Genomic DNA, 55,884 nt, shown 5'->3' with positions numbered 1-55,884 from the left:
GAGCTGGTGCTTGAGCGCCTGAAACGCCCCCACCGGCTGACCGAACTGGGTGCGGATCTTGGCATATTCGACTGCCTGGTCCAGCATGGCGTCGGCCAGTCCGACCAGCTGCGCGGCGGACATCAAGGCGCCAAGGTTGAGGAGCAAATCATCCCCCTCTCCGTTCGCGTCGAGCGTAGTCGAGACGCCCGGCGCTGACGTGTCTCGACTACGCTCGACACGAACGGATAGGTTCCTGAGAGGGTCGACGCTGGTCAGCGCTGCCCCGTCACCATCGGCCTCCCACGGGTTGATCGCGTGGGCCACGGCAATCCGCCGGGAGCCGGCCACCACGTCTTCCAGCCCGCCCAGCTGACCCTGCGCCACCAGCCAGGGCACGCCGACAAAGGCGGTATCGACCAGCGGTTCGGCCAGACACGCCCGCCCGCATTCAGCAGCGATCAGCGCGGCTTCGGGCAGGCCCATGCCCAGCCCGCCTTGTGCTTCGGGTACGCACAGCCCGGTCAGGCCCATTTGGACCAGCCCTTGCCAGATCGCGGGATCGCGGTTGCCGTGCTCGTCCAGACGCCGCAGCACTTCCGGGCCGTGCGTGCCGCTCAGGTAATCACGCACCCCTTCGGCAAGGTTCAGTTGATCGTCGGAGAAACGGAAGTCCATCAGCCCGCTCCCACCCGCGGCAAGCCGAGCAGACGCTCCGCCGTGATATTGCGCTGCACCTCGTTCGACCCGGCATAGATCGGGCCGGACAGCGAAAAGATATAGCCTTCGAGCCACTGGTTGACCGAGCCATCGGCGAACCGCTTCAGCTCTGCCGCCGCGCCCAGCAGCTGCATCGCGGTGCGGTGCATCGCGCGGTCCAATTCGGACCAGAAGATCTTGTTGAGGCTCGCCTCCGCGCCGATCTTGCCCCCGGCCATGATCTTCGCCGCGACGGCATAGGTGTTGTAGGCATAGGCCTGCGTCGCCCCCCACGCCTGCACCACGGCTTCGCGCGCGGCGGGTGAGGCCTTGTCGGCGTTCTGACGGTACAGTTCCACCAGCCGCTTCGCCGTCGCCTGAAACCGCCCCGGCGAGCGCAGCATCAGCCCGCGTTCGAACCCGGCGGTGGCCATGGCGACGTTCCAGCCCTGCCCTTCGCCCGCCAGGCAATTTTCCACCGGCACCCGCACTTCGTCAAAGAACAGTTCGGCAAAGCCGGTGTCGCCGTGCAGCTGGCGGATCGGGCGGCGGGTAATGCCCGGGCTGTTCAGATCGAACAGGATGAAGGTCAGCCCCTTGTGGCGCTTGCTGTCAGGATCGGTGCGGAAGATGCCAAAGCCCCAATCGGCAAAGGCCGCGCGGCTCGACCAGGTCTTTTGCCCGGTGATGACGTAGTGATCGCCGTCGCGCACCGCCTTGGACTGAATCGCGGCCATGTCGCTGCCCGCGCCGGGTTCGGACCAGGCCTGCGCCCAGATCACCTCGCCCTTGGCCATCGGGGTCAGAAAGCGCGCCTTCTGCTCCTCGGTGCCGAATTCCATGATCGTCGGGCCGAGCAGGAAGATGCCGTTCTGGTTGGCCCGGTTGGGGCCGCCGGCGGCGAAATACTCTTCTTCGAAGATCAGCCACTGGATCAGGTCCAGCCCGCGCCCGCCGAACTGTTCGGGCCAGGTGACCATGCCCCAGTTCCCGCTGGCGAGCGTGCGTTCCCACTCAACATGCTGGTCATAGCCTTCGCGGCATTCCAGCGTGACGAGCGGTTCCTTGGGCACGTGCGCCTGCATCCAGGCGCGCACTTCGGCCCGGAATGCCTGTTGTTCGGGGGTGTAAGCGAGCTGCATCAGAACTTCGCGGCCTTGCCCGTCTCGACGAAGGCGTCGCGGCTCTTCTGGCTGTCTTCGTGCATGTACATTTCGAGCGTGAAGCCCTGTTCCCAGCGGTAGCCACGATCGACGTCGCGCGGTTCCAGCCCGTTCAATGCTTCCTTGGCGATCACCAGCGCCTTACGGCTCTTGCTGGCGATCACGGCGCAGAACGCGCGCGCTTCCTCGACCAACTGGTCACGCGGCACGACCTTTTCGACCGCGCCCAGCCGGTAGGCCTCTGCCGCAGGGATATTCCCTCCGGTGAAGAAGGCCGCGCGAACCTTGTGCAGCGGCAGCATGCGCGAGAGGTGGCTGGCCCCGCCCATCGCCCCGCGATCAACCTCGGGCAGGCTGAAGAAGGCATCGTCAGCAGCGATGATCGTGTCGGAGGCGCCGCAGATCCCGATCCCGCCGCCGATCACGAACTTGTGCGCGGCGACCACCACCGGCACTTCCGCATCGCGGATCGCCTTGAAGGTCAGGTAATTGCCGCGATTGAGTACGGTGATGCGCTCCGGGTGGGCCTGCATTTCCTTGATGTCGACCCCGCCGCAGAAGCCCCGCGCCGTTTCGGCAGCGCGGATCAGCACGCAGTTGACCTCCGGGTTGCTGGCCGCCGCCGTGATGATCGCGGGCAGCGACATCCAGGTTTCGCTGTCGAACGCGTTGACCGGGGCAACGTCGAACACGATCTCGGCGATCCGGTCCTTGATTTCGGTGGTGATAGGCATGGGTCAGTTCCCTGCACAGAGCGCGGCGATGCGGCCGCGCGCTTCGGTTTCGATGGAGGCCATCAACTCAGCACAAGTCGGCAAGTCCTTGAGCCGCCCGGCCACGACGCCAGTTGCCATCAGCCCGTGCTCCGCGTCGCCGGAAACCACCGCGCGCTGGATCATCATCGGGGCGGCGGCGGCCATCATCGCCTGGGCGAGCGGCATTTCGCCGTGGCTGGTCATCCCGCGCGCGGTAGCCAGCACCTGCCCCCACGACATGCCCGATTGCCGCTTCATTTCCAGCCCGGCCTCCATCGCGCGCAGCCACATGGACAGCTTGCCGGAGGCTTCGATCCGCCGCAGCAGAGGGTTGAGGATCATCCGCTGGGGAATGCCATCGACCTTGGTGCTGACCGCGATGTCGCCGGTTCCGGCCTTGACGTAAGCCGCCTTGGGCGCCGCCGGGACCGGGCTTTCGGCGGTCATCAAAAACCGCGTCCCCATGGCGATTCCGCAGGCGCCAAAGGCCAGCGCGGCAGCAAGGCCGCGCCCGTCGCCAAAGCCGCCCGCTGCAACCACCGGCACATCGACCGCGTCGAGCACTTGCGGCAGCAGCACCGTAGTCGGCACCGCGCCGGTATGCCCGCCGCCCTCGCCGCCCTGCACAGTGACCATTTCGCAGCCCAGCTGGACCATCTTTTCGGCATGCTTCACCGCGCCGACCGTGGGGATGCAAAGGATCCCGGCATCGTTGAACCGGCCGATCATTTTGGCGTCCGGCCCGCGCCCAAAACTGACCGCGCTGACCCGGTCCTTGTGCTGCAGGATCAGTTCAACAATCTCCGCAGCTCCCGGTTGGAAGCTGTGGAAATTAATCCCGAAATTGTGCGGGGTGAGATCGCGCAGCCGGGCCACTTCCTCGGCTGCCTCGGCCGGGGTCATCACCGCGCAGGCGAGAAAGCCAAAGGCCCCGGCGTTGCTGCTCGCAGCCACCAGTTCGGGCTTCGCCACCCAGCCCATCGCGGTCTGGATCACCGGCAGGCGGCAGCCCAGGCGCTTGGTCAGCGCTGTGGAAAGCGGGTCGATCAAGATTCAGCCCTCTCCGGCTTTTGACTTGTTCGCCGCCGCAGCCGACTTGCCCGACACCCCGGCAATCGAATTGCCATACATCAGATCGTTCTGAGCGTGGGCAAAGTGGTGCATATGGAACACCGCGTCCATCGCCGCGCGCTTGCCGCGCAGTTCCTCAACGTGATTGATCGCCTGTTTTGACAGCCAGTTGCCCAGCCGCGGCGCGCCCGCCAGCTTGGCGGCCCAGGTGGCGGCGGCTTCACGCAGTTCCTCACGCGGGACTACCTTGTTGACCATGCCGAACTGATAGGCGCGCGCGGCGGGCATCCGTTCTCCCAGCAGCAGGAATTCCTTCGCGACGCGCGGCGGCAATTCATAAGCGTGGGCGAAATATTCGACCCCCGGGATCCCCATCATCGGGCTGACCGGATCCTGGAAAAAGGCGTCCTCGCTCGCCACGATCAGATCGCAGACCCAGGCCAGCATCAGCCCGCCCGCGATGCAGGCGCCCTGGACCATCGCGATGGTCGGCTTGGGAATGTCGCGCCAGCGGCGACACATGCCAAGATACTGTTCCTGCTCGCGGGTATAGAGCAGTTCGGCGGCAGGCTTGTTGGTGTGGGGGGCAAACATCAGCCGCTTGTCGAATTCGTGATGCAAGTCGCGGCCCGGCGTGCCGATGTCGTGCCCTGCGGAAAAGTGCTTGCCCTCGCCCGCCAGCACGATCGCCCCAACGCTCTCATCTTCGACCGCGCGCTTGAAACAATCGTCCAGCGCATAGGTCATCTGCCCGTTCTGGGCATTGTTGAAGCCCGGCCGGTTCATGGTGATCCAGGCCACACCGTCGATCACTTCATAAAGCACCGGCTCGGTGGTTTCGTAGTCAGGCGTCGCCGCCTGCGGTTCGACGAGTTCGCGTCCCTTGGTCATGCTGGGATCCTTGCAAGAGGGTTGTCTTTGATTGCGCCGGCGCGAATGTTGTGCGGATCGAGGCTGGCGATGATCGCCAGTTCCTCTGCCCCCGGCAGCGCCGTTTCACCGGCGACCGCATCGATCAGATCAAAGCCGGTCGCTTCCTGCACCTGGGCAAAAGTCACGCCGGGATGGAGCGAAACGACACGCACGGCATTGTCCGGCCCGCCAAAGTCCATCACGCACAGGTTGGTCACGATGCTGCGCAGGCTGACCGCGCTGTAATTCCCGCCGGGAACGCGCTTGGCCGGGTTATAGCCCACGCCCGAAACCATATCGACTTCGCCCGCCACGAATACGCGAGTGGTGTGGCTGGGGAAGAAGAAGCTGTTGGGGTGGTAGATCGTGTTCCCCGGAAAGCCGCGCACGCCCAGCATCTGGGTCTTGGGCTGCTGGTGCGTGCCGCCCAGCTGGCTGAGGTTGATCTGGCCAAACCGGTCGATCTGGGTCGGCGTGACCATCGCGTGACGCCGCCCGGTCCACACCGCCGCATCGAAGAACCGACTGAACGGCAGGTAACCCGCCGCCTTGCGATCATCGTATTTGCGCGGCCCCAGCGGCACCGGCTGTTCGACCAGATAGCATTCGCCATCGGTCATCATCAGTTCGGGGCTGTGGGTCAGCTTGGCCAGACTGGCGGCAAGCCGCGGCACCGGGCCGACCCCGGTGGCGATGATCTCACCGTTGTTGCGGAACGCTTCCGAACAGGCGAAAATGCAGAGTTCTGCGAGAGTAACGTCAGTCATCAGAAAATCGGAAGCGGGAGAGCCGCGACCGCCTCCTTTCCGCCAAAGCCTGCAAGGTAATCGGCTTCATTCGCGCCGACGAAACGGTCCTTCACCGCGTTCCAGTCTCCCGGATCCTTGGCGGCGTCGGTGTAGGCCTTGAACGCCTTCATATCCCAGCCATAGGCCGGCGGCATCGAGCTGGGATGCGCGCCGCAGGGAATGTGGGTGACGCCCGAAATGAACGCGCGTTCGACGATGTTGGCCTGGGCCTGGTCGGCGTAGTGGTCTTCCATCTTATCGACCAGTTCCTCGCACGACACGTAGGTCTTGGCCGCAGCGCGGGCGAACCATTCGTCGTAGTAAACGTCCGGCCCGAACGCGTGGATATTGCCGCGCCAGTCAGAGCGGTTGACGTGCAGCAGCGCTGCATCAAGCTTGAGCGCGGGCATCGCGATCAGCGTTTCACCATCGGCATAGGGTGACTGCACGGTCTTGAGCCCGCCCAGCTCGGCCAGGTCGGTGCCCAGCCCCACCCGGGTCGGCAGGAACGGCAGCTGGAACGCCGCCGCTTTCAGCCCCCACTGGAACATGCCTTCGTCAAGTTCCAGCACCTCGATCTGCCCGGCTTCACGCGCCTTGCGGAACCACGGCTCCAGGGGAATCGCATCAAGGCTGACGAAAGCGAAGACCAGTTTCTTCACTTTGCCCGCCGCGCACAGCATCCCCACGTCCGCGCCGCCATAGGCAACAATGGTCAGGTCCTTGAGGTCCGAGCGCAGCACTTCGCGCACCAAGGCCATCGGCTTGCGCCGCGGGCCCCAGCCGCCGATTCCCAGCGTCATCCCGTCCGAAAGCTGCCCGACGATCTCTGCCGGGGTCATGCGTTTGTCGAGCATTGTCATTCCGCTGCCGCCGCGTTCATCTGCGCCTCTTTCATCGCTTTTTGCCAGGCCCATTCATGGCCCCACTGGCTGATCCCGATGTGCTGCGTGACTTCCCAGCTGGCCGGATCGATCACCAGGCTGTCACAGCCGATCTCCAGATCGAAACCTGCCGGGGTCTGAACATAGAAGCCAACCGTCTCGTCATTGAAATGCTGGCCCAGCGTCGCGCTTTCGGGATAGCCCATGGCCTTCATCCGATCATGCGCCTTGCCCACTTCCAGCAGATTGGGCAGCTGCAGCATGATGTGCACCGCGCCCGAGGGCGGGACCGGGCCTTCGCCCAGTGCGATCGAGTGGTGGCGGCCATTATCGGCGTGCATGAAGGCAAAGCCCATGCCCGGATCGTCCGGCCCGCCCCCGCCGAAATAGAAGCGCGGCATATCGGTGGGATGGAAACCCACCACGTCCTGATAGAACGCCACGCATTCATCGAAATTGGGTGCAGAGAACACCGCGTGGCCCATGCCCTGATCGCCGGTGACGAAATGGTCGATCCCCAGCGGCGATACGAACGGCGTGTCCGCCGCGCTGTCACCATGGTAGAATTCCAGTCCGTTGCCCGCCGGGTCGCTGGTGCGGATCAGGCCGGTCACCCCGCGCGAAGCAGCCAGATCGGCGCTACCGCGTTCAACCGGGCGGCCCGCTGCGGCAATGGCATCGGCCAGTGCATCGAGCGCCGCCGCGTCCGCCACTTCATAGCCCGCCGCAGTGAAATGATCACGCGCGCCGCGTTCGATCCGCATGCGGAACACCCGTTCGTCCACCCGGAACAGCATGGCCCCGTCCGCCCCGTCTGGCGCGCGCATCGCGCCCACCAGTTCGCACAGGAACCGATCCCACCGCGCCGGATCGACACTTTCGATCACGACATAGCCCAGCGCCTTTACGCCCATGGCCTTACTCCCCTTTCACGAGGTCGAGGAAGTACGGTCGTTCTCCCCCGCCATCGACGTTGATACGTGCACCGCTGACCCACGCGGCGGCATCGCTGCACAGCCACAGCACGGCCCCGGCTATGTCCGATCCCAGCCCCATGCGTTGCAGCGGCATGGAACGGCCGACGGCCGCCTGCGCCGCGGCGTCGCCATAAGTCGCTTCGGCATTTTCGGTCTGCATCAGCCCTGCGATGATCGCATTGACCCGCACACCCTGCGGCCCCCATTCCTGCGCCAGGCTTTGCGTCAGATTGAGCAGCCCGGCCTTGGCTGCGCCGTAGGCTGCGGTGCCGGGCGACGGGCGGATGCCGCTTACTGACGCGATGTTGATCACATTGCCCCCGCCCGCCTTGACCAGATGCGGATGTGCGGCCTGCGCCATGTACATCGGAGCCTGCAGGTTGAGCTTGAGGATCGCGTCCAGAAAGCGCGGACTGGCTGCTTCGAAAGCAGCAGCGGGCGATCCACCAGCGTTGTTGACCACAATGTCCAGCCGCCCGTGCAGCGCTGCTGCATGGTCTACCAGCGCTTTCGCCTGTTCGGCATCACGAATGTCGGCAGCGAAGAACGTGACGCCGGGCGGCAGGTCTGCCGGGGCATTGCGCCCGCAGACCACCACTTGCGCCCCGGCCCCGGCGAGCGCCGCTGCAATATGACGCCCCAGCCCCCGGGTCCCCCCGGTGACCACGGCCACTTGTCCGGCCAGATCGATGGCAAAACTGCCGCTCAAATCGCACTCTCCCCGAGAAATACCGAAATGCACGTTTATCGCGTTCGGTAGATTCGAAAACTGCCAATATCGAAAGCCAGAGTGCTTTTCAATTGACGATTTGCGTATCGCATGGCAGAAATTTTTACGAATGCTTGGCCTGAAGGCAAGTGCGATTCGACTGTTAGGGAGAAGCTCAATCATGGCTACGGCAGCCTTGTCCGATCCGGTTCATGCCGCGATCCCCACCCATGACGATCTGGTCGCCCGTGCCCGCGCGATGATCCCCGCGCTCAAGGCCCGCGCCAAGGCAACCACCGCCAATCGCGACGTTTCGGACGAGACGATCGCCGAAATGAAGCAAGCCGGGTTTTTCCGCATCCTCCAGCCGAAACGCTGGGGCGGCTATGAAATGCACCCCAACACTTTCTTCGAAGTGCAAAAGGCGCTGGCCGAAGGCTGCATGTCAACCGGGTGGATGTATGGCGTGCTGGGCTGCCACCCTTATGAAATGGCGCTGTTCCATGATCAGGCGCAGGACGAAGTCTGGGCCGATGACAACGACATGCTGGTCAGCTCGACCTATCAGCCGGTCGGGCAGGTCAAGACGGTCGAAGGCGGCTTCCGCCTGTCGGGCCACTGGGGCTTTTCGACCGGATCGGTGCATTGCGGCTGGGTGCTGCTGGGCGCGCTGGTCTGGCCGGACGATGTGCCCGGTTCTGGCCCGCCCGACATGCGCACTTTCCTGCTGCCGCGCAGTGACTATACGATTGACCGCGATGCCTGGCAGACTTTTGGCCTGCAGGGCACCGGCAGCCATGACATCCACGTCAACGATGTGTTCGTGCCCGAGTACCGCACCCACCGCGCAATCGATGGTTTCCTGTGCCAGAACCCCGGCCAGGCTGAGAATACCGGCCCGCTCTATACCCTGCCCTGGGCGCAGGTATTCGTGCGTTCGGTTTCAACTGCGGCGTTCGGCGGGGCCAAAGCGGCGCTGAATGCGGCGAAGGGCATCATGGCCAGCCGCGTGTCCACCAATACCGGCAAGGCGAGCAAGGCCGATCCGTTCCTGCAAGCCGCAATGGCCAAGGCGCATGCGCAGATCATCGAAATGGAAACGATGCAGCGTGTCACCTTTGAAGACCTGATGGGTTACGCGGAGCGCGGCGAGGCCATTCCGATGGAGAAGCGCGCGCTCTATGCCTACAATTCGTCCAACGTGGTGCGCCGCCTGGTCGAGATGATCGACGATGTGATGCAGCAGCTGGGCGGCCGCGCGATCTACATGACCAGCGAGATCATCCAGCCCTGGCTCGATCTCAACGCCGGCCGCGCGCACGTTGCCAACGATCCGAACAACCGCTTTGGCGACGTGGTCGGCTCGATGTTCGGCGAAGAGCCGACATTCACTTTCCTTTGAAGGACACAGCGTGGCCGAACTGAAACAGGCGACCTACCGGGTCGCGGGTGATTACGACATCCATCTGGCTGACACTGGCAGCGGCCCGGTGGTGGTGTTCATCCACGGCAGCGGCCCCGGCGCGTCGGGGCAATCGAACTTTCGCCAGAATATCGATGCCTTCGTGGCGGCGGGCTACCGCGTGATCCTGCCCGACATGATCGGTTATGGGGCCAGCTCAAAGCCCGAGGGGATCGACTATCCCCTGCAGCTGTTCACTGACACCTTGTACGATGCACTGCGCCAGCACGGGATCGAGCGGGCGACGCTGGTCGGCAATTCGCTGGGCGGCGGGGTCGCCTTGCAGATGACGCTCGATCATCCGGAATTCACCGACAAGCTGGTGCTGATGGCGCCGGGCTGCGTCGCCGAGCAGGCGAGCTATTTCACCATGCCCGGGATCACCAAGATGGTCTCCAACTTCGGCGGGCCGGATTTCAACCTGGCCGAACAGCGCCGCCTGATCACCAACCTGCTGCATCCCGACTGGGCCGACAAGATCCCCGACGAACTGGTGGCCGAACGCTTCGCCGTCGCCCGCACCCAGCCCAAGGATGTGCTGATGCGGATGAAGACCCCCAACCTGGGGCTGCGACTGCACGAGGTCGACAAGCCGATCTTCGTGATGTGGGGGCTGAACGACGAATTCTGCCCGGAAAGCCACGCGCGGCTGTTCCTCGACGCCTGCCGGAACGTCCGCTGCCTGACTTTCGCCCGCACCGGCCACTGGGTGCAGGTCGAACGCGCGAGCGAGTTCAACAAATATGCGATCGACTTCCTCAATGAGCAAAGCTGAGAAATACGGCGCAGAGCTGTACGCCTGCCTGCGCGAACGCCGCACCGTCCTCCCGCTGATCGCGCGCGATCCCGCGCTGACGGTGGACGATGCCTATGCGATCAGCCTCGATTTCCTGTCGCGCCGCCGCAAGGACGGCGAACGGGTGGTCGGCAAGAAGATCGGCGTCACCAGCAAGGCGGTGCAGGACATGCTGGGGGTCCACCAGCCGGACTTCGGCTTCCTCACCGACTGGATGCGGGTTGAGGGCGAGATTGATGTCGACGCCAAGGCCCTGATCGCCCCGCGCGCCGAAGCGGAAATCGCCTTTGTGCTCAAGCACAGTCTGAACGGCCCGGGCGTAACCGCCGCCGATGTGGTGGCCGCGACCGACTATATCGCCCCCTGCTTCGAGATCGTCGACAGCCGCATCCAGGACTGGAAAATCGGGATCATTGACACCGTGGCCGACAATGCCAGCTGCGGCGTGTTCGTGGTGGGTGAGGCCAGGGCCGACCCGCGCACGCTGGACCTGCCCGCGCTCCACGTCACCGTGACCAAGAACGGCGCTCCGCTGTCCGAAGGCTATGGCAGCGCGGTTCAGGGTGATCCGGCGCAGGCCGTCGCCTGGCTCGCCAACACCCTGGGCGCCTATGGCGTAACGCTGGATGCCGGGGACGTGATCCTCTCGGGCAGCCTCGTGCCGCTGGAACCGGCGATAAAGGGCGATCTGTTTGAAATGACTCTGCACGGTGTCGGCACCTGCACCGCGAAATTTGTCTAAGGAAACTGCAATGACCCGCGTAAAGGCCGCGATCATTGGTTCGGGCAATATCGGCACCGACCTGATGATGAAGATGATCAAGTATCCCCAGAACATGGAACTGGCGATCGTGGTCGGGATCGACGAAGCCTCCGAAGGCCTCGCCATGGCGCGCGAACATGGCATCGCCACCACCCATGAAGGGCTCGACGGGCTGCGCAAGCATCCGCTCTATCCCGAAATCGGCATCGCCTTCGATGCGACCAGCGCCTATGCCCACAAGGTCCATGACGAAGCCTTGCGCGCGGACGGCATCCAGGTGGTGGATCTTACCCCCGCTGCGATCGGCCCCTTCACCGTGCCCCCGGTCAACATGGCCGAGCATCTGGACCAGCCCAATGTCAACATGGTGACCTGCGGCGGGCAGGCGACGATCCCGATGGTCTATGCCGTCGCCCGCGCCACCGGCAAAGTCCACTATGCAGAGATCGTCGCCTCGGTCTCGTCACGCTCAGCCGGGCCCGGCACCCGCGCCAATATCGACGAGTTCACCCGCACCACCGCCCGCGCAATCGAAGTGGTCGGCGGCGCAGCCAAGGGCAAGGCGATCATCATCCTCAACCCCGCCGAACCGCCGATGATCATGCGCGATACGGTGTTCACGCTCAGCGAAGGCGGCGATGAAGCCGCGATCCGCGCTTCGGTGGCAGAGATGGTGGCCGAAGTGCAGAAATACGTCCCCGGCTACCGGCTCAAGCAGGAAGTGCAGTTTGAACGGTTCGGGGACAACAACAAGCTGAAGATCCCCGGCATGGGTGATTTCACCGGCATCAAATCGATGATCATGCTGGAGGTTGAAGGCGCAGGCGATTACCTGCCGCCCTATTCGGGCAACCTCGACATCATGACCGCTGCGGCCAAGGCCACCGGGGAACTGCTGGCCGCGCGGAGAATGGGTCAATGAGCGCTGGCGCGACCAACCTCCCCCTCCTCTTCAGAGGAGGGGGTCGGGGGGTGGTGGCCCCATGCGACCACATTGCAGGAACCACACCACCCCCAACCCCCTCCTCTGAAGAGGAGGGGGCTTTCGCCACCGAACACGGGAAATCCGCATGAGCAAGTTCGATGTCAACGCGGGCGACAAGCTCTATATTCAGGACGTCACCCTGCGCGACGGGATGCACGCGATCCGGCACATGTACGGGCTCGATCACGTTCAGGCGATTGCCGCCGCAATCGAGGCTGCCGGGGTTGATGCAATCGAAGTGGCGCATGGCGACGGCTTGTCCGGCACCAGCTTCAACTATGGCTTTGGCGCGCACACCGATTGGGAGTGGCTCGAGGCGGTTGCCGCGGTGCTCGACAAATGCGTGCTGACCACCCTGATCCTTCCGGGTCTGGGCACGGTTGAAGAACTGCGCCGCGCCTATGACATCGGCGTGCGCTCGGTCCGCGTGGCGACGCATTGCACCGAGGCTGACGTAAGCAAGCAGCACATCGGTATCGCCCGCGATCTGGGCATGGACGTCTCGGGCTTTCTGATGATGAGCCACATGATCGAGCCTGAACAGCTCGCGAGCCAAGCCCTGCTGATGGAAAGCTACGGCGCGCATTGCGTCTATGTCACCGACTCTGGCGGCGCGCTCGACATGGACGGGGTGCGGGCGCGGTTTGAGGCTTATGACCGGGTGCTCAAGCCCGAAACCCAGCGCGGAATGCACGCGCACCACAACCTTTCGCTCGGCGTGGCCAATTCGATTGTCGCGGCGCAATGCGGTGCGGTGCGGATCGACGCCAGCCTGACCGGCATGGGCGCGGGCGCAGGCAATGCTCCGCTGGAAGTGTTCGTCGCCGCTGCCGACCGGAAGGGCTGGAACCACGGCTGCGACGTCAACCTGCTGATGGACGCCGCCGAAGACCTTGTCCGGCCCTTGCAGGACCGCCCCGTGCGGGTGGACCGCGAAACGCTCAGCCTGGGCTATGCCGGGGTCTATTCCAGCTTCCTGCGTCACGCGGAAAAGGCCGCCGAAACCTATGGCCTCGATACCCGTGCGATCCTGGTTGAACTGGGCCGCCGCAAGATGGTGGGCGGGCAGGAAGACATGATCGTCGATGTTGCGCTTGATATTCTGAAGGCTCGCAATGGCTGAAATATCCCTCCACAAACCTCTCCCCGCCAGCGCAGTGAAGGCGTGGGACTATACCTGCGATGTCGCCGTGATCGGCTTTGGCGCAGCCGGGGCCTGCGCGGCGATCGAGGCGGCGGAGGCCGGAGCCAAGGTAATCCTGTTCGAACGCAATTCGGGCAGCGGCGGGGCCTCTGGCCTGTCCGGCGGGGAAATCTACATCGGCGGGGATGGCGGCACTGAAGTGCAGCGCGCGGCGGGGTTCGAGGATTCGACCGAGGACTTCGCGACGTACCTGAAAATGGCGGGTGGTCCCTGCGCGGATGAGGCCAAGTGCGAGCTCTATGCCAAGGAGGCGCTGAACCACTTCGCTTGGCTGAAGGCACAGGGCGTGCCCTATCGCGGCAATTACCTGCCAGGCAAACATATCGAGCCGACCGATGACAGCACCCTGATCTGGTCGGGCAGCGAAGCCGCCGCGCCGTTTTGCGATGCGGCCAAACCCGCCCCGCGCGGCCACGTGCTCCAGCATATGGGCTGGGGCGGCGGGCGTCCGCTGGTCGACATCCTCGAAGCCAGCGCCAAGGCCAAGGGCGTCGAAGTGGTGGTCGATGCCCGCGCCGTCGCGCTGGTCGAACAGCACGGCCGGATCGTTGGCGCGGTGGTGCGGATCGACAATATCAACCGCTTCGTTGAGGCAAAGAAGGGCGTGGTGCTGGCCACCGGTGGCTTCGTGTTCAACGAAGACATGCGGCGCAAGTACTGCCCTGAAACGTTCAAGCTCAACGATCCGATCGGTGACAAGGACGATGGCAGCGGGATCATGCTGGGCCTGGGCGCGGGGGGCGAGGCGATCCACATGGAGCAGTTCTTCACCACCTGCCCCTGGACCATGCCCGAAAGCCACGCCAACGGCGTATTCGTGAACGTGCAAGGCCAGCGCTTCATCAATGAGGACTGCTATCACGGCCGGGTCAGCCGCTGTGCGGTCGATCAGGGCGGCGGCAAGGTCTATCTGCTGCTCGACAATGCCAATTTCGTCCAGCCGATGGACTTTGCCCGCATGACCATCGCCGGCACCGGCGACACCTGGGAAGAGGTTGAAGGCGAACTGGGCATGCCCGCAGGCACGCTCAGCGCGACCATGGCGTTCTACAACGCCCACGCCAGGGAAGGCCGCGATCCGCTGTTCGGCAAGCGCGAACCGATCCTGAAGCCGCTGGATCAGGGGCCGTTCGTGGCGCTCGAACTCAATTTCGAGACCAGCTATTTCAGCTTCTTCACCCTCGGCGGGCTGCGCACCAGCACCCAGGCCGAAGTGCTGGACCGCGCCGGGCATCCGGTGCCGGGGCTCTATGCCGCCGGGCGCTGCACCAGCGGGCTGCCCGCCTGGGGGCACGGCTATTCATCGGGCATGAGCCTGGCCGATTGCACCTTCTTCGGGCGGCAGGCAGGCCGCACGGCTGCACAAGGGTAACGCGATGACCACCCAGCTCGATCCGCAGACCTTGATGGAACAGGCCAAGGCGGAGACCGGGCTGGCCGATTTTGGCGATCCGTGGTTCCTGGCCCCGCTTGGCAAGCTGGTGGCAGAGGTCAACCAGCATGCTGGCCTCGTCTCGCCCGAAAGCTCCGCCGGGGTCCGCATCCAGTCGGCGCTCAGCGACCGGCTCAAGCTGGTGCAATACTTCAAGGACCACCCCGAAGCCGCTGACGAACAAGTGCAACTCGCCTGCGCGATCATCGGCCTGCCGCGCACAGGTTCGACCATGGTCCACCGCCTGCTCTCCGCCGTCCCGCGGCTGACCGCACTGTGGTGGTGGGAAAGCGCCTTTCCCCTGCCTTTCCCCGGTGAGGCAGCGAATGACCCTACGCCCCGGCAGGAAGCAGCCAAGGCGATGGTCGATTGGCTGCTGACCGAATGGCCGGATTTTGAATCGATCGACCCGATGGACGCGATGGCGGTGAACGAGGAAGTCGTGCTGCTGGACCGCACGTTCCTGTCCACCACTTACGATTCGATGATGCCGATCCACGAATATGGCTACTGGCAGGCCGATCAGGATCACGCCCCGGCGTTCCGCGATCTCTATCGCTTCATGCAGGCGATCCAGCACCAGCGCGTGGCGCAGGGTGAGGCGCGGCGGCCATGGGTGTTCAAGACTCCGCATCATCTGATGGGCGGGATCGGCGGCCTGCTGTCCGTATGGCCGCAGGTCAAACTGGTGATGACTCACCGCCATGTCGGGCAAGTGCTGCCCAGCTATTGTTCGATGTGTGCCTCGCTCTCGGTCGGCAGTTCGACCACCTACCGCAAGGAGACCGAGGGCGCGCACTGGAGCAGGCGGTTCCGCGTGGGGCTGGAGCGGCTGGAAGTGCTGCGCGGTCAGCTCCCCACGGGGCAGATCATCGACGTGCGCTATGAAGACACGGTCAGCGATCCCGTTGGCACGGCTGAGCGGATCCTCAGCCAGCTTGGCCTCACCACCGATGCCGCGACCCATGCCGCGCTGGAAGAATGCGTGGCGGGCAATGTCCGCGACGCCCGTCCGCGCCACAAATACAGCGCCGATGCGTTCGGCCTGACGCCCGAGGGAATCGCGGCGGATTTTGCCTTTTACCACGACACATATCTCACAAAATAATTGAGGAGAGCGCGCCATGATCCTGAAAGACAAGGTAGTCATCATCACCGGTGCAGGCCCCGGCATGGGCCAGGCGATGTGCCGGGGCGCGGCGGCAGAAGGGGCGAAAGTGGTTGTCTCCGCGCGTTCAGTCGATGCGATCAACGCGCTGGCCGCAGAGATCAACGCGGCGGGCGGACAGGCGATTGCCGTGCCTTGCGATGTGTCGAAGGACGATCAGTGCAACGCCCTCGCCCAGGCCGCGATCGCCAAATGGGGCCGGATCGACGGCATGGTCCATTCCGCCTATTACCACCCCGACTGGGGCAGCATCATCGACCATTCGATCGATCAGGTGCTGATGGCGCTCGATGTGATCGCGGTTGGCGGGCTGCGCATGGCCAAGGCGGTGGTGCCGCAAATGAAAGCGCAAGGCAGCGGCTCAATCGTCAACATCTCCACCCTCGCCACGCGCAAGCCGATGCCCGGTGAAGGCGGCTATGCCATGGCCAAGGGCGCGATCAATCAGCTGACCCGCCAGCTGGCGGTGGAACTGGCCGGAACCGGCATCCGCGCCAACACCGCACTGATGGGCTGGATGGACGGCGTGCCGCTCGACCAGTTCTTTGCCTCGCAGGGTGAAGCGGGCGAGGCATTCCGTAAACAGCGCGCGAGCGAAGTGCCGGTGGGCCACATCCCGCCCGACAAGGACTGCGCCAAGGCGGTCTATTTCCTGCTGTCGGACTATGCCAGCGAGGTCACCGGCGCGATGCTCGACGTCAACGGCGGCGATTGGGTCGCGGCGTGATGACCGATCCCGCGCAGGCATGGCGCGATTACTGCGCCAGGCTCGCCGATGCGGGTGCAGTGATCCTGGCCGAGGACGTTCCCGCCGATCCACTGATCCGCACCGAGGGCTTCCGCTACCTCGCCCGGCTCAGCAAACTGGCGCTGGAACAGTATGTCGAAGCCAGCGATCCGGACTTTCCGTTCTTCTACCAACTGAGCCACGAGACCGGGAAAATCGGCGCGGATAACCCGGACAATGAATACTGGAACGCCTCGATTTCGGGCAGCAACGATTACCGCATCACCGGGCGGCGCGGGTCGATGTTCTATTTCTCGATCGTCGCCAACGCGATGCGCTATCACATCGATGGCAGCGCTCATGCCACCGGCAGCCTGATGAGCGATGAGATCGCATGGGGCCCGGACGGCGTAGTGGAAATCATCGCCAGCTGCACCCCCCAACCTGGCAAGAACTGGCTCAAGCTGGAACCCGACGCCAGCGTGATCATCATCCGCCAGTCCGCACTGGACCGCGCCACCGAACGCGGCGGGGAGTTTCACATCGAGCGGATCGGCGGCCCGGCGGTCCCCGCCCCGCTCAGCGCGGAGCGGCTCAGCGCGGGTCTGGCGGCATCGGCGCAGTTCGTGAACGGCGTCGCCCAGACCTTTGCCGACTGGACCCGGCTGTTCCGGCAGCACCCCAACCAGTTCCCCGACATCGACCAAGCGATGTTCCAGAAAGGCGGCGGGGCCAAGGACATCTATTACGCCCATGCCTATTGGCAGTTGGCCCCGGACGAAGCCTGGGTGATCGAAGTGACACCGCCGGACTGCTATTACTGGAACTTCCAGCTCGACAATTGGTGGATGGAAAGCCTGGACTACCGGTTCCGGCAGATCACCGTGAACAAGCATTCCGCGCGGCTGGAACCGGACGGATCGCTGCGGATCATCTGCGCCGCGCGCGATCCGGGAGTCGGCAACTGGATCGACACCTGCGACCACCGCGAAGGCACTGCCCTGCTGCGCTGGGCCGGAGCGAGCGAGCATCCACTGCCGAACGCCCGCGTGATGAAACTGGCGGAATTGGAGGAAACCCATGCTTGACTGGATGAAGGCCGCAAAGACCCTCGCCGAAGACCCCGTAATGGGTTTCGATCCCGATGCCGTCACCCGCAGCGAAACGGTGGAGATCAACGCCCCGGCCAGCGTGGTCTGGCAAGTGCTGACCGATCTGCCGCGCTACAACGAATGGAACCCGTTCTGCATCCGCGCCGTCTCCACGCTGGAAATGGGGGCGGCGATCGAGATGACCTTGATCAGCTATGCCACCGCGGGCGGACCGACCGTGCCGAACCTGGAATACATCTGCGGGTTTGAACCGGAAAAGCTGCTCAGCTGGGAATTCCCCAACCTCGATTTCTGGCCCTACCCCGCGCGGCGCGATCAGGTGATCGAGGCGACGGGCCCTGCCAGTTGCCGCTATTACAGCACCGACGCCTTCCTGGGCGCCAACGGCATCCACGTGTTCCGCTTTGCCGGCCCGTGGATCAAGCGTGCCTTCGACGACAGCGGCATTGCGCTGAAAGCCCGCGCCGAAGCGCTGCATGCCGCCGCTTGAGGCCCGCCTGCAAGCGCTGGAAGACCGCGAGGCGATCCGCGATCTGATCGCCCGCTATGGCCCGCTGGCCGACAGCGGCGATGCGGATGGGGTGGCAGGCTTGTGGGCAAAAGACGGCAGCTATGCCGTGCAAGGCTTTGCCGATGCGGCAGGGCGCGATGCGATTGCCGGGCTGATTTCCGGCCCGGTCCACCAGCAATTGCTCGCCGATGGCTGCGCCCACCTGCTCGGCCCGGTGGCGATCGAGCTGAGCGGCGATGCAGCCACGGCGCGCGGGCATTCGGTGGTGCTGCGCTGGACCGGGCAGGCGTTTGAAGTCCACCGCGTTTCCGCCAACCGCTGGCAACTGACGCGCGGTTCGCATGGGTGGCAGGTAACACTGCGCGAAAATGCCCTGTTGCAGGGTGACGCAGCGGCGCGGGCGCTGCTGGCGCGGTAGCATTTCCCGGCCAATCAATACTTTCCACGCGACACAGGCCCAGCCGCATGTCATCCTGACAACATGGATGGGGAGAAAAAGGCAACGCTGGCGGTTGTCGCGTTGATCGTATTCATCGATTCGCTGGGGGTGGGATTGATCCTGCCGGTCATGCCGCGCCTGATCGGAGAGATCACGCATTCCGGGCTGGGCCAGGCCGCGGAATTCGGCGGGCTGCTGCTGTTCAGCTATGCCGCGATGCAATTCCTGTTCGCACCGGTGATCGGCGGACTGAGCGACCGGTTCGGGCGGCGGCCGGTGCTGCTGGTCACCCTGTTCCTGCTGGGGATCGACTATCTGGTGATGGCCGCAGCCCCCACTCTGGGCTGGCTGTTTGCCGGGCGTCTGCTGTCCGGATTGATGGGTGCAACCTGGGCAGCGGCGAACAGCTGCGTGGCCGACATGATCGAAGACGATAATCGCGGCGGTGCCTTTGGCATGCTGGGCGGCGCGGGGGCGGCAGGGTTCCTGCTGGGGCCGGTGGTAGGCGGGCTGGCGGGCGAATATGGCACGCGCGTGCCGTTCCTGTGCGCCGGTGCGCTGGCATTGATCGGGTCGCTGCTGGGCCTGTTCCTGCTGAAGGAAACGCTGCCGCCCGATCGCCGCCGCCAGTTTGACCCACGCCGGGCCAATCCGCTCGGTTCGATCCTGCAGATGGCGCGCACGCCGTTCGTGCTGAAATGCCTGGTGGTGGTCTTCTTCATGCAGCTGTCCGCCCAGGCGCAGTTTTCGATCTGGGCCTATTGGGGCGAATTGCGGTTCGGCTGGACCCCGGCAATCAGCGGGCTGACCGTTGCGCTGTACGGCTTCATGCTGGGGCTGTTTCAGGCCATGCTGACCGGCAAGGCAATCGCACGGTACGGCGCAGTGCAAACGGCGCGCTGGTCGCTGCTGCTCGGGCTGCCATCCTATGCGCTGCTGGCATTTGCCGGATCGACCGCGACGGTGCTGGCGGCGATTGTGGTCGGCGCGGCGACGGGCATGACTTTCCCTGCGCTGCAGGCGCTGATGACGGCGCGGACCCAGCGCGATGCGCAAGGCGAACTGCAAGGCGCGATCGCCAGCACAGTCAGCCTGACATCGATCATCGGGCCGGTCCTGATGACCCAGATCTTCGCGCGCTTTTCGGACAGGACGGGGCTCTATCTGCCCGGTGCACCCTATGTGCTGTCATTCGCTTTGCTGAGCGTGGCAATCGTGATCCTGTGGCGAACCTTGCGCAGCAGCGCGCGCTGAACCGCGCGCCCTTGCACCGGCCCGCGCTTCGCGGCACCATCGCCGCCATGCTGCGCGCCCTGCCCCTTATCGCCCTCGCTTTTGCCGCCCCGGCCTTTGCCGATCCGGTCTATGTCCATGCCGGGCGGCTGATCGATCCCGAAACCGGCCAAGTGCTGACCGACCGGATGCTGCGCGTGGAGGCAGGCAAGGTTGCCGCCGTAACCCCCTGGGCCCCGCCCCCGCCGGGCGCTGAAGTGGTGGACTGGTCGGCCTATACCGTGTTGCCTGGTCTGATCGACATGCACGTCCATCTGGCCGATGTGGAGCAGAGCGCCAATGTGGCAGAGCCCCTGCTGCACAGCGAGGCGGATATTGCGCTGCGCGGCGCGGGCCATGCCCGCAAGACGCTGCTGGCAGGGTTCACCACGGTTCACGATGTTGGCTCGTTCCGCGCCTTTGCCAATGTTGCGCTGCGCGATGCGGTCGCCCGCGGCGATGTGCCGGGCCCCCGGATCGCGGCGGTCGGCGCCTATGTCACCGTGCCGGGCGGCGGGGGCGAAGTGACCGGGCTGTCCCCCGACATCGCCGTACCCGCCAGCTTCCGCGCCGGGGTGGCGAGCGGCCCGGCGGAAGTGACGCAGAAGGTCAACTATCTGCTGCAGAACGGCGCGGATTCGATCAAGCTGATCGCGACCGGCGCAGTGCTGGCGCAAGGGACCGAACCCGGCGCACAGGAAATGAGCGAGGAGGAAATCCGCGCCGCCGTGCAGGCCGCTGCCGCGCGGGGATCATGGGTTACTGCCCATGCCCACGGTGCAGAGGGGATCAAGGCCGCCCTGCGCGGCGGTGTGCGCGGGATCGAGCATGCCAGCCTGATCGACGATGCAGGCATCCAGCTGGCCAAGGCCAAAGGTGCCTATCTTTCGATGGATATCTACAACGGTGATTTCATTGCCGAAGTGGGCAAGCGCGACGGCTGGCCGGCCGACATCCTGCGCAAGAACGACGATACCACCGAAGCCCAGCGCCAGGGCTTTGCCAAAGCGGTCAAGGCCGGGGTCCGGATCGCCTTTGGCACCGATGCCGGGGTCTATCCCCACGGGCTCAACGCGCGGCAGTTCAAATATATGGTCCGCTTTGGGATGACGCCGCTGCAGGCGATCCAGTCTGCCACCACGGTTGCGGCGCAGATGCTGGGCAGGAACAACGAAGTCGGCGCGCTCAGCCCCGGCCACTGGGCGGATATGATCGCGGTGCGGGCCGATCCGCTGGCCGATATTTCGGCGCTGGAACGGATCGACCACGTGATGAAAGGCGGCGTGGTGGTGCGGTAAGGCTAGCACCCCCCACCCCGGTCTTCACCCGGATTTGAGGACGAGTGAGGTTTTCGAGCTGTTATAGCTGCAGTCCGTGCGGTCTGGATGAGCGTGGCTGCGTTCAAAAAAGCAGTGAACGGTGTGCGCGAAGTCCGCCAGCAGCCGGTCCCCGCGCACCTCGCACTTGCCGCGATAGTTGACGACTTGACCGTTCATGATGCCGTCAAGCTCCGCACTCTTGCTCGTCGCCCGCAAGGTAATCGTCCCTTCGAACTGCCCGGTCGAACGCGGGTGCCGTCCTTTGACTTCAATCCTGACGCTGGTCGGTCCGAAAGCGAGAAATTTGCCGCCGCCTTCCACGTCCTGATCGAAACTGAATTCGCGGCCGCTAGCAGTGCCTTCCCCGAAATAGCGCGGGAAGAAAATCTTGTCGCTTTTTGCTGCTTTGGGCATCGCATGTCTCCAGTGGTCAGTCAGGCAGATGCTGCGCGAAATCGCGGCCCGTGCAAGTGTGCAATTGTCACGTTCCGGCACCCGAATGCCGCGGCTTGCGCTAGGCCGCTTGCCAGAAAGGCAGGTGCATTCGGTTCGGATCGCAGCGGTACGGCAAGGCCGCTTCACCTGGAAAAAGTAGGGTTACCTGACATTTAACTGAATCATAAGGCAATTTCCCTATCGCTGCGGGCGAGGCTGCCCGACTGTGAAATTGATCCCTTCGTTCAAGAAATTGCTGGCTGTGCTGGCCGCCTTGCTGGCGGCGCTGGCCTTTGCCGCCCCGGCAGCGGCCGCCAATTGCAACTATGCAACTTCGCAAGGGGCCACCGGGCCTGCCAACTGGCAGACCTATTGCTGGCTCGACCTGAGCGGATACAGCGACAGTACCGCCCGTTCGGGCAGCGGCCAGAACTTCAGCTATACCCTGCCCGATGGCACGACCATGACTTTCAACATGAAAGTTTCCGGGGCCGCTGTCACCGGTGCGGCATCGCCTTCGTGGAGCGGGGCGGCGGTGGGCAATACCGCATTCCTGGGAATTGCCGGGCGCCCGGTGCTGTACCAGACCGCAGCAGGCACCACGACAGTGCAGATCACCGGCATCACGCTGACCCCGCCATCAGGTTCCAGCGCGATCACATCCTATATGTTCGTGGCGGGCGATGCGGAAAGTTCGAACGGCGGGGAATCGCTGACGTTCCAGACCAACGGTGCCAACTGGGTCCAGCTTGATCAGGTCGGGCCAACCAGCGGATCGACCTATCCCACCATCGCCGGGGTTGGCACTTCGACCGTGACCACCACCGGGGTCGGCGGGACAGTGGGTGCCTATATCTTCGGTTCGGCCACCCCCACCGCCGTGACCAGCACTTTGGTTGGCAGCGGCCTGCAAGGGGCGATGTTTGCGGTTCGCTTTGCTTCGATCCGGCTCAACCTGCAGATCGCCGGAGCGCGTGTACAGGCCGCCGATCAGTTCAAATTCGACATCAAGGCAACCAGCAGCGGCAGCGTGCTGGCCAGCGGCACTTCGACCGGCACCGGGCTTGGCCCCTTCACTGCGGCCGCCTTGTCGAGCAGTTCGGCGCTGCCGCTGACCCTGACGCAGGCCATGGCCAGCGGCAGTTCCAGCGGGCTTGGCCAGTACCAGTCAAAGCTGAGCTGCACCAATTCCGCCGTGTCCAGCACAGCGCTGCCCACGAATGTGGTGACCACCGCATACAACTTTGGCACGCTGCAATTTGGCGACAACGTGCAATGCCTGTTCACCAACACGCCCTATCCGCATCTGCAACTGACCAAGGCGCTGGGTTCGACCGGGCGGCAATATGCCTCTGACCAGTTCGTGATGTCGATCGCGCAGGGCACCACCACGCTGTCCAGCACGACCACCACCGGCTCCGGCTCAACGATTGCCACGGGTTCAACTGCGCTGCTTCAGGTCAACGCCGCAACCGCCTATCGCCTGGGCGAGGCCGGGGCGGGTGCCACCAGTCTGACGCAATATATCCCCGCGATGAGCTGCACCAACAGCTGGACGGCTTCGACCACCACCCTGCCCGGCGGGGCCGTGACCAGCGGCACGATCACGCCCCGGATGGGCGATGTCATCCGCTGCACGATCACCAACACCAAGCGCGGGACCAACGCATCGCTAAGCGTGACCAAGCTGTCTTTCCCGGTATCGGATCCGGTCAATGGCACGGCCAACCCGAAACTGATCCCGGGGGCCGTGGTCAATTACATGCTCAGCGTGGCGAACACCGGACCATCGCCGGTCGACAGCAATTCGGTTGTGCTGATCGATAGCCTGCCGGCGCAGATCGCGGTCGGCACGGCGGCTTCGCCGACTTTCACCCAGGGCAGCGTCAGTTCCTCGCTGACGTTCAACAGCGCCACCGACATTCGCTATTCGAACGCGGCGACGGCGCCTGCCTCGTTCGCGGCCTGCACCTATTCCCCCACCGGCGCCTATGACAGCGCGGTGCGGTATATCTGCATCAATCCCAAGGGAACCATGGCGGGATCCACCGGCACCCCGCCCAGCTTCAGCATCAGCTTCAATTCGCGGATCAACTGAGCGGGCGGACTGCGGCTACATCCCCGGCAGTTTGAACCCCGGCGGCAGGCCCATGCCCTGCTGCATCCGGGCCATTTCCTGCCCGGCAACATCATCCGCCTTGGCGCGGGCATCGTTGAAGGCGGCGGCGATCAGGTCTTCGAGGATGCCTTTGTCCGCAGGGACCAGCAGGCTGTCATCAATCGCCACGCCCACGATCCGCCCCTTGGCGGTGGCGCGGATGGTGACGAGGCCGCCGCCGGCCTTGCCCTCAACCTCGATCCCGTCGAGCTTGGACTGGCTTTCGGTCATCTGCTTCTGGATGGTCTCGGCGGCAGCCTGGGCGGCCTTGATCATCTCTTCCATCGACTTCACGCGCGGTTTCTCCAGCTTTGGCCATCGCGCCCGCTAAGCTGGGCTTCGGCCTGTTCATCAAGCAGTTCGGCCCCCGGAAAGGCCGCGAAAGTGGCTTCGACCAATGGCGAGCGGAGCAGCGCGGCCTTGGCCTCGCCTTTCGCCGCTTCAGCCTCTTCGCGCAGGGTCGGGCGGCCATCGCCTTCGCCGCGGGTTACCTGCCAGCGTTCGCCCGTGGCGCGCAGCAAGGCATCGCGCAGCTCTGCGCCCATGTCCCCGGTAAAGCCGGGGGCCACGGCATAGAACAGTTCGCCCGGCTTCAGATCGATCACCCGCACCCAATCGTGCATCAATTGCGCCACGCGCAGCTGGCCCGACTGGTCAACCCGTTCGATCAGCGCTTTCCAGTCCTGCGCCAGCGGCGGCGGAGCCATGGCGGCTGGTGCTGAGGCGGGGGTTCCGCCCGCAGGCGCGGCAAAGGCTGCCCCGCCCTGCGCCGCCAGCTCTTCCAGCTTTTTCACCAGCGCGCCGGGATCGGGCATGTCGGCGGCGTGGAGCACGCGCAGCAGCGCCATCCTGGCCGCGACCAGCGGATCGGGCGCGCTTCGGACCTCGTCATGGCCTTTCAGCAGCAATTGCCACAGCCGGTGCAGCTGGCCCGGGGTCAGGCCCTTGGCCCAGTCCTCAATCGCGGCCTTTTCCTCCGGCGCGATCGCGCTGTCATCGCCCTTGCCCAGCTGGGCAACGGTGACGCGGTGCGTCAGTTCCATCGCCCCGCGCAGCAAGGCCAGCGGCTCCACCCCCAGCGCAAACTGGTGGTCGATCAGTTCCAGCAGCCCGGCCCCGTCCCCGGCCAGCACGGCGGCGAACAGGCGGCGCTGGACCGACTTGTCCGCCAGCCCCAGCATTTCACGCACTTGCGCCGCCGAAACCCGGCCATCGCCGCCAAGGTCCGCATGGGCAATCGCCTGATCGAGGATCGACAGGCCATCGCGCACCGATCCTTCGGCAGCGGCGGCAATCATCGACAGCGCCTCGGACTCGGCCGTAACGCCTTCCTTTTCGCAGATCGCGGCAAAGTGATCCGACAGCAGCGCCGCCGGAATCCGCCGCAAGTCAAACCGCTGGCAGCGGCTGAGCACCGTGACCGGCAGCTTATCCACCTCGGTCGTCGCGAACAGGAACTTCACATGCGCGGGCGGTTCCTCAAGCGTCTTGAGCAAGGCGTTGAAAGCATTGCGCGACAGCATGTGAACTTCGTCGATGATGTAGATCTTGTAGCGCGCCGAAACGGCGGCATAGCGCACCGCCTCGATAATCTCGCGCACGTCGTCCACGCCGGTATGGCTGGCGGCGTCCATTTCGATCACGTCGATATGGCGGCCCTCGGCAATCGCGCGGCACGGTTCGCACTGGCCGCAAGGATCGATCGTCGGCCCGCCCTGCCCGTCCGGCCCGACGCAGTTGAGCGCCTTGGCAATCAGCCGCGCGGTAGAGGTTTTGCCGACCCCGCGAATGCCGGTCATCAAAAAGGCATGGGCCAGCCGGTCCCGCCGGATCGCATTGGCCAGCGTCTGGACCATCGCGTCCTGCCCGATCAGCTCGGCAAAAGTCTGCGACCGGTACTTGCGCGCCAGCACGCGGTACGGCTGGGCCGGAGCAGCGGAGGCCACAGGCGGCGGCGCGGGTGCGGGTTCCGGCGCGGCAGGCGCCCCGCCAAACATCGATTCCTGCCCCGCCGCTTCCAGCTCAGCCGCGCTGGGGCCGTCGTCGTCCTCGGGCTCATCGCCATAGATGTCGGGGGAATCGTTCATTGCGTCCCAAGTTAGGAGGTCCGAGGCCGCTTGTCGAAGCCCTTTCAGCCCGGGTCCAATTTCCTCAGCCACGAGCGCAGCGCTCCGGCACGCGCAGGCCGGTATGCCCCAAATTTTCAAAACGAAGGAAAGGAGCCGGCCGACCCGCCGCTATTCCGTTGTGGCTGCTTCCTTCCGGACCTGACCAGGTTGGCGGAGGCAAGCGTCCGACCGACTCCCGCGCGGGCCTATGGCGAGCTTGTCGCGTTTGCGCAAGTCTGTTGGCGGCGAATCGGTCTATTCAACCCCTCGACTCGTCTTTCAGGCGATTCATCCAGCCCTTCCCTACCCAGGGATGGGTGAGGCGGGCGTCGCCGGTTGCTTCACAGCGCGACCCAGGCAATCGACGCGCCCGCCTCTTTCCCGCTTTCAGTCCAGCTTGAGCCGACGCAGCTCGCCGTCCAGCGCGGCGTTGATCCGATGATTGGCCGCAGCGCGCTGTGCCATATCGCGTTGCAGCGAACCGAACATGGCCAGGCCCGCCTGGCACAATTTCCTGCCGTCCTTGGCCGCTTCGGCTTCGATCATCAGATTGATTGAACCCAGCGATTCTTCCAGTTCATCCACTCCCGGTGGCGGCTCAGTCAGGTTCCAGATCTGCTCCATGCTGAGCCCGCCTGCGGTGCGCAGCTTCCATTCCAGCCAGGTCTTCAGGCGGCTTTCAAACTCTTCCTGATCTCCCACCGGATCGCGCAGATCAAAATGGCGTTCGAGCAGAGGGCCGATTTCGCGGGAAGATTTGGTACTGGAAAAAGCCGCGACCAGATCAGGCCGCGCGCAGATCGCCGGGTCCGGCAAAGTGAATGGAGCCACCGGTGCGGCTGGCGGAACCGGACGCGGGCTGCCCGGCAGCAGATCACCATCGCGTTCGCGCGCATCGATTTCCATCAGGGCCAGATCGCCGCAACGCAACATCTGGATTCCCGACGTATCGTATTCGATGACCAGAGTGCGGTTGCCCACAGTCTTTTCGACCATCGTCTGGTCCATCGCCGAAGATGATTTCAGCTTGCGATGATCCACCGGACGCCAGCCAGCGGCCAACAGCGCCGCGTCCACACTTTCGCGCCACGCTTGATTGATCGCGTCGTCCGGGCTCGGCTTGCGCCATTCAACCGCGTAAAGCTGATCCGACCAGGCGGTGAACTGCGCCTCACCCTCACCCAGCGGGCCGTCGCTTTCCAAAGCGCGCAAGGCCGCCGCATCCTGCCCCTTGCGCTCCACGCCAAAGGCCAGCCCCGCCGGGCCGCCCACCGGGCAGAGAGCGGCAATGTCTGGCGCAGCCGGGGCCGGATTAGCCCAAGCGACCTGGGGCATCGCAGCCCCGGCCAGAACCAGCGCCGCCAGAGCGGTCCGCATCAGCTTACCGGAAATTGTCAGCGTAGCTTTGCAGCTTCAACCGGCGCGGGGGCACGGCGTGCACTTCGGCAGCGATACCGTATTTGTCGGCATAGGCCTGCGCATCTTCAGCCGAATCGAACTTCAGCGTGACCTGGCTTTGGGTATCACCCGAACCGGTCCAGCCCATCAACGGGTCCGCCGTGCGCGCCTCTGACGGCGCGAATTCGAGGATCCACTGGCCAAGCAGTGCCTTGCCGGACTGCATGGCGTTTTTCGGGCGCTGATAGATACGTGCGGTCATGCCTCGCGCTTTCGGGCGAAACGGCGCGGGAATCAAGGGGGGTTGTGGGCTTGTGCCCTGCCTGCTGGTGCGGCGATGCCGGGATAGTTCGCGCAGTTCGTCCACCTCCGCGGACGTTCTGGCACATGATAGATCAGATTAGTTCACGCAGAGGCGCAGAGGAAGAAAGGGAGGCGCGAAGATGTTGCTCCGCGCCGCAGGCGCCGCTTACACTCCCGACCATCCGTTTCGCGCGGTGCTGGAGAAGAAATGCGGCTGCGCCGCCAGCGCTACCCCTCTGCGCCTCTTTTCTTCCTCTGCGTCTCTGCGTGAACTATTCCCCCCTTGCCTCCACTGCGCCCAGTTCGAGCGCATTCTGGCTCCATTGGCCAAGCAGGGCCTGGCCAAAAAATGCCTGCTGGTGCGGCGGGCTCTGAATGGTTCACGCAGAGGCGCAGAGGAAGCAAAGAGGAGCAGAGGCTGTAGCGCTGGCGGCGAAGCCGCGTGTAACTCCCCTGTCAGCGCCAAGCGCAAGGCAAAGGGAAGAGAGCCTGCGGCGCGGCCAGAACCCTCTGCGTCTCCCCTTTCTTCTCTGCGTCTCTGCGTGAACTATTCCGCCCTTGCCGTCACCGCCGCCCCCGCTCAAACGCATTCTTGGTTTTCAGGCTGGGGTCCTCCCGCCAGGGCTCATCCGGCCAGCGGTGTTTGGGATAGCGGCCCTTCATGTCCTTCACCACATCGCGCCACGATCCGCGCCAGAAGCCGGGCAGATCGCGCGTGGTCTGGAGCGGTTTGCCGCCCGGGTCGGTCAGCTTGAGCAGTAAGGGTTGCGGCGGCTGGCCGAACATGGGGTGGCGTTCCAGCCCGAACAGTGCCTGCACCCGCAGTTCCACCGATGGCCCGCCGGGATCGTCATAATCGATCGCATGGCTGGTTCCCGCCGGGCTGGTGAACTGCGGCGGGGCCAGCTTGTCGAGCTGGGCTTGCGCAGCATAGTCCAGCCGCGCGCGCAGGGCTTCGTGCAGTTTTCCCGGTGGCAGTGCATCGATCCGGCGTTCGAGCAGCGGGGCCAGCCACTGTTCCAAATCGTCCAGCAGCGCCTGATCCGCCAGCGCCGCGACCCCGGCATAGCGCGCACGCCGCAGCAGGGCGTGGCTGGCGGGCGAGAATGGCAGCAAGTCCAGCCCATCGCCGCGCACCCGTTCGCACAGGAACAGCCGCAGCGCCTGCGGATCGGGCGCGGGATCGGGGCCGCGCGCCAGCGTGACCGCGCCGATCCGGCGTTCGAGCAAAGCCTCTACCCGGCGTTCGTCCGCCACCCAGCGCAAGGTGGAGCGCCGTTCGATCCGGTGCGCGAGCCAGCGGGTGATCTCACCCTCGGTCAGGGCAATCGCCCCGGTGATCCGCGCGCCCTTGGCCTCGCCCTGCGCTTCACCCACCGCCAGCCATTCGGCGCGGACCAGCGGGCTGGCGGGATCAAGCCGCAGCCCCCTGCCCCCGGCGGCGAGCCATTCCTCACCCGATGCCGAGCGGCGGCGGGACAAGTTGTCCGGGAAGGCTTCGGAAAGCAGGATTGCGAGCGGAGGATGGTCCGTGTCGCGCCGCTGCACCAGTCCGTCAGCCGCCCGCGCCCACCGCTCCGCCAATTTGCGCGACGCTTCCGCCCGCCCGGAACGATCCGAATTCCACCGATCGAGCCGTGCGGCCAGATCATCTCCGCGCCCGCCCAGGGCGCGTTCCTGCAGCAGCAGGGCCAATTTTGCTGCATCCGCTTGTGCCCCATGCTGCGCAGCATAGAGCAGCATGTGCGCAGGCCGCGGGTCCATCGGCAGTCTGGCCACGGCACGCCCATGATCGGTAATCCGGCCCGCTGCGTCCAGCGCACCGAGCGCCTGCAGCAGCACCTTTGCTGCAGCCAATGCTGCACCGGGCGGCGGATCGAGCCAGGGCAGCGCGGCGGGATCACCCGCGCCCCATCCGGCCAGCGTCAGCAGCAGCGGGGCCAGATCGCTGGTCAGCATTTCCGGCGGATCGAACGGCGCGCGGCCCGGATGCGCCGCCTCTTCCCACAACCGGTAAGCCACGCCCGGCCCCTGCCGCGCCGCGCGGCCCGCGCGCTGGGCAGCGGCGGCCTGACTGGCGCGGTGGGTGACGAGGCGCGTCACCCCGGCGGCCTTGTCAAACTCCGCCCGGCGCGACAGCCCGGCATCGACCACCACCGACACGCCATCCAGCGTGAGCGAGGTTTCGGCAATCGCCGTGGCCAGCACGATCCGTCGCCGCCCTTGCGGGTCACGCCGGATCGCCGTGCGCTGGGCCTGGGGTTCGCATTGCCCGTGGAGCGGCAGGACCAATGCAGCAGGCAGCTTTTCCGCCAGCCGTTCGCGCACGCGCTCAATCTCGCCCACGCCGGGCAGGAAAGCCAGCACGTCGCCCTGTTCCTCGCGCCAGGCGGTCAGCACCGCGCTGGTCATCGCGTCCTCGATTCTCAGGTCAGGCCGCGCGCCCAGCCAGCGCAGTGTCAGCGGGTGGGCCTTGCCCGCGCTTTCGATCACCGGCGCATCCCCCAGCAGGCTGGCAAAGCGGGTGCCGTCAATCGTCGCGCTCATCACCACCAGCCGCAGGTCGGGGCGCAGCACCTGCTGGCTTTCGATGGCGAGCGCGAGGCCCAGATCGCTGTCGAGATGGCGTTCGTGCGCCTCGTCAAACAGCACGGCGCTGGTGCCCGCCAGTTCGGGATCGCTGGCGATAGTCGCGACGAAAATCGCCTCGGTCATCACCAGTACGCGGGTGCGGGCTGATCGCTTGCTGTCAAGCCGGGTGAGATAGCCGATGCTCTCGCCGCAGGGTTCGCCCACCTGTTCAGCCATCCGCTCTGCCGCCGCGCGCGCCGCTACCCGGCGCGGGCTGAGCACGATTACGCTGCCGCTGCACCATGGCTGATCCAGCAGCGCGGGCGCGACCGCCGTGGTCTTGCCTGCCCCCGGCGGCGCAATCAGCACCGCGCCGCTGCCTGCGCGCAGGGCGGCAAGCAGGTCTGGCAGGACGGCGTGGATCGGCAGCGGTTCGGTCACGCCTTTGGCTCTAGCGCAGGGATTATCCCTCCGTCACGTGCTTCGCGTGTGAATTCAGGAATGGCGGGGGATTTGGCTGTCCGGCAATCCCGCTCCATTCTTGCAAAGCGCAAATGGGGCGGTAGCAGTGCAAAGCGTTGACGGAGCGGCCAATCGCGCACCCTCGGAAAACCATTTTCCTACATCGCGCCGGAATGTCAGACTCGCCGCCGCTCTTTGACATTGTTGGATTCGCACGGCCCCGGCACAGGGGCAGGCAAAAAACATCTCGCGGCGCGAAAACTCGCCGCGAGGATGTGTTTTATCAACTAACTCAAGGAATATCGTTGTTTTTCAATGCTAGTCAGCGCAGTTTGGGGCACAGAAAAACGCCCTCAACCGGCCAATTGACCACCATCCATCGTGAACAGTGAACCAGTGATCTTGCAAGCCTCGTCACTCGCCAGATAGGCGAACAGCCCGGCAATATGTTCCGGCTCGCACATGCCCTCGGTCAGCTTGGGCGCGTTGCGCATCACCAGCGCCCAGTCGACATCCCCCGGCGGCGGCGGGGCATTGCCCATCGGCGTGTTGACGTGGCCCGGACAGATCGCATTGATGCGGATGCCCTTGCTGGCCCATTCCACCGCCAGCCCCTTGGTAATCGCCGCCACGCCATGCTTCGATGCCGAATAGGCGATGGTATAGGCGATGCCCTGAAGCGCTGCGGTAGAGGCGGTGTTGACAATGCAGCCCTTGCTTTTGACCAGATGCGGATAGGCCGCCTGGCACATCGCGAAGACGCTGGTGGTGTTGATCTTCAGAATGCGTTCGAAGTCATCGAGGCTGAAATCCTGGCTCGGCCCCCATTTGAGCATGCCCGAGACGTTGCAGACCACGTCCAGCCCGTCCGCCGCCGCCGCATCGACCAGCGCTTTGCAACTGGCAAAATCGCTGGCGTCAAACGGCTGCACACGCGGGGGGCTGGCCATCATCGCAGCGGTTTCGGAAAGGCCGACCGCGTTGATATCGCCGATGGTGACCTTGGCCCCCTCAGCCGCAAAGCGGATCGCGGTCGCCCGCCCGATCCCCGATGCCGCCCCGGTGACGAGGACGTTCTTGCCTTCAAATCGGCGCATCACTGTTTCTCCCTGCCTGCAATCAGTACTTGAAGCCGATCGTCAGACCATAGGTCCGGGGATCGGGGAAATAGGCCAGGGTCAGCCCACCAAAACCGGGGCCGAAATCGATGAAGTTCTGGGCATTGCTTTCCTTGGTCACATTCTTGACCCAGGCCGCAATATCGAACTTCGCCCCGCCCACCGAAACATCCGCCAGCGCCGCGCGCAGGTTTATGATGGTGCGGCCCTTGGACTGCGTGGTGGCCGCGACCTGGGTGGTGTAGGGATCACCGACCAGCGCATAGGGGAAGGTGTAGTACTTGCCCACGTGGTTGAGATCGCCGATCAGGCTGAACTTGCCCCAATCGCCGGTCACGACATCCCAGTTGACCCCCAGGTTGGCGGTGAACTTGGGCGTATGCGGGAAGGCCCGGTTGTTGGACACATCGACGCCGCCATCAAGGTAGCTCTTGTACTTGGCGTCAAGCACCGCAATCGAACCGTTGATGGTCAGCGCCGGGATCGGCTTGAGCACGGTTTCCAGCTCCAGCCCCTGGATCCGCGCCTTGGCCGCATTGCGCACTTCGGAAGCGGCGGCTCCCTTGGCGGTGAAGACCGAAAGCTGGATGTCCTTGTGCTCGTCCCAGAAGCCCGCGAGGTTGAGGATCACCTTGCCATCGGCGAGCCGGGCCTTGATCCCGACTTCATAGCTGTCAACCAGCTCGGGCCGATAGGGATTGCACAGCTCGCTCGCCTTGCCCGGCGCGGTAGAGCACGAGAACGGGCTGCCGATCAGGCCCGAAACGTCGGTTTCCCCATTGAACCCGCCCGACTTGTAGCCACGCGCCCAGCGGGCATAGAGATTGACGTCAGGTGATGCTTCATAGGCCAGCGTCACCGCCGGGGTGAACTTGTTGAAGGTCGCATCGGGCGCGCCGCCATAGGGCAGGTTGAACAGCGGGATCACCGGCTTGCCCACCCCGAAGAAGCGGCGAATGTCCTTCTTTTCGTGGGTATAGCGTCCGCCCAGGGTCAGGGTCAGCGGATCGGCCAGCTGGTAATCGATCTGGGCATAGGCGGCATAGGCCTTGGTGTGCCCGCCATAGTCCGATTGCAGCACCGCCGCGCCGGGCGCCGCAACCTGATTGAGGAACCCGAAGAAGAACTGCGGCCCCAACGTTTCCGCCTTTTCGTTGTAGTAGAACCCGCCGAGGACGTACTTCAGCTTGTCATCCATCGCCGAACCGGTGGCCTGCAATTCCTGGCTCCAGGCCCGGAAATCCGACAGGCGCTGGGTAAAGGCCACATCAAGTGGCGAGCCATCGAGATCGAGCGAGTCTTCCCACTTGAGCTTGCGGTAGGCGGTGATCGACTTCAGAGTCACATTACCGAGATCTAGCCCGATCGTCAGCGCATGGCCCATCGAACGGGAATATTCATACAACGGGCTGGCGTTGACACTGCCGGTGGTCTGGCGGGTCTTGCTGGCATAGAGCCCCAGCGGCGCAATCGCGGCCAGGATCGCCGGATCGGTCCACAGATCGTTGAACGATGCCGGATTGTTGCCCAGTACCGAATAGAGCTGGGCAAAGTCCGGCTTCTGACGGTTGCGGCTGTAATCGAAGGTATAATCAATCGTCAGCGGCCCTTCCGGCTTCAGCCGGACCTGCGCCATAAAGCTCTGCCCGTCGACATCGTTGGTCGAGGTGACCGAATTGGGCAGAGCGAGGAAAGCGGCGGGATAGGGGTTGGGGGTGATCTTCACGAACCCGTCACGCTTGGTCAGCTGGCCCGAGAGTTTGACTGAGAGCGGGCCGATTGCGGGCAGATCGAGCACCGCCTTGGCGCGCCAGAAATCGTAATTGCCATAGCTGACTTCGCCGCTGGCGTGCAGTTCGCCGCTGGGCTTCTTGGTCACCAGGTTGATCGCCCCGGCCAGCGCATTGCGGCCATAGAGCGTCCCCTGCGGCCCGCGCAGCACTTCGACCCGCTCCAGATCGGCAATGTCAAAGATCGAACCCTGAACCTTGGCGACATAGACCCCGTCAAGATAGAGCCCCACTGCCGGTTCCCAGGTGATCGCCGGATTGATCGTCACCGAACCGCGGATCGAAATCTGCGCCGCGGTCTTGTTCGAAGGCGCACGTTCGATCTTCACGTTGGGAGAAACCGAACCGAGCCCGTCGATCGAGGTGATCCCGCGCGATTCGAGAAACTTGCTGCCCACCGCCGAAATCGCGATCGGCACGTCCTGGATGTTTTCCGCGCGTTTTTGCGCGGTCACCACGATTTCACCGATCCCGGAATTGTCGCTATTTGCAGCGGCGTCCTGCGCCAGGGCCGGGGCCGCGATCAGTGCGCCAAGCGAAGCCAGCGCGGTGGATGCAAGCAGTCGGGTCATATCCTCTCCTCCCAGAGTGGTGATCCAGCCTTTGTCGGCCAGATTTGCGTAACCGTGATGCCAATCATTTACGCGAACCCATGTTGCGATACAATTGAAAATTGGATAGCGTAGCTCAAATCAAGACAAATTACGCGAAAGGGGGGCGATGCTAACGATTGCACTGGCAGCTGCTGCGGCGTTGCCCACGGCCAGCGAATGTCAGACAGCCGCCACCGATCCCACCGCCGCTTTGGCGCAGAGCATGGGCCTGCAGGGCTATATCTATGGCTTCCCCATGGTCGACCTGCTGAAGCAGCGCTTCAACGAAACCCACCGGACCCGGGCCGATCAACCAGTGGTCGCGCCAGTCAATCAGATCGCGGTCTATCCGCACCTGCTGACCCCGGCGACGCAAGGCCAGTTGCGCGCGCCCAATTCCGACACACTGTACCTCAACGCCTGGCTCGATCTGTCGCACGGTCCCGTGCTGCTGGATGTGCCAGCGCTGGGCGCGCGCTATTACACGCTGGCCTTCATGGACCTCTACGGCAAGCCGCATCATCTTGGCACCCGCACCAACGGTGGCAAGGCGACGAAGTATGCGCTGGTCGGCCCGTCGGGTGGCGAAGTGCCGCCCGGTTATACCGCGTTCCATGTGCCGACCGACACTGCCTGGATGCTCGGCCGCGTGTTGGTAAGCGACCCCGGCGACGAGGCTGCAGCCCAGCGGATCGCGCGTTCGATTCTGATGCAGGGCGCAGCGGGCGAGCCGGTGAGCGATGCCGCGCCGCTGCAGCCGTTTGACAGTCTGGCCTTTTTCACCCTCCTCAATCAGGCGCTGCACAGCGTTCCGGCCACGCCCGGCGAGACCGCCCTGATGGCCCAGTTTGACCGCGCCGGTTTCGGTCCAACGGCCCGGTTCGATCCGGACCAGCTGAGCCCCGCGCAAAAGCTCGGCCTGTCCTGTGCGCTGCGGATCGGGCCAGAAGTGCTGAAAGCCCAGGGGTTCCGCCCCAGCCAGACCACCAACGGCTGGCTGTTGTCCCGCGCGATGGACAACCCGGGCGACGATTTCCTGCTGCGAGCCGAGGCCGCGCGCGGCGGCTATGTCAACGCGCGCGAGGAATCGATTTATCCGGCGGCAATCAAAGACAGCACGGGCCAGTGGCTGACCGGCAGCAAGCGCTATCGGATCCGCTTTGCCAAGGGTCAGCTGCCCCCGGTTAGCGCCTTCTGGTCAATCACCGCCTATACCGCGCAAGGGGTGCAGCTGAGCGAAAACGCGATCCACCGCTACACCATTGGTGACCGCACCAAGGGGCTGAAGTTCGCCGCAGACGGATCGCTCAGCCTGACCCTGTCAAACACCCGCCCGCGTGCGGGCACCTCCAACTGGCTGCCGGTCCCGGCGAGCGGCTTCACGCTTGTCGCCCGGCTGTACCTGCCCCATGCCGCTGCACTCGACGGCAGCTATGCCCTGCCTCCGGTCGAAAGGATCGATTGATGACTGATGCCGCCCTGCCAGATGCTGCTCTTCTGGCCCGGATCGACCGGCTGGAATCGCTCGATGCGATCCGGCAGCTCCCGGCCAAATATGCCCTCGCGCTCGACATGCGCGATATGGACGCGATGGTCAGCCTGTTCCCGGCGGACGTGCGGGTGGGCAAGGACGCCTCGGGCCGGCTCGCCCTGCGCGCCTACATGGACCGCACACTGCGTTCGCCCTTCACCGGCACGTCGCACCACATCGGCGGACATGTGATCGAATTCGACGATCCCGATCATGCCCACGGCGTGGTCTATTCCAAGAACGAGCATGAGACCGGCGATGAATGGGTGATCATGCAGATGATGTATGTCGATGACTATGTCAGAACCGACGGGCGTTGGTTCTTCGCGCGACGTTTGCCGCTGTACTGGTACGCCACCGATCTCAACCAGCCGCCGATTGGTGACAACAAGATGCGCTGGCCGGGAACGGACTGGGCAGAAGGCAATTTCCACAAACTGTTCCCCAGCTACGCCGAATACTGGGCGCGCGAGGGCGATCATGGCGGGCCGGTGGCGGAACCAGCGCCGCTGGACAAATACCTGGAAACCATGCGACGCGGTGCTGCTGCCCCCAAGGTAAAGGTGCGGGCAGACTGACGGGAGATGCAGATGACGCGGATGGGATGGATCGGGCTGGCGGCACTGGGCGCGGTCAGCATGGCAGTGCTGGCGGAAGAACCGGCCAAGCCGGTGTTCAAGTTTCCCCCCGGCTATATCTCCGCCGAAAACGCGCCCGATAGTGCCGCACTGATCCCGCCCGCCCCCGCTGCGAAAAGTGGTGCCGAAGCGCGTGACAAGGCCGCGAGCAAGCTGGCTCTGGCGCAGCATGGCAAGCCGCGCTGGGATGTTGCGACCAGCGACGCCGATCTGTTCAGTGCCAAGGCCACCGGGGCTTTGAGCTGCGCTGCCGGGTTCGAAATCTCGCCCGCCGCCACCCCCGCGCTGGACAAGCTGCTGCGGCGTTCAATCGTCGATTTCGGACTGGCCACCAGCAAGGCCAAAAAGCTTTACAGCCGCGACCGTCCGTTTGAACTGAACAAACAGCCGATCTGCACGCCCGAAGCAGCCAAGCCGTTGGCGGCGGACGGATCCTACCCTTCGGGCCACAGCGCGATCGGGTTCGGCTGGGGCATGGTCCTGGCCCAGCTGGTCCCGGACCGCGCCACGCAAGTGATGGCGCGCGGGCGGGCCTATGGCGAAAGCCGCCGGTTCTGCAACGTCCACTGGCAAGCCGATGTCGAGGAAGGCCGCGTAATCGCCGCCGCTGTGTTCGCCCGTCTGCAAAGCGAACCTGCCTATCAGGCGGATCTGCAAGCCGCGCGCGATGAACTGGCCAAGCCGCGTCAGGCCCCGTCACGCGATTGTGCTGCGGAGGCGGCGGCGCTGGCGGGGGGCTGACCGCCAATTGCATAATCAAGACTTATAGGATCCTCCCCCTCTGGGGGAGGGGAACCATCCGCAGGATGGTGGAAGGGGCGCAACAGATGGCGCGCGGCAGCGTGCAGCCGCGACCCACGGCTTTGCTTGTCAGCCCCCCTCCGTCTCGCTGCGCGAGCCACCTCCCCCTTTGGGGNCCCTCCGTCTCGCTGCGCGAGCCACCTCCCCCAAAGGGGGAGGATCGCTTCAGTCAGACCACGAGTGCTAAAGCTCCGCCAGGAACTCCAGCAACAGCTTATTTACCGGCCCCGGCGCTTCCATCTGCATCATGTGCCCGGCCTTGGGCACCATGGCGATCCGCCGCACGGCCCCGTGGTAGTCGTGGATCGCGGCAAGCGGGTCATCGCCGTGCCAGGCTTCGAGATCGACATCGCGGTCGCTGCCGATGAAGAAATAGGGCTGCGTGGTCTTGTGCCCGCGCCATGCGGCGCGCTGGTGCCAGCGCAGGTCCATTGCCCGGTACCAGTTGAGCCCGCCGGTGAAGCCGGATTTCTCGTAGTCGGCGACGATGGCGTCCATCACTTCTGTTGTCAGCCACGACCACGGCAGCGGCGGCGCTTCGGGCAGGGCCTCGATATAGGGCGTGCCCGGCGGATGTTCCCAGACGTTGAGATAGCGGTATTCGCCCGACAGCGCGTAATAGACCCGCTCCAGGAACTTGCGTGGCTCGGCATTCAGCGCCGCGTCAGCCACACCGGGGGTGCGGAAATAGTCAATGTGGACGAAGTGACTTTTCGCCCAGTCCGCCGCTTCGGCCAGCGGAGTGATGTCGGCGCGGTCGGCATAGAACGGGTTTTCCAGCGCGATGATCGCCCGCACCCGCTCGGGGTGCAAATGCGCAAGGTCGATCACTGCAAAGATGCCGAAGTCTAGCCCGACGAACACCGCCTGTTCCAGCCCCAGATGATCGAGCAACCCGGCCAGATCGCCCGCCGTCTGGAAGCAATCATAGGCTTCGGGCTCGCGCGGTCCCTCGGTCTGCCCCATGCCGCGCATGTCGGGTGCGATCACGCGGTAACCGGCGGCGGACAGTGCCGCGATCTGGTGGTGCCATGAAATCCAGGTGTGCGGGAAGCCGTGGCACAGCACCACCGGAGCGCCCTCCCCCGCCTCGACCCAGTGCGTGCGGATGCCGTTGATCCGGGCGGTGTGGTGGGTCAGGCCGGGCAGGTCCACCGCGCTACATCCGCTGCGATGAGATATTGCCGCCGTCCACCACCAGTTCGGCCGCCGTGATATAGCTGGCTTCGTCCGACAGCAGGAACCGCACCGCGCGCGCCACTTCTTCCGGGGTGCCAAGCCGGGACAGCAGGATGCGGCGTTCGAAGGTGCCTTCGGGCAACAGTTCGACCGTGGGCTTGAGCATCGGGGTCAGGATTTGCCCCGGCGACACCGCGTTGATCCGCACCCCGTCCGTGGCCAACCGGTCCGCCATCGATCGGATCAGGCCGAGCATTCCGCTCTTGCCCGCCGAATAGACCGGGTTGGCCATGTGGCCGAGCGTGGCGTTGATCGAGGCGATCCCGACAATCGCCGAGCCGGGATTGCCCTTGAAATCCGCCAGCAGATCGCGCGTCAGCAGCGCGAGCGGGCGCAGGTGGGTGTTGATCCCGTTCGCCCAGACCTCCTCGGTCAGCCCGTCGAGGGAGCCGGTATCGACGATCCCGGCGCTGTGAACCAAGGCCCCGATGGTCCCCATCGCGGCGCGGCTTTGGGCGATGGCGGCGGCGTAGGCGGCGGGATCACGCAAATCGACCGCCAGGCCCACGGCGGGAACGCCGAATGCGTCGGCAATCGCTTTGGCCTCAGCCCCGGCCTTGGCCGTATTCATATCCCACAGCGCCACGGGCCTGCCCACCGCCGCCAATGCGCGAGCGCAGGCAAGGCCGATGCCGGACGCGCCGCCGGTAATAATCACTCCGGTTGCGGGGGCGTGGAGCGCGGGTTCAAGAGGCTGGGTCATCAGAAGTAATAACTCGCCCCGTTCGCCACCAGCACCGACCCGTTGACGAAGCTGGCGTCATCGCTGGCAAGATAGGCCACCGCCGCCGCGATCTCGCTCGGCTGTGCCATCCGCCCCAGCGGCACGCTGGCTTCCATCGCCTTGATCCATTCATCCGGAATGCCGTGCATGATCGGGGTGTTGGTCGGCCCCGGCGCGACTGCGTTGACGCGGATCTGGCGCGGGGCCAGTTCACGGGCGAGCTGGCGAGTCAGCCCGATCACCGCCGCTTTGCTGGCGACATAGTGTGCGCTGCCCTCGCCCGATTGCGCGCTGGTCGAACTGATGTTGATGATCGCGCCCGGATTGCCGTCCTCGGCCAGCACGCGGGTAAATTCGCGGCAGACATAGAATGTGCCGTTGAGGTTGACTGCGAGCACCCCTGCCCAGCCTTCATCCCCCATGTGGATCAGGTGATCGACCACGATGTCGCTGCTGCCCTGCTCCGCCAGTTCGGCATTGCGGCGGCCCATGGCTTCGTAAAACGCGTCCGACCCGTCACCATCGGCGCGGCCGGTCCCGGCATTGTTGACCGCGATGTCGAGCCGCCCGAACGCTGCGCGCGCCGCGCGGATGCAGCGGGCAACGTCAGCGCTATCGGCGACGTTGCATTGCAGCCCAAGCTCTGCCCCGCTGGCCTTGGCGGCGGCTTCATCCATGTCGAGCGCAGCCACGCGCGCGCCGTCCTCCGTCAGCCGCTGGACAATCGCCTGCCCGATCCCGCGCCCCGCGCCAGTCACCACGGCGGCGCGGCCTGCCAGTTTCCCGCTCATGCGTTCGCTCCCGTCATGTCCTGCGCGGCGATATAGCCAAATGTCATCGCCGGGCCGATCGTTACCCCTGCCCCCGGATAGCTTTCCCCCATGGCCGATGCCGCGCTGTTGCCGATCGCATAGAGCCCGGCAATCGGCGTACCGTCCTTGCCCAGCACCCGCGCCTTGGCGTCGGTCTTCAGTCCGCCATTGGTGCCAATATCGCCGGGATAGATCGGCAGGGCATAGAACGGCCCCTTGTCCAGCGGGCGCAGGCAGGGATTGGGGGCCTGGCTGGGATCGCCGTACATCTTGTCATAGGCGGCCTCACCCCGGTGGAAATCCGGATCCTCGCCCCGGGCGGCGTGTTCATTGAACCGGGCAATGGTGGCGGACAGCGCGGTGGGATTGACCCCGATCTTGCGTGCCAGTGCCTCGACCGTGCCCGCCTTTTTCAGGATCGAACGCGTGCGCGGCCCCAGCGCAAAGTCTGGCCAGCCGGGATAGACCGGCCCCATCGGGAACTTGCCGCGATAAGTCGCGTCGAACACCATCCAACTGGGGCTCGCATCCTGATGTTCGGCATGGCGCCGCGCCATCTGCTGGCCGGTGATGTGATAGCTCGCCGCTTCGTTGAGATAGCGCTGGCCCGACTGGTTGACCATGATGCAGCCCGGCAGTGCGCGTTCGATCGTGCACAGCCGCCCGCGATCCTCGCCCGGCACATAGAATACCGGCGCGGCCCAGGTGCTCTGCATGTTCAGCGTTTCCGCCCCCGCCGCAATCCCGGCGCGGATCCCGTCGCCGGTGTTGCCGCTGGTCCCGCCCGAATAGAGCGCGGTGGGATACATCGGCGCGAATTCGTCACGCATCGCCTGGTTCTTGTCAAAGCCCCCGGCGGCCAGCACCACACCTTTGCGGGCACCGATCCGCACGGTCTTGCCCTGGTGACGGGCGATGATTCCCACCACCTTGCCCTGTTCACGCACCAGCTCCTGCATCCCGCAATCGAGCCACAGCGGCACGTTCCGGGCGTTGAGCGCCAGCCGCAGCCCGCCCGCCAGCGCATTGCCCAGGGTCAGTCGCCGATCCTTGCGCGATTTCAGACGGAAGGGCAGGTCCAGCCAATAGCGCGCCAGCGATTTGGCAAGACGCGTGACCCAGCCCTTGGCCCGATAGAGCAGGATGTAAGTTTCATCGAAATGCCAGTTGAGATAGCCGAACAGGCTGGCCGCAGGTGAAGCGAAGCGCAGCGTTTCCACGTCTTTGCCCAGCGGCTTGCCGTCCAGCGGCAAGGGCATGTGAGTGCGAAACCCGGTGGGCGATCCGCCCGGGTTTTCGGCGTGATAATCGGGATAGGGAAACGCCATGTACTGGATCGCGGTGTTGGCCATCAGCCAGCGCAGCATCGGCGCAGCATTGCTGACAAAGGCACGGATGTTTTCATCCGGCACATTGCTGGCCGAAAGACCCCGGACATAAGTGAAGGCATCGTCCAGATTGTCTTCAAACCCGGCCTCTTTCGCCACATCGCTGCCCGGGATCCAGATCCCCGCGCCGCTGGTGGCAGAGGTTCCGCCCCACAGCTGTTCCTTTTCGATCACCAGCACATCGGCGTGGCGCTCTGCCGCAGCCAGGGCGCAGAGCATCCCGCCTGCGCCAGAGCCGACCACCAGTACATCGACTTCCTTGTCCCACAGCGTGCTCATCGAATTCATTCTTCCACCAGATAGAACTGCGGCTGCCGTCGCTCGGCAATCACCGCGTTGCGGTTTGAAAAGCCCGGCTCCAGCGCTTCGGGCTGCGGAATGATCCAGTATTCGCCGCGTTCGACCGCGTCGAGCACGAGCGGCGCAAATTGATCGCCGGTCAGGCCATGCTCGTCGAGCAGCTGGGTCATCATCGTATGGAACTGCGCCGCGCTGCCCGGCGGGGGTTCGCGGAAAATGCCGGACTTGACCGGGCCGGGCGCGAGCAGCGACACTTCGATCCTGCTTTTGATCAGTTTAAGTTCGCCCGCCAGACTTTCGGTCAAGGCCACGGCGGCGAACTTGGTGCTGGTATAGGGCGCCATCAGCGGACTCGGCAGGAACCCGCCAACCGAGGCGGTGTTGATGATCCGCGCAGGCCGGTCTGCCGCCAGCAGGCGCGGCACAAAGGCGCGAATGCCGTTGACGATCCCGCCAATGTTGACATCGAGCGAACGCTGCCACGTCTCTGGACTGATTTCCCAGATGAACCCGGTGGACAGCACCCCGGCGTTGTTGAACAGCAGATCGACCTGCCCGTGCGCGGCATAGGTCGCTTCGGCCAGCGCCTCGCATGACGCCGGGTCAGTTACATCGCACGCGATCGCCATGGCAGCCGCGCCGATCCCGTCTGCCACCTCTTGCACACCAGCCAGATCACGGTCCGCCAGCACCACCTGCATCCCGCGCCGCGCGGCTTCGCGCGCCAGCCCTGCACCGATCCCGCCCGCCGCGCCGGTGATGACGGCCACGCATTTGTCAGACATGCTCGGCCATCCTCAAGCCATCGAGCCCGCGCACCGCGACGCCCAGTTCCTGCAGCAGCGGCAGGCTGCGCACCACCCGGCCCGACAGATCTTCCGCCGGACGCCAGCTAAGCTGCAGCGCAGCTTCGGCCATCGCTTCAACCGGCTCGATATGATCGCGTTCGTCCCAGCCACCAACTTTCACTGCACCTTCGCTGGCAACCGCACCCACCGGGGCCAGCGAATTGGCTGCGGTCCCGCTGCCTGCCAGTTCCACCGCCCAACCCGCGGTCAGCCGGTCAAGCGCGGCCTTGCTGGTTCCGTAGAGCGCGGCATGGCCGTTGTGCTGGAATTCAAAACTGCGCGACGAACGGTCCCACGGGGCCGGTGCGGGCAGATCGGCAGTGGCACTCGAAATGTTTACGATCCAGCCTTGTCCAGCCGCTTTCATGCCAGGATAGACCAGTTGCGACAGCCGCTGCGGGGCATAGACGTTCATCTGCATCGCCAGCTGCAAGTGCCGCAGCGGCGCATCCCAGATCGGCGGGAAGCGGGACCAGGCGGCGTTGTTGACCAGCACGGTCGGTGCGCCGAACGCAGCGGTGGATTCGGCAACGATCCGTTCCAGATCCTCGTCGCGCGACAGATCGCCTTGAACGGGCAAGCACTCGCCCCCGGCAGCCCGGATCGTCTCGGCAACCTCACGCAGCGAACCGGGCAGCTGATCCCCCGGATCAAGCGTGCGGGCAACCAGCGCTACCCGTGCCCCTTCAGCAGCAAAGCGGCGGGCAATTGCCGCGCCAATCCCCCGGCTCGCGCCGGTGATGATCGCGGCCTTTCCGTCCAGCAGGCGCTGCGCTCGATCCATCATCCGAACTGCACCGCCACATCGGCCACGGCATTGGCAACGTCATTACGTCGATAGCCGAGCAGCGCCACTTCGGCCGGATCGGGATTGACCCGCACCCAGTTGCCGCGCCCTTGCGGGATCGCGACATCGGGTAGCAGCGGCATTTCGGCGTCGCGTTCTTCCACCTGAACTTCGCTGCCCACAGCATTGAAAAACAACTGGAAATAGTCCCGGAACGAAAGATTCTCGTCGCCCACAAGATAGGCTGCGCCGGGTTCCCCGCGCAGCAGCGCGCCTTCGATTGCCTCGCTCAAGGACCGGAACGACATGAAATTGGTGCCGCCGGTGGGCGCATAGGGTTCGATCGGGATCAGTCCCTTGGCCCACTGGACATAGGGGTCAAAGATCTGGCTGGGCAGCCCCGGCACCGATCCAACCATGAACGGCGCGTTGACGCTGACCACATCGAACCCCGGTGCGCCCTGGGCGCGGGCGCCTTCGCAAGCGGCCTTGCGCGAGCGGATATAGCCGTTGTGTTCCAGCAGATCGGGGCTGGCCTGATGATAGTACGATCCCAGCTGCACCGCGCGCCTGACCCCGGCCTGACGGCAGGCGGCGAAGAAGGCCGGGACCATTTCGTGGTTGGCCCTGATCAGGAATTCCGCAAAGTCCGCCCCCTGCGGCACATGGCGCGGATCGTTACCGGCGGCGAAGACCACCCAGTCAAATCCTGCCAATTTGTCCGGCGTGTAATCGCCCGCCACGTAGTCACCCTGCACGAACGGCATCGCCGCCATCGGCGTGGCCGGGTTGGCGGGATTGCGTCCGCCGATCGACACCTCGTGCCCTTGCGCCGCCAGATGGATCGCGGCGTGGCCGCCAAGTGCGCCGGTGCCGCCTACTACCAGAACTTTCATGCTGAAACCTCCTTGCCGGCGCGCGCGGCAGCAACTGCTTTGGCACCATAAATCTGTTCGACCATGCCGGTCAGGTCCGGGCTGCGGCGCAGCGAGCTTCCGCCATCTGCGGCCAGGAATTGCCCCGTCACCCAGGCGCTTTCCGGCCCGGCCAGAAAGCGCACCGCGCCGGCCACATCTTCCGGCTCACCCAGCCGTCCCAGCGGATATTCGGGCAGAAACGGATCAAGCGCGCCCGGTGCGGCAAAGGCCGCTTCGGTGCTGTGGGCGCGGGTCATCCCGGGGCGCACCGCGTTGACACGGATTCCGGCCGAACCAAGCTCGTCCGCGGCTGAACGCACCAGTCCTTCAAGCCCTGCTTTGGCAATGTGATAGGTCGCAAGGTACGGAAAGCTCAGCTGCGCGGTGACCGAAGACGTGCATATGATCGACCCGCCCGGCCGCATCAGCGGCGCAGCATGGCGGATGACATGGAACGCGCTCAGCAGGTTGAGCTCCAGGTCAGCGCGCAACGTGTCTGCATCAAGCATCATCAAAGGCTTGAACGCCGCTCCGCCGACCGTGGTAAACGCAATATCGAGCCGGTCAGCGATCCCGTAGGCCTGCGCCAGCGCGGCCTTGACCGCCGGTTCATCGCAGCAATCGCCAGTGATGCAGTGGATTTCCGCTCCGGGCACTGCCGCCCCGATCCCGCCTGCAACTTGCATCAGCCCCTCCGCCCGCCGCGCCATCAGCACCAGCCGCGCGCCATCGCGTGCCAGTGCGGTTGCGCATGCGCTCGCAATCGCCCCGGTCGCGCCGGTGACGAATGCGGTCATGCCCGCCAGCGCGCTCATCCCACGGCCTTGGGGGTGACGGGGCAGACCTCTTCCCAATCGACGATCAATGTCCGGTGGGTAAAGCGCCATTCGCCAGCCACACGCCGCCAGCTATCCTGATAGCGGATCGCCCAGCTGAGCACGGCGTCCTGATCCTTGAGCAAGTGATCGGCAGTGCAATAGGTCTCGCCGCTCGCCTGATCGCCCGCCACTGTGGCGACCACCTGATGCACCCGGTGCTGGGTCGCGCGGAACATCTGGCCCAGCATGTCGATCGACCCCAGATTGGCCTCGCGCCCGCTGATCGAAAAGCCCGGCCCCTCGATCACGCAGTCATCGGCCAGCACGGCATTCCACAGCGCCTTGTCCTTGCGGTCAGCGCCCTGGGCATAAAGATCCGCGCAGCGGCGCAGCGCTTCGGCGTCGCTCATGACCAGGACTCCGGCATTTCGATCCCGTTGCCGCTGATCAAGGGCGTATTGGTCCACTGCCCGTCGGGCGTGCGAACCCAGCCCGCCGCTGCCAGCGCCCCGCCATCTACGTGGATCGTGGTCCCGGTGACCCAGACCGCCAGATCGCTGGCCAGATACAACGCCGCCCCGGCGCAGTCCGATGGCTTGCCGAACCGGCCGAGCGGGATCCACTTGTCTTCATTCACGCGGTTCTTGGCCGGGATCACGTAGTCAATCGCGACTTGCGGGGTATCGGTGGTTTCCGGCGCGATGCAGTTGATGCGGATGCCGTGCGGGGCCAGCTCAAGGCTCAGGCTCATGGTAAAGCCGGTCACCCCGGCTTTGCACGCGCCATACGCAACGCAGTTGGGCACCCCCCGGAATGCCTCGATCGAGGTGATCGAGATGATGCTTGATCCCGGCCCTGCTGCCTTCAGGTGCGGGATCATCGCCTTGGTCACGCGCATCACCTGGCCCAGGTTGGTCGCGACCACACGGTCCTCATCGGCGTCGCTCATCGTCTCGTAAGGGCCGATTACCAGGAAATCCCCGACATTGTTGACCAGCACGTCCAGCTTGCCGAATTCCGCCCCGACCCGCTGGGCGAGCGCGGCGACATCGCCAGCCACTGTCACGTCGCCATCGATCACCGTCATACTCGGCAATGCCGCGCGCAGATCAGCGGCGCGGTCAGCGCGGTGTTCGATCGTCATCACCCGTGCGCCCGCGCCGTGAAACGCCTCTATAATCGCGCGGCCAATCCCGACCCCGCCGCCGGTGACCAGAACCGTCTTGCCCGTGAAATCCAGCATCGGCCCTCTCCCAAAGGCAGTTTCACCCGGTTCAGGGCAGGTAGAGCTGCACGGCTTTTCCGCCATCCACCGGCAGCGCTGCGCCGGTGATGTAGCTCGCTTCATCTGACAGCATGAAGGCGATCGCATTGGCCACTTCGCGCGGGCGCGCGCCGCGCTTCATCGGGATTGCCTCGGTCGTCTTCTGGCCCTGCTCGCCCGCCTTATCGAGGTAATCCTCGGTCGCGGCGGTCAGGATCATGCCGGGGATCACGGTGTTGACGCGAACATTGGCCGGGGCCCCTTCCATCGCCGCCACCGCCGTAAACTGGATCAGGGCGGCCTTCGATGCCGAATAGCTCGACATATAGGGCGCGGCCTTGATCCCGTTGGTTGAGGCGATGTTGACGATCGAGCCGCTGCCTTGCTGCATCATCGTCTTCATCGCCGCGCGGGTGCCAGTGAACACGGCATCGGCGTTGACGGCAAAGTCCTTGCGCCAGTGCTCCATCGTCAGCTTGGTGATCGGCGCGTAGTGGACGCTCATCGCGTTGTTCACCAGCATGTCGATTCGCCCATGGCGCTTGACGATATCTTCAATCAGCGCAGTGAACGCCGCTTCGTCCGACACGTCGAGTTGGTGCGCTTCAAAGGCGCCAAGGCCGGACAGTGCGGCGCTGGCTTCATCCAGTTTTTCCTGACGGCGACCGCAGATCGCCACGATCGCGCCGCGTTCGAGCAGCAGCTGGGCTGTCGCAAAACCAATCCCGTCGCTGCCGCCGGTGACCAGCGCCACCTTACCTTCCATGTCCCGACTCACAATCTGCATCCTTATCCCTATGCTTCGACGCATTTTGTGGTTATAGTGGGGTCAATGTCAACGCCATGCGTAACAGTGGCGGCATCAAATTACGTGTTTTGGGAGAGAGCATGTCCGAACTGGCAGGCAAGGTAGCGGTGGTGACCGGCGCGGGACAAGGCGTTGGACAGGGCATTGCACTGGCCTTTTCCGCCGCCGGGGCCGCAGTCGTGGTGGCCGGGCGCACGCTTGAAAAAGTTGAAGCGACAGCAGCAGCGATTCGCGCGCATGGCGGGAAAGCGCTGGCCCTGGCCTGCAACGTCAAGGACGCGAGCGATCTGGCCGCACTGGTAGAACAAGCCGCGGCGCAGTTCGGCGGGATCGATATTCTGGTCAACAACGCGCAGGAAGTGCCGCTGGGCAAGCTGATGGACGTCAGCGACGAGGCGTTTGTCGCCGGGTTCGAAAGCGGCCCGCTCGCCAGCTTCCGGCTGATGAAGCTGGTCCAACCGCACATGGCCGCGCGCGGCGGCGGGACGATCATCAACCTGGCGAGCAGCGCGGGCATTCGCTGGGACATGACTGGTTACGGTGCCTATGCCGCCGTCAAACAGGCGGTGCGCGCGCTGACCCGCGCGGGTGCCGCCGAATGGGGCGCGGACAAGATCCGCGTGCTGACTGTCGCCCCCCACGCCGAATCGCCGGGCCTCAAATGGTGGGTCGAGAACAACCCGGACGAGGCCAAGGCCTTCTTCCGCACTATCCCGCTTGGCCGGATCGGCCGGCTGGAGGAAGACATCGGCCGCGCGGTGGTAGCGCTGTGCAGTGAGAGCATGGCCTATCTGACCGGCGCGACCATCCCGCTTGACGGCGGGCAGGCGAATTTTGACTGATGGAAAAGGTTATCGCCGCGCTGTGGGCCGGGCCCGATCAGGATCGTGAGGGCTTCAACGCCCGCCTCCGCGCCGAATTGCCCGTTGCACTGACCGCCGCCGGGGCCACCCGGATCCGGCTCAACCTGCGCGACGCCGATGTCGATCCCGCCGCAGCGCTGGTCCAGCGCTGGCAGGCCCCGCAGCAGGATGCGATTGTCCAGTTCTGGCTCCCCAGCGCCAATGCGATCTTCCGGGGACCCGCCGATGCCGTCCTTTCCGCGCACTGTCACCGTTTCGCCGCGTGGCTGGTGGCGGAATCGACGATCATTCCCAACACCGCCTATGTCCCCGCCGCCGGGACACGCACCTGGGGCTGGTCGCAAGCGAGCTTCATCTCGTTCCGCCTCGACTTGCCCCGGCAGGATGCGATTGCGGTCTGGCACAGCCACCACACCCGCGTGGCCATCGATACCCAGTCCAACTTTGAGTATGTCCAGAACCTGGTGGTCCGCCCGCTGACCGATGACGCCCCGGGCTATGACGCCTTTGTCGAGGAATGCTTCCCCGCCGCAGCGATGACCAATCCGCAGGCGTTTTATGACGCAGTTGGCAACGATGCGAAGTTTCAGGCCAATCTGGCAACAATGATGGACAGCTGCGGGCGCTTCATCGACTTTTCCCGGATTGACATCATCCCTACCAGCCAGTTCGATTGTTGAGGCAGCCCATGAACATGATGCAGCAGCTAACCAGTCGTGCCCCCGCCCCGGTCTATGCCGGGCCATCGCAAGTCGCCCGCGAATCGAGCTTTCCCCCGCGCGTGATCGCCCGGATAGTGACGCCCGATGCCTTGGTGCAGGTGCTGGAATGGGAATGGCCCGAGGCGGCCGAGCACACCATTGTCGAACAGGACCTGATGCTCGAGCAATTGCTTCCGCCCTTCGCCAATGGCGCGGCAGCGGCTTTTCCTACGATCGCGCCGGGGACCAATTGCCACATCGGCACGCTGTTCCTGCGCTACCCCGGGGTGGCGATCAAGACGCTGTCTCAAGGCGGCCTGACGCGGATGCTGCGCGTGACCTTCAGCGAGGCGAAGAAGGCGCAGATCCTGAAAGGGCGGCATGTCCCGTCACTCGCCATGATGCAGACGCTGATGAACCTGCGGGTCGAAGCAATCCGCACCGTGATGCGGCTGCTGCTGCGCGAGGCGGACAATGCCGAGCTTGGATCCCCCGCTGCCGCCACGGCACTGGTCAAACTGCTGGAAATCGAACTGGTCCGATTGCTCGATCAGGACCTCGAGCCCAAGGCCGGGGGGCGGCTCGCCCCCTGGCAGTTCAAGCGCGTGCGCGAACGACTTGAGGCCGGCGGCGAACGGCCGAGCGTGTCGGAGCTGGCAGCATTGTGCGGGATTTCGGTGCGGCACCTCCATCGCCAGTTCCTGAATCTGACCGGCGTGACCATATCCGACTATGTCGAAACGCATCTGGTCAATCGCGCCAAGACCATGCTCACCACTACCTCGATGACGATCAAGCAGATCGCGCTCGCCGCCGGGTTTGAACACGCCAACAGCTTTTCGCGCACATTCCGCCGGGCGAGTGGAATGACACCGATGCAGTATCGGCAACTCAAGGCCGGGAAGCGGGCAATCACGAACTAGGTATTGCTCCAGGCGCGCCAGAATGAACAAAATCGGACACGTCTGATCGTTTGCGCAGAGACATGGGGCCATGTTACCACCGCTTCGCAAGCAGATTCGGCCAATAACCGATCATTGCGTAACTGAAGCGGCTGAAACATCCGCAGATTGCATGTAAAACGCACACAAAGGTACGCTTTGTGACCTTATCCGGGAGAGAACGAATGGGTAATGGCAAGGTAGCGCTCGTCACCGGGGCAAGTCGGGGCGCCGGGGCAGGCGTTGCTCGCGGTCTGGGCGAACTGGGTTATACCGTTTACGTCACCGGCCGCACGATCACGCCGGGCGATGCCAAAGGTTGGGATGGCTCTGTCTTGCCCGGCACGGTTGCAGAAACTGCCCAGCAGGTCACACAACGTGGCGGCAAGGGGATTCCGGTCGTCTGCGACCATGCGGACGACGCGCAAGTCGCTGCGCTGTTTGAGCAGATCATGGCCGAGCAGGGTCGGCTCGATGTGCTGGTCAATAACGCCGCCTATATCCACCACCAGCTGATCGAAAAGAAGCCGTTCTGGGAAAAGGAACTGGACGCGCAGCATATCCTCGATGTCGGATTGCGCAGCGCCTATGTCGCCAGCTGGCACGCGGCGCGGATCATGGTGCCGCAAGGAAGCGGGATTATCGCCATGACCAGTTCTTTCGGTGCCAGCTGCTATATGCACGGCCCCGCCTATGGTGCGCAAAAGGCCGGGCTCGACAAGCTGGCGCATGACATGGAGCATGACCTGCGCGGCACCGGCGTAGTCGCCGTTTCCATCTGGCTCGGCCCGCAAGTGACTGAACGGGCGCTGATCGCCAAAGACGTCAACCCGGAACAGTACGAAGGCTTCATGGCCATGGCCGAGAATCCCGAATTCACCGGCCACATTATCGACGCGATCGACAAGGCCCCGAACCGTGACGAACTTTCGGGCCAGACCCTGATCGGCGCCGAAGTGGCAATCGAGCTGGGCGTGCAGGACCGCGGCAAGGACCGCCCGTCGCACCGTGAAATGCTGGGCAGCCCCCGGCCCAAGAACCCGGCGGCGGTGTACTGACGCGATGGCGCAGCAGTTCCACCTTGCCGATCTGTTCGAAACCGTCGCGGCGACCGTGCCCGACCGGCTGGCGGTGATTGGTGACAACGAGCGTTATACCTATGCCGAACTGAACGCGCGCGCTGACCGGCTGGCGGCGGGCCTTGCCGCGCACGGCGTAGGGCGCGGGGACAGTGTCGGGCTCTATATGTACAACAGCCCGGCCTATCTGGAGAGCTTCATCGCTGCCTGCAAGCTGGGTGCGGTCCCGTATAACGTCAATTACCGCTACCGCGCAGAAGAGCTGCGCTATCTGTTCACCAATGCTGACAGCGCGGCGATCATCCACGGCGCCGAATTTTCGCCAATCGTGCGCGAACTGCGCGCCGCTGTGCCGACCCTTAAGGTAACGGTCGCGGTCGATGATGGTTCGGACGAGGATGCCGCCGGTTCGGTCCCCTATGCCGATCTGTTGGCCCACGCACCCAGCGGGTCGTGGCCGCGGAGCGAGCAGGACTATCTGCTGTGCTATACCGGCGGCACCACGGGTATGCCCAAGGGCGTGATGTGGCCGCACCGGGCGTTCTTCTTCGCCTGCGCAGGCGGCGCGGGCTATTTCAATCCGCACGGCCCCGCGCAGGCCCCGCAGGATATTGAGAGCCGCGCCCGCGATGGCTATCCGCTCAAGATGTTCCCGTTGGCCCCGCTAATGCACATGGCGGCGATGTGGGCGGTCTGGGGCGGCTTGCTCAATGGTCTGACCATCCTGGTCGATCAGGGCCGCGCCTTCGATCCCGAACGGATGCTCGATACCGCCGCGCGCGAAGGGGCGAACCTGATCCAGTTCGTGGGCGATGCGATGGCCACCCCGCTCCGCGATTGCCTGCGCGCCAATCCGGGGCGCTGGAACCTGGCCAGCGTGGTCAATCTGGGTTCGGGCGGTGCGGTATTCTCGCAGCATCTCAAGGACGATCTCAAGGCTCTGGTCCCCAGTGCCGGGATCACCGATGGCATGGGCACGTCCGAAACCGGCGTATCGGGTATGGCGGAAAAGAGCGCCGACGGAATGATGCGGCTGCCGGCGAATGCCAATCAGCAGGTGGTTGTGGATGACCGGCTGGGCGCGGTGGGCGAAACCGGCTTTGTCGCGCGCACGGGCAACACCCCGATCGGCTATTACGGAGATCCGGTGAAGACCGCCGAGACCTTCGTTACGATTGATGGCACGCTGTGGGCCGTATCGGGCGATGCGGCGCGGCTTGACGATGACGGGTTCATGACCGTTTTCGGTCGCGGTTCGACCTGCATCAACACCGGCGGCGAAAAAGTGTTCCCCGAGGAAGTCGAGGAAGCGCTGCGTACCCACCCGGCGGTGTTTGATGCGGTGGTGGCAGGTCAGAAGGATGAACGCTGGGGCGAACGCGTGATCGGCGTCGTCTCGCTCCGCCCGGGCCAGAGCCAACCCGCACTGGACGAAGTCAAAACCCACCTTGCCCCGTTGCTGGCGGGCTACAAGGTACCCAAGGCGCTGGTCTGGGTCGACGAAGTCAAGCGCAGTCCGGCGGGCAAGCAGGACTATCGCTGGGCCAAGGAACTGGCGGGGCAAGCGGCATGACCGAGCAAGTCGATCCGATCTTCGCGGCGATCACCGCCCCCGGCCAGCCCTTTGCGATTCAGGAGCGTGCCGGGCTGCGCCAGTTCGTCAATATGCCGGCCGATCTCAACCAGCTGATCGATGCAGCGCGGCGGCACGGTGACAAGACTTTCATCGTCGAAGGCGATCGGCGTCTGACTTTCGAACAGGTCTTCGCCTGGCGCGATCAACTGGTCCCGCTGCTCAAGATCAAGCATGGCGACCGCGTGGCGATTTGCATGCGCAACCGCACCGAATGGATCATCGCCTTCCTGGCCACGGTCAAGGCAGGCGGGATTGCCGCGCTGATGAACAGCCGCGGCTCGCCCGCGGAACTGGTGGCGATGATCGACGACGTCACCCCCGCGCTGGTAATCGCCGACAGCGAGCGGGCCGACCTGATCCGCCAGGGCGGCTATACCGGCGCGATCTATGATCTGACCAATCCGCCAGAGCACATCCCCGAAGGGCATCTCGAAGACGTGGATCCGACGCCCTGTGCGCCGCTTGATCCCGCCGCGATCCTTTTCACCAGCGGCACTACCGGCCGGGTCAAGGGCGCGGTACTGACGCATCGCAGCCTGACTACCGGCCTGCTTTCAATGCAGCTTTCAGGCGTGATGGTGCTGCACAACTGGGCGCAGAAACTGGGGATGAGCCCCGAGGCGCTGATGGCGCAAATGCCACAGCAGGCGGTGCTGCTGGTCTATCCGCTGTTCCACATTTCCGGCCTTGGCTCCGCGTTCCTGTCGCCGCTGTTCGCCGGATCCAAGGTGGTGATCATGCGCCGCTGGGATGCGCAGGATGCTGCGCGAATCATCAAGGACGAACAGATCACGATGTTCACCGGTGTTCCCACCATGCTGTGGGACCTGCTGCACAATGCCAAGCTGGCCGACGCCGATCTGTCGACCCTGCGCAACATCGCTTCGGGTGGACAGGCGCTGCCGGTCAACCTGCTGGATGAAATTCGCGAGGTCTGCCCGCAGGCGGCAATGGGCACCGGTTATGGAATGACCGAATGCTCCGGCGCGATCGCCCAGGCCGTGGGCGAGGATTTCGTCCGCAAGAAGGCCTCGGCCGGGCGCGTGCTGCCGCTGGTCGATGTGCGGATCGAAGGGCCGGACGGCACGGTGCTGCCGCGCGGTGAAGCGGGTGAGATCGTGGTGCGCGGCGCACAGATCATGGCCGGATACTGGAACAAGCCCGAGGATACCGCAGCCGTGCTTTCCGCTGACGGCTGGCTCAAGACCGGGGATGTCGGGCTGGTGGACGAGGAAGGCTATGTCTTCATCGTTGACCGGACCAAGGACATGGTCATTTCCGGCGGCGAGAACATCTATTGCGCCGAGGTGGAGCGGGTGCTGGGTGAATTGCCCGGTGTAACCGAATGCGCCGCCTTCGGCATTCCGGACGAGCGGCTGGGCGAATTGCTGGTCACCGTGGTGGTGGCCCAGGGCCTGACCGAAGCCCAGATCAAGGACGAAGTCGGCACTCGCCTGGCCCGTTACAAGGCACCGGGCCGCGTCGCTTTCGCCACCGAAGCCCTGCCCCGCAACCACGTGGGCAAGATCGACAAACGCGCATTGCGTGAGGCCTGGCCCGCGCTGATCGGAGAGAAATGACCATGGGCTATCCCACGGATATCAAAGTAATCGACTGCATGCTGGGCATTCCCGAGGCGGAAGACCGCAGCGACTGGTTCACCAGCTTTCGCCCGCTGATCAAGGACGCGCAGACACTGCAGCAGTTCTCGATGCCTGCGCAGTACATGTTCAAGGACGTGCCGCAGACCGGACACGCCGATGATTACGTCAAGTGGACGGTCGAACAGATGGACCGTTTCAACATCGACAAGGCGCTGATCGGCTGGAACGAAAACGCCACCAGTTACCGCGCCAAGGAGATGTTCGGCGACCGGTTCTTCTTCGATCTGCCGTGCGATCCCAACAAGGGCGTCGATGAAGTGCGCCGGATCAAGCGGATCCACCAGGAAGTGGGCCTGTCCGCTATCAGCGTGTTCCCCAGCGGCACGCTGCCTCAAGTCGCGATCAACCACAAATACATGTTCCCGCTCTACACTGCGGCAGCGGAACTGGGCATTCCGATCTGCCTGAACGTCGGCATTCCGGGTCCGCGTATCCCGATGGAAACCCAGAAGGTTGAGCATCTGGACGAGATTTGCTGGTTCTTCCCGGACCTGAAGATCGTGATGCGCCACGGTGCCGAACCGTGGGAAGCGCTGGCGGTGAAGCTGATGCTGAAGTGGCCGAACCTGTATTATTCGACCAGCGCCTTTGCCCCCAAGCATTACCCCAAGGCGATCATCGATTATGCCAACACCCGCGGCAGCGACAAGATCATCTACGCGGGCTATTTCCCGATGGGTCTCAGCCTCGACCGCATCTTCGGCGACATGCCGCAGGTGCCGTTCAAGGATGAAGTATGGCCCAAGTTCCTGAGAGAAAACGCCATCAAGGTGTTCGGTCTTTAAATAGACAAGGTGAGGAGAAGGGAGCCGGGAAGTCTGCTCCCTCGTTTGATCCCGGCCCGGTGAGACAACCCCCCGGCCCGGCCCTCCCGACAAGGGAGGAGAAGCAAGGAGACTGTCCATGTCCAATGCTGAAAACCGTCCCGCCGGCGATGCCCGTACCGCGCCTGTCGCGGTTTGGGCCGTGCTTGAGAAACTGAAGGGTCAGGACCTGATTGACTGGCGCAAGGCCCCGGTAAACGACCGGTCCTCGATCGCGGAACGCAATCTCGATATCGGCTTCCCGTTTGGCTGGTATCCGGTCGATCTCTCGGTCGATCTCGAAGTCGGCGAAGTGAAACCGCTGCGCTATTTCTCGAAGGACCTTGCCATGTGGCGGGGCGAGGATGGCCAGGTCCGGATCATAGATGCCTGGTGCAAGCACATGGGCGCGCACATGGGCCATGGCGGCAAGGTGCACGGCAACTTGCTGGAATGCCCGTTCCATGCCTGGCGCTATGACGGCGAGGAAGGGATCGTGAAAGAGATCCCCTATTCCAAGTCGATCCCGCCGCAGGTCAAGCGCAAGTGCACCCGCACCTGGCACGTGACCGAGGCTAACCGCTGGATCTGGGTGTGGTATCACCCGCAGGACATTGCCCCGCTGTGGGACGTCGTCCACCTGCCCGAAGCCAGCGATCCGGAATGGACCGAATACGACGTGTTCGAATGGAACGTCTATGGCTCGGTCCAGAACATGGCCGAAAACGGCGTGGACGTGGCGCACTTCAAATATATTCACGGCACCGCAAATGTGCCCTTGGGCGAACTGCGCTGGGGCGAATGGGGCCGCGGCGCGGATGTCCATGCCAAGATGGGCACCCCTTGGGGCGAAGTCGATGGTTCGATCTGCTATGACACCATGGGCCCGGGGCAGAGCTGGACACGGTTTACCGGCATCTCCGAAACATTGCTGGTCGCCTGCATCACGCCGGTCGAGCTGGACCATGTCCACGTGCGGTTCTGCTTCACCCAGCCCAAGAGCCAGGCGAACGGTGAACGCGCCGGGGTAGCCAAGGCGATCATCCGCGACATCTGCAAGCAGTTCGATCAGGACAAGGTCGTCTGGGACCGGATGAGATACGAACCCAATGCCCTGATCTGCGAAGGCGACGGCCCGATCGCGCAATTCCGCAAGTTTTACGCGCGGTACTATGTGGCCGAGGGTGGCGACAATGTGACCCCACTGAAGGCTGCGGGCTAAGGCAATACGATCCTCCCCCTCTGGGGGAGGTGCCGAG

53 protein-coding genes and 1 other RNA gene (1 of these 54 cut by a window edge) are annotated in these 55,884 nt (G+C 64.6%); 25 read left to right on the top strand and 29 right to left on the bottom strand.

Annotated features, from left to right (window positions below):
* The 9 genes in view from MNBBLIKP_RS12775 to MNBBLIKP_RS12735 are tightly spaced (at most 4 nt apart) and all read right to left on the bottom strand, a layout consistent with a single transcriptional unit that may run on beyond the window.
* Positions 1-657 carry the 5' portion of an acyl-CoA dehydrogenase family protein gene (locus tag MNBBLIKP_RS12775; RefSeq protein WP_088310645.1) on the bottom strand. 324 nt of this gene lie to the left of the window's left edge, so the window shows 657 of its 981 coding nt (coding positions 1-657); the start codon lies at positions 655-657; the stop codon falls past the left edge of the window.
* A complete protein-coding gene (locus tag MNBBLIKP_RS12770) occupies positions 657-1,820 on the bottom strand; it encodes an acyl-CoA dehydrogenase family protein (protein WP_088310644.1) in 1,164 nt (387 codons plus the stop codon). The genes MNBBLIKP_RS12775 and MNBBLIKP_RS12770 overlap by 1 nt, the downstream gene beginning before the upstream one ends.
* Positions 1,820-2,575: an enoyl-CoA hydratase family protein gene (locus MNBBLIKP_RS12765; protein ID WP_088310643.1), complete on the bottom strand. Its 756-nt coding sequence runs from the start codon at positions 2,573-2,575 to the stop codon at positions 1,820-1,822. The genes MNBBLIKP_RS12770 and MNBBLIKP_RS12765 overlap by 1 nt, the downstream gene beginning before the upstream one ends.
* Before the next feature lie 3 nt (positions 2,576-2,578).
* Entirely contained in the window at positions 2,579-3,646 is a 1,068-nt protein-coding gene (locus MNBBLIKP_RS12760; protein ID WP_088310642.1) for an NAD(P)H-dependent flavin oxidoreductase, read from the bottom strand.
* Positions 3,647-3,649: 3 nt separating this feature from the next.
* On the bottom strand, positions 3,650-4,558 hold the full coding sequence (locus MNBBLIKP_RS12755; protein WP_088310641.1) for an enoyl-CoA hydratase: 909 nt from the start codon (positions 4,556-4,558) through the stop codon (positions 3,650-3,652).
* Entirely contained in the window at positions 4,555-5,346 is a 792-nt protein-coding gene (locus MNBBLIKP_RS12750; protein ID WP_088310640.1) for a CoA-transferase subunit beta, read from the bottom strand. The genes MNBBLIKP_RS12755 and MNBBLIKP_RS12750 overlap by 4 nt, the downstream gene beginning before the upstream one ends.
* Positions 5,346-6,224, bottom strand: a complete 879-nt coding sequence (locus MNBBLIKP_RS12745; protein WP_369678918.1) for a CoA transferase subunit A — start codon at positions 6,222-6,224, stop codon at positions 5,346-5,348. The genes MNBBLIKP_RS12750 and MNBBLIKP_RS12745 overlap by 1 nt, the downstream gene beginning before the upstream one ends.
* Positions 6,225-6,226: 2 nt before the next feature.
* Positions 6,227-7,165, bottom strand: a complete 939-nt coding sequence (locus tag MNBBLIKP_RS12740) for a VOC family protein (RefSeq protein WP_088310638.1) — start codon at positions 7,163-7,165, stop codon at positions 6,227-6,229.
* Positions 7,166-7,169: 4 nt separating this feature from the next.
* Positions 7,170-7,937 (bottom strand): SDR family oxidoreductase, encoded by a 768-nt coding sequence (locus MNBBLIKP_RS12735; protein ID WP_254913038.1) that lies wholly within the window; start codon positions 7,935-7,937, stop codon positions 7,170-7,172.
* A 181-nt stretch (positions 7,938-8,118) separates the two neighbouring features.
* On the opposite strand from MNBBLIKP_RS12735, the gene MNBBLIKP_RS12730 reads away from it, so the two are divergent.
* The 13 genes from MNBBLIKP_RS12730 to MNBBLIKP_RS12670 all read left to right on the top strand — a co-directional run bounded on the left by MNBBLIKP_RS12730 (position 8,119) and on the right by MNBBLIKP_RS12670 (position 21,106).
* Entirely contained in the window at positions 8,119-9,339 is a 1,221-nt protein-coding gene (locus MNBBLIKP_RS12730) for an acyl-CoA dehydrogenase family protein (protein WP_088310636.1), read from the top strand.
* A gap of 10 nt (positions 9,340-9,349) precedes the next feature.
* Positions 9,350-10,174 carry an alpha/beta fold hydrolase gene (locus MNBBLIKP_RS12725; protein WP_088310635.1) on the top strand — a complete coding sequence of 275 codons (825 nt, stop codon included), beginning with the start codon at positions 9,350-9,352 and terminating at the stop codon, positions 10,172-10,174.
* Positions 10,161-10,937 carry a fumarylacetoacetate hydrolase family protein gene (locus MNBBLIKP_RS12720; RefSeq protein ID WP_088310634.1) on the top strand — a complete coding sequence of 259 codons (777 nt, stop codon included), beginning with the start codon at positions 10,161-10,163 and terminating at the stop codon, positions 10,935-10,937. The genes MNBBLIKP_RS12725 and MNBBLIKP_RS12720 overlap by 14 nt, the downstream gene beginning before the upstream one ends.
* A gap of 10 nt (positions 10,938-10,947) precedes the next feature.
* A complete protein-coding gene (locus tag MNBBLIKP_RS12715; protein ID WP_088310633.1) occupies positions 10,948-11,880 on the top strand; it encodes an acetaldehyde dehydrogenase (acetylating) in 933 nt (310 codons plus the stop codon).
* Positions 11,881-12,028: 148 nt separating this feature from the next.
* Positions 12,029-13,066 (top strand): 4-hydroxy-2-oxovalerate aldolase, encoded by a 1,038-nt coding sequence (gene dmpG / locus MNBBLIKP_RS12710; protein WP_088310632.1) that lies wholly within the window; start codon positions 12,029-12,031, stop codon positions 13,064-13,066.
* Complete coding sequence (locus MNBBLIKP_RS12705) at positions 13,059-14,519, top strand: FAD-dependent oxidoreductase (protein WP_088310631.1); 1,461 nt, start codon at positions 13,059-13,061, stop codon at positions 14,517-14,519. Before dmpG ends, MNBBLIKP_RS12705 begins: the two co-directional genes overlap by 8 nt.
* A gap of 4 nt (positions 14,520-14,523) precedes the next feature.
* Positions 14,524-15,687, top strand: coding sequence for a sulfotransferase family protein (locus MNBBLIKP_RS12700; RefSeq protein WP_088310630.1), 1,164 nt, complete (start codon positions 14,524-14,526; stop codon positions 15,685-15,687).
* 16 nt (positions 15,688-15,703) lie between these two features.
* Positions 15,704-16,474, top strand: coding sequence for an SDR family oxidoreductase (locus MNBBLIKP_RS12695; RefSeq protein ID WP_088310629.1), 771 nt, complete (start codon positions 15,704-15,706; stop codon positions 16,472-16,474).
* A complete protein-coding gene (locus tag MNBBLIKP_RS12690) occupies positions 16,474-17,562 on the top strand; it encodes a DUF1214 domain-containing protein (RefSeq protein WP_088310628.1) in 1,089 nt (362 codons plus the stop codon). The genes MNBBLIKP_RS12695 and MNBBLIKP_RS12690 overlap by 1 nt, the downstream gene beginning before the upstream one ends.
* Positions 17,555-18,076: an SRPBCC domain-containing protein gene (locus tag MNBBLIKP_RS12685; protein WP_088310627.1), complete on the top strand. Its 522-nt coding sequence runs from the start codon at positions 17,555-17,557 to the stop codon at positions 18,074-18,076. The genes MNBBLIKP_RS12690 and MNBBLIKP_RS12685 overlap by 8 nt, the downstream gene beginning before the upstream one ends.
* Positions 18,063-18,515, top strand: a complete 453-nt coding sequence (locus tag MNBBLIKP_RS12680) for a nuclear transport factor 2 family protein (protein WP_088310626.1) — start codon at positions 18,063-18,065, stop codon at positions 18,513-18,515. The genes MNBBLIKP_RS12685 and MNBBLIKP_RS12680 overlap by 14 nt, the downstream gene beginning before the upstream one ends.
* A 63-nt stretch (positions 18,516-18,578) precedes the next feature.
* On the top strand, positions 18,579-19,790 hold the full coding sequence (locus MNBBLIKP_RS12675; RefSeq protein WP_088310625.1) for an MFS transporter: 1,212 nt from the start codon (positions 18,579-18,581) through the stop codon (positions 19,788-19,790).
* A 47-nt stretch (positions 19,791-19,837) separates the two neighbouring features.
* Positions 19,838-21,106, top strand: coding sequence for a Xaa-Pro dipeptidase (locus tag MNBBLIKP_RS12670; RefSeq protein WP_088310917.1), 1,269 nt, complete (start codon positions 19,838-19,840; stop codon positions 21,104-21,106).
* Between the two features lie 24 nt (positions 21,107-21,130).
* On the opposite strand, the gene MNBBLIKP_RS12665 is transcribed toward MNBBLIKP_RS12670, so the two are convergent.
* The gene (locus MNBBLIKP_RS12665) at positions 21,131-21,541 is read right to left on the bottom strand and encodes a hypothetical protein (RefSeq protein ID WP_140420600.1); all 411 of its coding nucleotides are present in this window, start codon (positions 21,539-21,541) and stop codon (positions 21,131-21,133) included.
* Between the two features lie 247 nt (positions 21,542-21,788).
* Here MNBBLIKP_RS12665 and MNBBLIKP_RS12660 point away from each other — a divergent pair, with 247 nt between their 5' ends.
* Entirely contained in the window at positions 21,789-23,660 is a 1,872-nt protein-coding gene (locus MNBBLIKP_RS12660) for a CshA/CshB family fibrillar adhesin-related protein (protein WP_254913037.1), read from the top strand.
* 15 nt (positions 23,661-23,675) lie between these two features.
* On the opposite strand, the gene MNBBLIKP_RS12655 is transcribed toward MNBBLIKP_RS12660, so the two are convergent.
* The 8 genes from MNBBLIKP_RS12655 to MNBBLIKP_RS12620 form a co-directional block, all read right to left on the bottom strand.
* On the bottom strand, positions 23,676-24,014 hold the full coding sequence (locus tag MNBBLIKP_RS12655; protein ID WP_088310623.1) for a YbaB/EbfC family nucleoid-associated protein: 339 nt from the start codon (positions 24,012-24,014) through the stop codon (positions 23,676-23,678).
* The gene (locus tag MNBBLIKP_RS12650; protein ID WP_088310622.1) at positions 24,011-25,807 is read right to left on the bottom strand and encodes a DNA polymerase III subunit gamma/tau; all 1,797 of its coding nucleotides are present in this window, start codon (positions 25,805-25,807) and stop codon (positions 24,011-24,013) included. The genes MNBBLIKP_RS12655 and MNBBLIKP_RS12650 overlap by 4 nt, the downstream gene beginning before the upstream one ends.
* A gap of 125 nt (positions 25,808-25,932) precedes the next feature.
* An RNA gene (ffs, locus tag MNBBLIKP_RS12645) (signal recognition particle sRNA small type) lies at positions 25,933-26,028 on the bottom strand.
* 187 nt (positions 26,029-26,215) lie between these two features.
* Entirely contained in the window at positions 26,216-27,205 is a 990-nt protein-coding gene (locus MNBBLIKP_RS12640; RefSeq protein WP_088310621.1) for a hypothetical protein, read from the bottom strand.
* Positions 27,206-27,209: 4 nt separating this feature from the next.
* Entirely contained in the window at positions 27,210-27,488 is a 279-nt protein-coding gene (locus tag MNBBLIKP_RS12635; protein WP_088310620.1) for an ETC complex I subunit, read from the bottom strand.
* Positions 27,489-28,093: 605 nt separating this feature from the next.
* Positions 28,094-30,541 (bottom strand): ATP-dependent helicase HrpB, encoded by a 2,448-nt coding sequence (gene hrpB / locus MNBBLIKP_RS12630; protein ID WP_088310619.1) that lies wholly within the window; start codon positions 30,539-30,541, stop codon positions 28,094-28,096.
* Between the two features lie 374 nt (positions 30,542-30,915).
* Complete coding sequence (locus tag MNBBLIKP_RS12625) at positions 30,916-31,659, bottom strand: SDR family NAD(P)-dependent oxidoreductase (protein ID WP_088310618.1); 744 nt, start codon at positions 31,657-31,659, stop codon at positions 30,916-30,918.
* Between the two features lie 22 nt (positions 31,660-31,681).
* A complete protein-coding gene (locus tag MNBBLIKP_RS12620; RefSeq protein WP_088310617.1) occupies positions 31,682-34,042 on the bottom strand; it encodes a TonB-dependent receptor in 2,361 nt (786 codons plus the stop codon).
* A 148-nt stretch (positions 34,043-34,190) separates the two neighbouring features.
* Here MNBBLIKP_RS12620 and MNBBLIKP_RS12615 point away from each other — a divergent pair, with 148 nt between their 5' ends.
* The 3 genes from MNBBLIKP_RS12615 to MNBBLIKP_RS12605 are packed head-to-tail and all read left to right on the top strand — an operon-like array spanning position 34,191 to position 36,973.
* Entirely contained in the window at positions 34,191-35,528 is a 1,338-nt protein-coding gene (locus MNBBLIKP_RS12615) for a DUF1254 domain-containing protein (RefSeq protein WP_088310616.1), read from the top strand.
* Positions 35,528-36,172, top strand: a complete 645-nt coding sequence (locus MNBBLIKP_RS12610; protein WP_088310615.1) for a nuclear transport factor 2 family protein — start codon at positions 35,528-35,530, stop codon at positions 36,170-36,172. Before MNBBLIKP_RS12615 ends, MNBBLIKP_RS12610 begins: the two co-directional genes overlap by 1 nt.
* 12 nt (positions 36,173-36,184) lie before the next feature.
* Positions 36,185-36,973: an acid phosphatase gene (locus MNBBLIKP_RS12605; protein WP_176399765.1), complete on the top strand. Its 789-nt coding sequence runs from the start codon at positions 36,185-36,187 to the stop codon at positions 36,971-36,973.
* Positions 36,974-37,216: 243 nt separating this feature from the next.
* Here the strand turns inward: MNBBLIKP_RS12605 and MNBBLIKP_RS12600 are convergent, their stop codons facing one another.
* The 11 genes from MNBBLIKP_RS12600 to MNBBLIKP_RS12550 are packed head-to-tail and all read right to left on the bottom strand — an operon-like array spanning position 37,217 to position 46,908.
* Entirely contained in the window at positions 37,217-38,188 is a 972-nt protein-coding gene (locus tag MNBBLIKP_RS12600) for an alpha/beta fold hydrolase (protein WP_254913036.1), read from the bottom strand.
* A 4-nt stretch (positions 38,189-38,192) separates the two neighbouring features.
* Positions 38,193-38,975 (bottom strand): SDR family NAD(P)-dependent oxidoreductase, encoded by a 783-nt coding sequence (locus MNBBLIKP_RS12595; protein ID WP_088310613.1) that lies wholly within the window; start codon positions 38,973-38,975, stop codon positions 38,193-38,195.
* The gene (locus MNBBLIKP_RS12590; RefSeq protein WP_088310612.1) at positions 38,975-39,787 is read right to left on the bottom strand and encodes an SDR family NAD(P)-dependent oxidoreductase; all 813 of its coding nucleotides are present in this window, start codon (positions 39,785-39,787) and stop codon (positions 38,975-38,977) included. Before MNBBLIKP_RS12590 ends, MNBBLIKP_RS12595 begins: the two co-directional genes overlap by 1 nt.
* Positions 39,784-41,475, bottom strand: coding sequence for an FAD-dependent oxidoreductase (locus MNBBLIKP_RS12585; protein ID WP_088310611.1), 1,692 nt, complete (start codon positions 41,473-41,475; stop codon positions 39,784-39,786). The genes MNBBLIKP_RS12590 and MNBBLIKP_RS12585 overlap by 4 nt, the downstream gene beginning before the upstream one ends.
* Before the next feature lie 5 nt (positions 41,476-41,480).
* Positions 41,481-42,281, bottom strand: a complete 801-nt coding sequence (locus tag MNBBLIKP_RS12580; protein ID WP_088310610.1) for an SDR family oxidoreductase — start codon at positions 42,279-42,281, stop codon at positions 41,481-41,483.
* Positions 42,274-43,131 carry an SDR family NAD(P)-dependent oxidoreductase gene (locus tag MNBBLIKP_RS12575; protein ID WP_254913035.1) on the bottom strand — a complete coding sequence of 286 codons (858 nt, stop codon included), beginning with the start codon at positions 43,129-43,131 and terminating at the stop codon, positions 42,274-42,276. Before MNBBLIKP_RS12575 ends, MNBBLIKP_RS12580 begins: the two co-directional genes overlap by 8 nt.
* A complete protein-coding gene (locus MNBBLIKP_RS12570) occupies positions 43,128-44,027 on the bottom strand; it encodes an NAD-dependent epimerase/dehydratase family protein (protein WP_088310608.1) in 900 nt (299 codons plus the stop codon). Before MNBBLIKP_RS12570 ends, MNBBLIKP_RS12575 begins: the two co-directional genes overlap by 4 nt.
* Positions 44,024-44,863: an SDR family NAD(P)-dependent oxidoreductase gene (locus MNBBLIKP_RS12565; protein ID WP_088310607.1), complete on the bottom strand. Its 840-nt coding sequence runs from the start codon at positions 44,861-44,863 to the stop codon at positions 44,024-44,026. The genes MNBBLIKP_RS12570 and MNBBLIKP_RS12565 overlap by 4 nt, the downstream gene beginning before the upstream one ends.
* On the bottom strand, positions 44,860-45,276 hold the full coding sequence (locus MNBBLIKP_RS12560; RefSeq protein WP_088310606.1) for a nuclear transport factor 2 family protein: 417 nt from the start codon (positions 45,274-45,276) through the stop codon (positions 44,860-44,862). Before MNBBLIKP_RS12560 ends, MNBBLIKP_RS12565 begins: the two co-directional genes overlap by 4 nt.
* Positions 45,273-46,109, bottom strand: a complete 837-nt coding sequence (locus tag MNBBLIKP_RS12555) for an SDR family NAD(P)-dependent oxidoreductase (protein WP_088310605.1) — start codon at positions 46,107-46,109, stop codon at positions 45,273-45,275. Before MNBBLIKP_RS12555 ends, MNBBLIKP_RS12560 begins: the two co-directional genes overlap by 4 nt.
* Positions 46,110-46,140: 31 nt before the next feature.
* Complete coding sequence (locus MNBBLIKP_RS12550; RefSeq protein ID WP_176399764.1) at positions 46,141-46,908, bottom strand: SDR family NAD(P)-dependent oxidoreductase; 768 nt, start codon at positions 46,906-46,908, stop codon at positions 46,141-46,143.
* Between the two features lie 110 nt (positions 46,909-47,018).
* Between MNBBLIKP_RS12550 and MNBBLIKP_RS12545 the strand changes: the two genes are divergently transcribed.
* The 8 genes from MNBBLIKP_RS12545 to MNBBLIKP_RS12510 all read left to right on the top strand — a co-directional run bounded on the left by MNBBLIKP_RS12545 (position 47,019) and on the right by MNBBLIKP_RS12510 (position 55,847).
* Positions 47,019-47,780: an SDR family NAD(P)-dependent oxidoreductase gene (locus MNBBLIKP_RS12545; protein WP_088310603.1), complete on the top strand. Its 762-nt coding sequence runs from the start codon at positions 47,019-47,021 to the stop codon at positions 47,778-47,780.
* Positions 47,780-48,481 (top strand): EthD domain-containing protein, encoded by a 702-nt coding sequence (locus MNBBLIKP_RS12540; protein ID WP_088310602.1) that lies wholly within the window; start codon positions 47,780-47,782, stop codon positions 48,479-48,481. The genes MNBBLIKP_RS12545 and MNBBLIKP_RS12540 overlap by 1 nt, the downstream gene beginning before the upstream one ends.
* A 14-nt stretch (positions 48,482-48,495) precedes the next feature.
* The gene (locus MNBBLIKP_RS12535; RefSeq protein ID WP_176399763.1) at positions 48,496-49,425 is read left to right on the top strand and encodes a helix-turn-helix transcriptional regulator; all 930 of its coding nucleotides are present in this window, start codon (positions 48,496-48,498) and stop codon (positions 49,423-49,425) included.
* 203 nt (positions 49,426-49,628) lie between these two features.
* The gene (locus tag MNBBLIKP_RS12530; protein ID WP_088310600.1) at positions 49,629-50,501 is read left to right on the top strand and encodes an SDR family NAD(P)-dependent oxidoreductase; all 873 of its coding nucleotides are present in this window, start codon (positions 49,629-49,631) and stop codon (positions 50,499-50,501) included.
* 4 nt (positions 50,502-50,505) lie between these two features.
* Complete coding sequence (locus MNBBLIKP_RS12525; RefSeq protein WP_088310599.1) at positions 50,506-52,095, top strand: AMP-binding protein; 1,590 nt, start codon at positions 50,506-50,508, stop codon at positions 52,093-52,095.
* A complete protein-coding gene (locus tag MNBBLIKP_RS12520; protein WP_088310598.1) occupies positions 52,092-53,738 on the top strand; it encodes a class I adenylate-forming enzyme family protein in 1,647 nt (548 codons plus the stop codon). Before MNBBLIKP_RS12525 ends, MNBBLIKP_RS12520 begins: the two co-directional genes overlap by 4 nt.
* Positions 53,735-54,607, top strand: coding sequence for an amidohydrolase family protein (locus tag MNBBLIKP_RS12515; protein WP_369678917.1), 873 nt, complete (start codon positions 53,735-53,737; stop codon positions 54,605-54,607). The genes MNBBLIKP_RS12520 and MNBBLIKP_RS12515 overlap by 4 nt, the downstream gene beginning before the upstream one ends.
* A gap of 118 nt (positions 54,608-54,725) precedes the next feature.
* Positions 54,726-55,847, top strand: a complete 1,122-nt coding sequence (locus tag MNBBLIKP_RS12510; protein WP_176399762.1) for a Rieske 2Fe-2S domain-containing protein — start codon at positions 54,726-54,728, stop codon at positions 55,845-55,847.
* Positions 55,848-55,884: the final 37 nt, after the last annotated feature.

Origin of the sequence: Novosphingobium sp. B 225, from assembly GCF_002198665.1 — a bacterium.
Lineage (GTDB): Bacteria > Pseudomonadota > Alphaproteobacteria > Sphingomonadales > Sphingomonadaceae > Novosphingobium.
The sequence above is the reverse complement of the archived record's forward strand: the minus strand, read 5'-3'. Positions and strand labels throughout refer to the sequence as shown.

What these genes read in the sequence shown, in the direction of transcription:
- MNBBLIKP_RS12685 (WP_088310627.1), top strand. Translation starts at nt 17,555, where the DNA reads ATGCTTGACTGGATGAAGGCCGCAAAGACCCTCGCCGAAGACCCCGTA.
- MNBBLIKP_RS12620 (WP_088310617.1), bottom strand. Translation starts at nt 34,042, where the DNA reads ATGACCCGACTGCTTGCATCCACCGCGCTGGCTTCGCTTGGCGCACTG.
- MNBBLIKP_RS12715 (WP_088310633.1), top strand. Translation starts at nt 10,948, where the DNA reads ATGACCCGCGTAAAGGCCGCGATCATTGGTTCGGGCAATATCGGCACC.
- MNBBLIKP_RS12610 (WP_088310615.1), top strand. Translation starts at nt 35,528, where the DNA reads ATGACTGATGCCGCCCTGCCAGATGCTGCTCTTCTGGCCCGGATCGAC.
- MNBBLIKP_RS12590 (WP_088310612.1), bottom strand. Translation starts at nt 39,787, where the DNA reads ATGAGCGGGAAACTGGCAGGCCGCGCCGCCGTGGTGACTGGCGCGGGG.
- MNBBLIKP_RS12690 (WP_088310628.1), top strand. Translation starts at nt 16,474, where the DNA reads ATGACCGATCCCGCGCAGGCATGGCGCGATTACTGCGCCAGGCTCGCC.
- MNBBLIKP_RS12675 (WP_088310625.1), top strand. Translation starts at nt 18,579, where the DNA reads ATGGATGGGGAGAAAAAGGCAACGCTGGCGGTTGTCGCGTTGATCGTA.
- MNBBLIKP_RS12755 (WP_088310641.1), bottom strand. Translation starts at nt 4,558, where the DNA reads ATGACCAAGGGACGCGAACTCGTCGAACCGCAGGCGGCGACGCCTGAC.
- MNBBLIKP_RS12540 (WP_088310602.1), top strand. Translation starts at nt 47,780, where the DNA reads ATGGAAAAGGTTATCGCCGCGCTGTGGGCCGGGCCCGATCAGGATCGT.
- MNBBLIKP_RS12720 (WP_088310634.1), top strand. Translation starts at nt 10,161, where the DNA reads ATGAGCAAAGCTGAGAAATACGGCGCAGAGCTGTACGCCTGCCTGCGC.
- MNBBLIKP_RS12520 (WP_088310598.1), top strand. Translation starts at nt 52,092, where the DNA reads ATGACCGAGCAAGTCGATCCGATCTTCGCGGCGATCACCGCCCCCGGC.
- MNBBLIKP_RS12680 (WP_088310626.1), top strand. Translation starts at nt 18,063, where the DNA reads ATGCCGCCGCTTGAGGCCCGCCTGCAAGCGCTGGAAGACCGCGAGGCG.
- MNBBLIKP_RS12560 (WP_088310606.1), bottom strand. Translation starts at nt 45,276, where the DNA reads ATGAGCGACGCCGAAGCGCTGCGCCGCTGCGCGGATCTTTATGCCCAG.
- MNBBLIKP_RS12750 (WP_088310640.1), bottom strand. Translation starts at nt 5,346, where the DNA reads ATGACTGACGTTACTCTCGCAGAACTCTGCATTTTCGCCTGTTCGGAA.
- MNBBLIKP_RS12695 (WP_088310629.1), top strand. Translation starts at nt 15,704, where the DNA reads ATGATCCTGAAAGACAAGGTAGTCATCATCACCGGTGCAGGCCCCGGC.
- dmpG (WP_088310632.1), top strand. Translation starts at nt 12,029, where the DNA reads ATGAGCAAGTTCGATGTCAACGCGGGCGACAAGCTCTATATTCAGGAC.
- MNBBLIKP_RS12765 (WP_088310643.1), bottom strand. Translation starts at nt 2,575, where the DNA reads ATGCCTATCACCACCGAAATCAAGGACCGGATCGCCGAGATCGTGTTC.
- MNBBLIKP_RS12580 (WP_088310610.1), bottom strand. Translation starts at nt 42,281, where the DNA reads ATGTCTGACAAATGCGTGGCCGTCATCACCGGCGCGGCGGGCGGGATC.
- MNBBLIKP_RS12650 (WP_088310622.1), bottom strand. Translation starts at nt 25,807, where the DNA reads ATGAACGATTCCCCCGACATCTATGGCGATGAGCCCGAGGACGACGAC.
- MNBBLIKP_RS12555 (WP_088310605.1), bottom strand. Translation starts at nt 46,109, where the DNA reads ATGCTGGATTTCACGGGCAAGACGGTTCTGGTCACCGGCGGCGGGGTC.
- MNBBLIKP_RS12770 (WP_088310644.1), bottom strand. Translation starts at nt 1,820, where the DNA reads ATGCAGCTCGCTTACACCCCCGAACAACAGGCATTCCGGGCCGAAGTG.
- MNBBLIKP_RS12605 (WP_176399765.1), top strand. Translation starts at nt 36,185, where the DNA reads ATGACGCGGATGGGATGGATCGGGCTGGCGGCACTGGGCGCGGTCAGC.
- MNBBLIKP_RS12595 (WP_088310613.1), bottom strand. Translation starts at nt 38,975, where the DNA reads ATGACCCAGCCTCTTGAACCCGCGCTCCACGCCCCCGCAACCGGAGTG.
- MNBBLIKP_RS12700 (WP_088310630.1), top strand. Translation starts at nt 14,524, where the DNA reads ATGACCACCCAGCTCGATCCGCAGACCTTGATGGAACAGGCCAAGGCG.
- MNBBLIKP_RS12625 (WP_088310618.1), bottom strand. Translation starts at nt 31,659, where the DNA reads ATGCGCCGATTTGAAGGCAAGAACGTCCTCGTCACCGGGGCGGCATCG.
- MNBBLIKP_RS12515 (WP_369678917.1), top strand. Translation starts at nt 53,735, where the DNA reads ATGACCATGGGCTATCCCACGGATATCAAAGTAATCGACTGCATGCTG.
- MNBBLIKP_RS12635 (WP_088310620.1), bottom strand. Translation starts at nt 27,488, where the DNA reads ATGACCGCACGTATCTATCAGCGCCCGAAAAACGCCATGCAGTCCGGC.
- MNBBLIKP_RS12545 (WP_088310603.1), top strand. Translation starts at nt 47,019, where the DNA reads ATGTCCGAACTGGCAGGCAAGGTAGCGGTGGTGACCGGCGCGGGACAA.
- MNBBLIKP_RS12525 (WP_088310599.1), top strand. Translation starts at nt 50,506, where the DNA reads ATGGCGCAGCAGTTCCACCTTGCCGATCTGTTCGAAACCGTCGCGGCG.
- MNBBLIKP_RS12730 (WP_088310636.1), top strand. Translation starts at nt 8,119, where the DNA reads ATGGCTACGGCAGCCTTGTCCGATCCGGTTCATGCCGCGATCCCCACC.
- MNBBLIKP_RS12640 (WP_088310621.1), bottom strand. Translation starts at nt 27,205, where the DNA reads ATGCGGACCGCTCTGGCGGCGCTGGTTCTGGCCGGGGCTGCGATGCCC.
- MNBBLIKP_RS12745 (WP_369678918.1), bottom strand. Translation starts at nt 6,224, where the DNA reads ATGCTCGACAAACGCATGACCCCGGCAGAGATCGTCGGGCAGCTTTCG.
- MNBBLIKP_RS12615 (WP_088310616.1), top strand. Translation starts at nt 34,191, where the DNA reads ATGCTAACGATTGCACTGGCAGCTGCTGCGGCGTTGCCCACGGCCAGC.
- MNBBLIKP_RS12740 (WP_088310638.1), bottom strand. Translation starts at nt 7,165, where the DNA reads ATGGGCGTAAAGGCGCTGGGCTATGTCGTGATCGAAAGTGTCGATCCG.
- MNBBLIKP_RS12510 (WP_176399762.1), top strand. Translation starts at nt 54,726, where the DNA reads ATGTCCAATGCTGAAAACCGTCCCGCCGGCGATGCCCGTACCGCGCCT.
- MNBBLIKP_RS12530 (WP_088310600.1), top strand. Translation starts at nt 49,629, where the DNA reads ATGGGTAATGGCAAGGTAGCGCTCGTCACCGGGGCAAGTCGGGGCGCC.
- MNBBLIKP_RS12670 (WP_088310917.1), top strand. Translation starts at nt 19,838, where the DNA reads ATGCTGCGCGCCCTGCCCCTTATCGCCCTCGCTTTTGCCGCCCCGGCC.
- MNBBLIKP_RS12535 (WP_176399763.1), top strand. Translation starts at nt 48,496, where the DNA reads ATGATGCAGCAGCTAACCAGTCGTGCCCCCGCCCCGGTCTATGCCGGG.
- MNBBLIKP_RS12705 (WP_088310631.1), top strand. Translation starts at nt 13,059, where the DNA reads ATGGCTGAAATATCCCTCCACAAACCTCTCCCCGCCAGCGCAGTGAAG.
- MNBBLIKP_RS12570 (WP_088310608.1), bottom strand. Translation starts at nt 44,027, where the DNA reads ATGAAAGTTCTGGTAGTAGGCGGCACCGGCGCACTTGGCGGCCACGCC.
- MNBBLIKP_RS12565 (WP_088310607.1), bottom strand. Translation starts at nt 44,863, where the DNA reads ATGAGCGCGCTGGCGGGCATGACCGCATTCGTCACCGGCGCGACCGGG.
- MNBBLIKP_RS12575 (WP_254913035.1), bottom strand. Translation starts at nt 43,131, where the DNA reads ATGATGGATCGAGCGCAGCGCCTGCTGGACGGAAAGGCCGCGATCATC.
- MNBBLIKP_RS12665 (WP_140420600.1), bottom strand. Translation starts at nt 21,541, where the DNA reads ATGCCCAAAGCAGCAAAAAGCGACAAGATTTTCTTCCCGCGCTATTTC.
- MNBBLIKP_RS12585 (WP_088310611.1), bottom strand. Translation starts at nt 41,475, where the DNA reads ATGAGCACGCTGTGGGACAAGGAAGTCGATGTACTGGTGGTCGGCTCT.